We start from the raw sequence: 56,363 nt of genomic DNA on the forward strand, positions 1-56,363 counted from the left end.
ACGCTGACGGCGCACCGCATCGCCATCGCCCGGCGCATGGTCAACCAGTATCCGTGGCTCTATGAGACTGCCGGTCCGTTCGGCTGGCGAGAGCGCAATCCGGCCCGCGGATGAAGCCGTCCGACCCTGGAGTGGACCGGCTCCTGTAAAGAGCCTCTCCACTCCAGGACAAGGAGCGTCAGACAAAAGAACTAAGGTCGGACAACTGACAGTACCGGCATAAAAAGGCGCCGCTTCGTCAAAGCGACGGCGGCGCCTTATTTTTGGCCGAAACGTCTCACGACTTTGGGATTGCCCGTATAGGACGTAATCTTCCGAAAGTCAGAGAACAACATCATGGCGCCCGCCTTGGCGCCCTGTTACAATACCATTTAAATTTTGCAATTCGTTGACGCTTCGACAGTGAACGCCGGCCCTGCCGGCGGCGCGTCGTCTTGCCTTGGCGGCCGGCGGTCGGAGTGGAGCGAAGGCGGCATGGGAAGGGCAAGAGCATGGCAGTGGACAAGGCGGCCGCATCCCGGCCGCGTCGGTTCTGGAGCGTCGGGCGCAAGGTCACGGCGGCCTTCGTCGCGGCCATCGTCGGCGGCTTCGTCGTCATCATGGGGCTGCAGGCCAAGATGCAGTATGACGACGCGGTGCGGCTGGCCACGCACGACGCCCGCGTCAAGACGGACATGCTGGCCAACGCCACCAAGACCAGCTTCGTCGCCGGCGACGGCGCCTCCATCGAGACGGAGTTCATGCCGCTGGCCGACAGCGGCGAGGTGCAACTGGCCTCGCTGCGCGCCGCCTCCGCCGCCGGCACGCTCGCCGACTTCTCCAACCCGCGCTTCGCCAGATACGACCTGAAGGCCGACCAGGATCTGGTCGAGGCGGTGCTGGCCGGCAAGGGGGCGCAGACCCGCTCGGCCAAGGGCCACATCGTGGTGACCGTGCCGGTGGTGACCGGCAAGAGCAACCGGCTGGTCGGCGCCCTGCAGATCGCCTGGAGCCTGGACCAGCAGATCGACGCCATCGCCACCCAGATGCGCAACCAGATCGCCATCTGTCTGATCGCGCTGGTGGTTCAGATCGCGCTGCTGAACGTCCTGCTCGGCCGGATCGTCATCCGCCCGCTGCGCGCCATGTCCGCGGCGATGGCGAGGCTCGCCGGCGGCGACACCGCGGTGGAGGTGCCCGGCACCGGCCGCTCCGACGAGATCGGCGCCATGGCTGGCTCGGTCACCGTCTTCCGCGACAACGCCCGCGCCATAGACCGCATGCACGCAGCCCAGGCCGAAGCCGATGCCAGGGCGGAGGAGGCCAAGCGCGCAGCATTGCTCGACCTTGCCGACCGCTTCCAGGGCACTGTGAAGCGTCTGGTGGAGGGCATCGCCGAATCGGCATCCGGCATGGCCGACAGCGCCGACCGCATGGCCGTGGTGGTGGGCGAGGCGTCGAGCCAGACCCGCAACGTCGCCCGCGAATCCGACGACATCCAGTCCAACGTCCGCTCCGCCGCCGCGGCGGCGACCGAACTCGCCGGTTCCATCGGCGGCATTTCCGATCAGGTCGGCCATTCCGCCCGCATCGCCGGGGAGGCGGTGTCCCACGCCGACCGCACCAACGCAACGGTGCAGGGGCTTATCGCCAATGCTGAGCGCATCGGCCAGGTGGTCGGGCTGATCCACGCCATCGCCAAGCAGACCAACCTGCTGGCGCTGAACGCCACCATCGAGGCCGCGCGTGCCGGGGAGGCCGGCAAGGGCTTCGCCGTGGTCGCGACCGAGGTGAAGGGCTTGGCCGATCAGACCGCCAAGGCGACCGACGAGATCGCTGCCCAGGTCAACGCCATGCAGTCGGTGACCCGCGAGGCGGCCGACGCCATCGGCGCCATCGGCAGCACCATCACCGAGATCGACGGCATTGCCGGCACCATCACCCAGTCGGTGCAGGAACAGAACACCGCCACGCGGGAGATCGCACGGGCGGTGGAGATGGCCGCGCTGGGCACGCAGGACGTGTCGGCGACCATCGCCGCGCTGGCCCACACGGCGGAGAGCGCCGGCAGCACGGCGGTGGGCGTTCAGGACGCCGCCCGCGGTCTGTCCGGCCAGACCCGCGCACTGGCGGCCGAGGTCGACCGCTTCCTGGCCGAAGTGCGCCAGCAGGCGACGGGAACCTGAAAAAAAACGCCCTCTCCCACCCCGGGAGAAGGAGGGAAGACCCGGCGTTGCCGGTCGGGAAAGGACAGGATCGCTCCGAGCAATCCGCAACCACACCGATCCTCGGAGCACCCCTCACCCTCCCGCCGCACCGCGGCGGGTCCCTCCCTCTCCCGGGGCGGGAGAGGGTGTTTTCAAGACGTTACGAGAAGGCCTGCAGGCCCGTCTGCGCCCGGCCCAGGATCAGGGCGTGGACGTCGTGGGTGCCTTCGTAGGTGTTCACCGTCTCCAGGTTCACCATGTGGCGGATGACCTGGAACTCCTCGGAGATGCCGTTGCCGCCGTGCATGTCGCGGGCGACGCGGGCGATGTCGAGCGCCTTGCCGCAGTTGTTGCGCTTGATCAGCGAGATCGCCTCCGGCGACCAGCTGCCGTCGTCCATCATGCGGCCGACCCGCAGGCAGGCCTGCAGGCCCAGCGTTATCTCCGTCATCATGTCGGCCAGCTTCTTCTGCACCAGCTGGGTCTGGGCCAGCGGACGGCCGAACTGCTTGCGGTCCAGCGTGTACTGGCGGGCGGCGTGCCAGCAGAACTCCGCCGCGCCCATCACGCCCCAGGCGATGCCGTAACGCGCCTTGTTCAGGCAGCCGAACGGACCGCCCAGGCCCGACACGTTGGGCAGCAGGTTCTCGTCGGGAACGAAAGCCTCGTCCAGAACGATCTCGCCGGTGACCGACGCGCGCAGCGACAGCTTGCCCTCGATCTTCGGCGTGGAGAAGCCCTTGGTCCCGCGCTCCACCACGAAGCCCTTGATCTTGTTGTCATGGGCGTCCGACTTCGCCCAGACGACGGCGAGGTCGGCGATGGGGGAGTTGGTGATCCACATCTTGGCGCCCGACAGCAGATAGCCGCCGTCGACCTTGGTGGCGCGGGTCTTCATGCCGCCGGGATCGGAGCCGTGGTCCGGCTCGGTCAGGCCGAAGCAGCCGACCAGTTCGCCCGAGGCCAGACGCGGCAGCCACTTCTTCTTCTGTTCCTCGCTGCCATAGGCGTAGATCGGGTGCATGACCAGCGAGGACTGCACCGACATGGCGGAGCGGTAGCCGCTGTCCACCCGCTCCACCTCGCGGGCGACCAGACCATAGGCGACGTGGCTGACGCCCGGCCCGCCATACTCCTCCGGGATGGTCGGACCCAGCAGGCCCAGTTCGCCCATCTCGCTCATGATCTCGCGGTCGAACCGCTCGTCGCGGAAGGCGGAGATGACGCGGGGTTGCAGCCGGTCCTGACAGTAGGCGCGGGCGCTGTCGCGCACCAGCTTCTCATCCTCGGTCAGTTGGGCTTCAAGGAGGAAGGCGTCGTCCCACTGGATGCTCTGCACGGTGCGTCTCCTGGTCATGTCGTATGGCGGTTCGCCGCCGGTTGCCGGCCAGCTGCCGAGTGGCCGGTCATCGATTGAACCGCACTGTGCCGTGCCGGCGCCATACCTGCAAACACATATTTTCTATCCTACCCATAACAATACGATATGGATTAAGAGAAACAGTTGGTACCAGGACCGGTTCCACAAAAGTTTTAACGTGATGCTTACGATTACCTATGCAATTTTGCCGATGGCGCCTTGACCGCCCTTCATCCATTGGACATCCCGCCCGTGCTTGCTGCATTGCAACCAATAACCGCCCTTGCCGGTTTCCCTCTGTTGCTGGGCCTTGCTTTGCTTACGCTTCTGCACGAAGACGTTGCAATTGCGGTGGGTGCCAGCCTGGTCAGCGTCGGTACCGTCAGCATAGGCGTGACCGCAATCACGCTGCTGTGCGGGATTGTTGTCGGCGACCTTTTCATTTATGTCCTCGGACTGTTGTCGCTGCGGGTGAGTTGGATCCGGCGGCGGACCGAGGGTCCAATGCTTGAGCGCTGCCGTACGGCATTGCAGAAGAACCTGCTGCCGACACTGGTGACTTGCCGGATCGTCCCCGGCGTCCTGTTCCCGACCTACTTCGCCTGCGGCGTGATGCGGGTGCCGTTCCTGCGCTTCATCGTCATCACGCTGGTGACGGCCGGGGTGCATGTCGGGCTTCTGCTGACGCTGATGACATCGTCGCTGGAGGCGGCGGCGGTTCAGGTCCAGGTGATCGGCATCGGCTGCGCGGCCCTGCTGGTGCTTCTGCGCACGCGGCGCGCCCAATCCATCGTCCGCGCGCTGTTCGTCCGCGTCCGGGCCAGGGTCGAACCACTGCTGCCCCGCGGCCTGCGCGACGCGCTGCACTGCAATCCGGCCCCGCGCCCCATCGCCCTGCCCGGCCTGCCGGTGGTGCCGGCCGGCGCGCCCACCATCGGCTGGGCGGAGCGCATCCCGCCGCTGCTGTTCTACATCCCGCTGGTGGTGCAGTGGATCGCGCTGGGCATCCGTTACCGCAGCCTGAGCCTGCCGACCGCCGCCAACCCGTCGATCGAGGCCGGCGGGCTGCTGGGCGAATCGAAGATCGCCTGCATGGACCTGATCGGCCCGGCGGTGCGCCGGTGGGCGGCGCGTTCCGTGGCGCTGACCAACCGGTCCTCGCTGACCCCCGCGGCGCTCGACCGGCTGGCGTCGGGCGCCGGCCTGTCCTTCCCGCTGGTCGCCAAGCCGGACATCGGCTGGCGCGGCATCGGCGTGCGGCTGGTGCGCGATTCCGCCGACCTGCGCGCCTATCTCGCCGGCTTCCCGGCCGAGGCGCGGGTGATCCTGCAGGAGCATGTGGATTACGCGGGCGAGGCCGGCATCTTCTATGTCCGCAAGCCGGGGGAGCGGCACGGCCGCATCTTCTCCATGACCTTCCGCTATTACCCGCATGTGGTGGGCGACGGCCGTTCCACCCTGCGCGAGTTGATCGCCGCCGACCCGCGCGCCTCGTGGAAGGCCGACCTGCACCGCGAGGCGCTGGCCGACCGGCTGGACGAGGTGCCGGCGGCGGGGCGGACGGTGCGGCTGTCGCTGGTCGGCAGCAGCCGGGTCGGCGGGCTCTACAAGGATGCCTGCGGCCATGTCACCGCGACGCTGACCGCGCGCTTCGACGAGATCGCCGACCAGATGCCGGGCTTCCATTTCGGCCGCTTCGACGTGCGCTTCACCTCGGTGGAGCGGCTTGCGGTGGGCGAGGATTTCCGCATCATCGAGGTGAACGGGGCGGGCGCCGAGGCCATCCACATGTGGGATCCGGAATTCCGCCTGGGCGACGCCTACGCCACCCTGTTCCACCAGCAGGCCCTGATGTTCGAGGTCGCCGACGCCTGCCGGACGCAGGGTGCAAAGCCGCTGACGGCCTGGGAACTGATCAGCTACCAGCGCCGCCAGCAGAACCTGCTTCCGCTCTACCCGGCCTCCAACTGACCGGGCGGGCCGCAAGCCGCCGGCCCGAAACCCACAGGGCGATCGGGCGGCGGCGCGAGGATCACAGCGCCGCCAGCACCTCGTCCAGAGTGGCGAGGAACAGCGTGGCGTCCTCGGCGGAGAACACCAGCGGCGGGCGGATCTTCAGGATGTGCCCCTCCTGCCCGGTGGCGCTGATCAGCACCCGGCGGCGCCGCATGTCGTTCACCACGCGGGCGGTCTCCTCCGGTGCCGGCGTCTTCAACTTGCGGTCGCGCACCATTTCGACGCCGATGAACAGGCCGCTGCCGCGCACGTCGCCGATCAGGTCATGCTTGGCGGCCAGCGCGCGGATTCCGTCGATCATCCGGGTGCCGACGGCCAGGGCGTTCTCCTGCAGCCGCTCCGTCTTGATGACGCGCAGCACGGCATGCGCCACGGCGCAGGACACCGGGTTGCCGCCGAAGGTGTTGAAATAGCGCTGGCTCTTGCCGAACGCCTCGATCACCTCCGGCCGGAAGATCGCCCCCGCCACCGGGTGGCCGTTGCCCATCGGCTTGCCGACCGTCACGATGTCGGGCACCAGCCCGTGGCGCGCGAAGCCCCACATATGGGTGCCGAGCCGGCCGAAGCCCGGCTGCACCTCGTCGGCGATGAAGATGCCGCCGGCCTTGCGCATCGCCTCCACCGCCGGGGCGAGGAAGCCGGCGGGATCGGTGAAGACGCCGCTGCTGGAGAAGATGGTGTCCACCAGCAGCGCCGCCGGGGCGATCCCCTTCTCGCGCAGATCGGCGATGGCCGCCTCCACCGAACGGGCGAAGGCGGCGCCGACCTCCGCCTCCGGGATGCGGTAGCCGTCGGGCGCCGGCACCACGCGGACATGGTCGCCCAGCTTCACCGCAGCGCCCAGCGAAGGCGACATCTCCGCCAGCGCCGAGGTGACGCCGTGATAGGCGTTGTGGGCGATGACGACGCCGGTTCCGCCGGTGTGGACGCGGGCGACGCGCAGGGCGAGATCGTTGGCCTCGCTGCCGGTGCAGGTCAGCATCAGGTGCGACAGCGGCGCCGGGAACTCCGCCAGGAAGGCTTCGGCGAAGTCGACGATACCGTCGGTCAGGTAGCGCGTGTGGGTGTTCAGCACAGCCGCCTGCTTCGCCATCGCCTCCACCACCTCCGGCCGCGAATGGCCGACCGAGGCGACGTTGTTGTAGGCGTCCAGATAGCGGTTGCCGTCGGCGTCATAGAGGTAGGAGCCCTCCCCCCGCACCACATGGATCGGGTCGGCGTAGAACAGCCGGTAGGCCGGGCCGAGCAGCTTCTCGCGGCGGGCGATCAGGGCGCGCTCGCGTTCCGGCAGGGATCCGGCGGAGTCGGGCGCGTAGGCGTTGATCATGGTCATGACGGGTCACACTCTCTGGCAGGCGAGATTGAGCAGGCGGTGCGCGGTGGCGGCCTCGTCGCCGGTCAGCTTTTCCAGGCCGGCATAGGCGCGTTCGGAATTCCGCAGGATGTAGGGGGCGTTGTCTGGATATTCGGCCGCCCGCCAGCCGGTGATGCCGATGGTCAGCGCCAGCCGGGCCGCCACCAGATCGGGCAGCAACTCCACCTCTTCCGGCGTCAGCGGCAGCACGGCGGTGTAGGCGCGGGTCATCTCGACCAGGGAGCCGAAAGGCGTCTCGCCGCTGGTGACGTGGTATGCCAGCGCCGTCGCCAGATCGTTGACCAGCGGCGCCTTCAGCGCATCGCCGAAATCGATGATGCCGGTGACCGTTTCGTGCCCGACCGGATCGACCACGGCGTTGTGCGGGTTCAGGTCGTTGTGGATCACCTGATGCCGCAGGGCGGGCAGCCGCGGCGCCACCCGCTCGGCAAAGCGGGTGACGAAGCGCTCCACCATCAGGCGGCGCGGGCCGTCGGGCAGATAATGCAGCCGATCGGCGACGCCGGCGGTGCGCGTGATGTCCCACAGCAGATCGCGCTCCGAGCCGGGATGCTCGTAATCGCCCAGCGCCAGATCCAGCCGGGCCAGCGTCGCCCCCAGCGCCCGCATCTGCCCCGGTGAGGCCGGCGCCGCGTGGAGCGGCGTGCCCTCCAGATAGGTCAGCAGCCGCAGGACCATGGTTTGGCCGTCGATCAGCACGGTCGTCTGGGCTTCGCCATCCAGGGTCGGCACCACCCGCGGCACCGGCAGGGACGGGTCGCGCGCGGCGACATGCTGCATCGCCGCGGTCTGGAAACTGGTGACGAGCTGCGGTTCCGCCGGGTTGGTGAACTTCAGCACATAGCCCTGCCCTTCGGCGGCGGCGGCGATGTGGAAGTTGCGGTCGCGCTCGCTGCTCAGGGTCCGGACGGTACCCGTCACCCCGAAGCAGCGCTGCATCATGGCGCCGGCCTCGTCCGGGGAGATCGGCGGCGCGACGGTGGTCAGAACATCACCGGGGATCATGGCCGATGTCTCCTTGTGGTTCGAGGCGTTCAATGTTTGATGCATCATCGTCATGGGTGGACGGGGGCTCGGAAACTGGCGGACTGGCGGCGGGATCAGGAGACGAGCGCGGCAGGGGCCGGGGCTGGAGTCGGGGCAGGGGCCTGGCTCTCGGCGTCGATCCGCTCCAGGATCGGGCCGCTAGCCAGCAGGATGTCCGCCTGGATGGCGATGGCTGCGGCCGGGCCGTCGTGGCGGCGGATGGCGTCCATCAGCGGGTAGTGATGGTCGATCATCGTGCGCCCGGCCCCGCCGTAGACGTCGGCGATCAGCGGTCCCATCTGCAGCCACAAACGCCGCAGGATGTCGCCGAGCACCGGCATGTCCGCGATCTCCGCCAGCTTGAAGTGGAAGATCTGGTTGAGTTCGGTGGCCAGCGCGGTGTTGCCGGCGGCCATCGCGTCCTCGTTGCGCGCCAGCAGGCTTTCCAGCGCGGCGATCTGGGCGGGCGTGGCCTTCCCGGCGGCGCGGGCGGCGGCCATCCCCTCCAGGCTGACACGGATGTCGCGGATCTCCAGATAGGCGGCGCGGGTCAGCATCGGAACGCGGATGTCGCGCGGCGAGCGCAGCACCAGGGCCTGATCCTGCACCAGACGCAGGATGGCGTCGCGCACCGGCGTGACGCTCGTCCCCAGCCGCTCGGCCAGATCGCGGATCTTGAGACGGTCGTTCGGCTTGAACGCCCCCTTCATCAGAGCCTCGCACAGCTTCTGATAAATCGTGCCGCCGAGATTGTCGTGTTCGAGAAGGGTGAGATCGAATCCGCTCATCGTCTGCCCGCTCACCCATTCTTCGACGTTCGCTGTATGATGCATCATAATGACCGAAGCTCGGCCGAAGATCAAGGCGAACCATCCGGGCCGACCTCGGACATTTTTTTCGATCCGCCCCGACGAATCCGCCCCGCCGCCCCGTATCAAGGGCACACGAAAAGACCGGGGCGGCCCTGCGGCCGTCCTGAAAAGCGTCGGGACAGTCATGACGATTCGTTGGAAGCCGGTGGTCACCGGTGTGGTTCTCGCCGGTCTGGTCGGCGGCATCGGTTACGCGGTTCAGCAGAAGCTGACGCCTCCTGCCGCGCCGCCATCCGCCGGTGCCGGCGGTCCTCCCCCCGGTCCTCCCGGCGCCCCTCCCGGCCCCGGCCCCGGCGGCGGCCGCAGCGCCGTGGTGGCGGTGCAGGCCGGCACGGTGGCGCGCGAGGATGTGCCGATCTGGTTCGACGGCATCGGCACGATCCAGGCCTTCAACACCGTCACCGTGCGCGCCCGCGTCGATGGCGAGCTGCAGCGCGTCTCGCTGCAGGAAGGCCAGCTGGTGAAGGCCGGCGACCTGCTGGCGACCATCGATTCCCGCGCGCTCCAGGCCCAGCTGGCCCAGGCCGAGGCGAAGAAGGCGCAGGACGAGGCGCAGCTTGCCAACGCCCGCCGCGATCTGGAGCGCAACATGAACCTGAAGGAGTTCGCGTCGCGACAGACGGTCGACACCCAGCGCGCGCTGGTCGCCCAGTACGAGGCGCAGATCCGCGCCGACGAGGCGGCGATCGAGGCGGTCCGGGTCCAGCTGAACTACACCACCGTCACAGCACCCATCAGCGGCCGCATCGGCCTGCGCAACGTCGACCAGGGCAACGTGGTGCGGGCGAGCGACCAGAACGGCATCGCCACCATCACCCAGATCCAGCCCATCGCCGTGCTCTTCACCCTGCCGGAAAAGCAGCTTCCCGCCATCCTGGCCGCCCAGGCGCATGGCCCCGTCAAGGTGGAGGTGCAGGACCGCGAGGGCCGGCGCGTGCTCGACACCGGCTCGCTGGCCGTGGTGGACAACCTGATCGATAGCGGCACCGGCACCATCCGCCTGAAGGCGCAGATGCCGAACGACCCGCAGAAGCTGTGGCCCGGCCAGTTCGTCAATGTCCGCCTGCTGTCCACCGTCCGCCGCGACGCCACCACCGTGCCTTCGACCGTGGTGCAGCGCGGGCCGCAGGGCACCTACGCCTATGTCATCAAGGACGACCTGACGGTGGAGCAGCGCCCGATCAAGGTCGCCCGCCAGGAGGAGAACAAGGCCATCATCGACGAAGGCCTGACCCCCGGCGAGCGCGTGGTGGTGGACGGCCAGTATCGCCTGCAGCCCGGCTCCAAGATCCGCATCGTCGACCCCATCGCCTCGGCCGCTCCCGTCGGTACCGCTCCCGCCGGCACCGCTCCCGCCGGCACCGCGCCCGATCCGGCCGCGCGCGAGGAACGGTGGCGCGAGCGCCAGCAGCAACGCGAGAACAACGGCGCCACTCCCGGCGCCACTCCCGGCCCGCGTGAGGGGCGGCAGCCCTCATGAACATCTCCGCCCCCTTCATCCTGCGGCCGGTCGCCACCGGGTTGCTGATGCTGGCGGTCGTGCTGCTGGGGCTGCTGGGCTACAGCGCGCTGCCGATCTCCTCCCTGCCGACGGTCGATTTCCCGACGGTGCGCGTCACCACCCAGCTGCCGGGGGCGGCCCCCGACGTCATGGCGTCCTCCGTCACCGCACCGCTGGAACGGCAGCTCGGCCAGATCGCCGGCATCTCGTCGATGATCTCGACCAGTTCCTTCGGGCTGTCGGTCATCACCCTGCAGTTCGACCTGTCCCGCGACATCGACGCGGCGTCGCAGGACGTGCAGTCGGCGATCAGCGCCGCGTCGGGCACGCTGCCCAAGGGCCTGCCGAACCCGCCGGTCTACGACAAGGTCAACCCGGCCGACACGCCGGTCATGGTGCTGGCGCTGAGTTCGGAGTCCCTGCGGCTTGAGACCGTCAGCGATGCCGCCGACACGCTGCTGGCGCAGAAGCTGTCCCAGGTCGAGGGCGTCGGCTATGTCGGGATCGAGGGCGGCCTGCGCCCCGCAGTGCGCGTGCAGGTCAATCCCGCCGCCGTCGCCGGTCTCGGCCTGACGCTGGAGGATGTGCGGACCACCATCACCCAGGCCAACGTCAACGCGCCGAAGGGCAGCTTCGACGGGCCGCGCCAGTCCTGGTCCATCGGCGTCAACGACCAGATCGAGACCGCCGCCGCCTACCGCCCGATCATCGTCACCTACAAGAACGGCGGCCCGGTGCGGCTGTCCGACATCGGCACCGTGGTCGATTCGGTGGAAAATACCCGGCTGGCGGCCTGGCATGACGGCAAGCCGGCGGTTCTGCTGAACGTGCTGCGCCAGCCCGGCGCCAACATCATCGAAACGGTGGACCGCATCCGCGCCCTGCTGCCCTCGCTCCAGGCCACGCTGCCGCCGCAGATCCACATGGCGGTGCTGACCGACCGGACGGAGACCATCCGCGCCTCGGTGGTGGACGTGCAGAAGACGCTGGTGCTGACCGCGGGGCTGGTGGTGATGGTGATCTTCCTGTTCCTGCGCAAGGCATGGGCGACGGTGATCCCGGCGGCGGCGCTGCCGCTGTCGCTGATCGGCACCTTCGGCATCATGGCGCTGTGCGGCTTCAGCCTGGACAACCTGTCGCTGATGGCGCTGACCATCGCGTCGGGCTTCGTCGTCGACGACGCCATCGTGATGATCGAGAACATCGTCCGCTACATCGAGAAGGGCGAGAAGCCGCTGCCGGCTGCCCTCAAGGGCGCGCGCCAGATCGGCTTCACCGTCGTTTCGCTCACCCTGTCCTTGATCGCCGTGTTCATCCCGCTGCTGTTCATGGGTGGCGTGGTCGGCCGGCTTTTCCGCGAGTTCGCCATCACGCTGTCCATCGCGGTGCTGGTGTCGGCGGTGATCTCGCTGACGCTGACGCCGATGATGTGCGCCCGCCTGCTGAAGCCCGAAACGGAGAGCAAGCCCAACGCCTTCTTCCGCTGGACCGAACGCGGCTTCGACGCGCTGCTGAACGGCTACGCCGCCTCGCTGCGCGTCGTGCTGCGCCACCAGCCGGCGACGCTGATCTTCACCATCGCCACGCTGGCCGCCACGCTCTACCTCTACGACGTGGTGCCCAAGGGCTTCCTGCCGCAGCAGGACACCGGCGTCATCACCGGCGTGACCGACGCCGCCCCGTCCATCTCGGTCAAGGCGATGGCGGAGCGCCAGCGCGAGGTCGCCGACATCGTGCGCCGCGATCCCGACGTGTCCGGGGTGGCGAGCTTCGTCGGCACCGGGACGGTCAACGCCACCACCAACACCGGCAGCCTGACCATCGCGCTGAAGCCGCGCGACGAACGCAGCTCCTCGGCCGAGGAGATCATCGCCCGCCTGCGCGCCGCTACCAGCGACCTGAAGGGCGTGTCGCTGTTCATGCAGGCGGTGCAGGACGTGCAGATCGACAGCCGCGTCAGCCGCACCCAGTACCAGTATGTCCTGCAGGATGCCGACCCGCGGGAGCTGGAGAACTGGACCCCGCGCCTGCTGGAAGCCCTGCGCGCAAAGCCGGAGCTGACCGACGTGGCGACCGACCAGCAGCCGGACGGGCTGCAGGTCTATCTGACCATCGACCGCGACGCCGCATCCCGCCTGAATGTGCTGCCGCAGGCCATCGACGACACGCTGTACGACGCCTTCGGCCAGCGTCAGGTCTCGACCATCTACACCCAGACCAACCAGTACCGCGTGATCCTGGAGGTGGAGACGTCCTTCCAGATGGACCCGGCGTCGCTGTCCAAGATCTATGTGAAGTCCGGCAATGGCGGCGTCGTCCCGCTGGGGGCCGTGGTGTCGGCGGAGCGCAAGACCGCGCCGCTGGTCATCACCCACCAGGGACAGTTCCCGTCCGTCACCCTGTCCTTCAACGTGGCGCCCGGCGTCTCGCTGGGTGCGGCGGTGGCGGCGATCCAGCAGGCGCGCGAAAGCATCGGTATGCCCGACACCGCGACCGCGCGCTTCGCCGGCACGGCCGCCGAGTTCCGCACCTCGCTGGAAACCCAGCCCTGGCTGATCCTGGCGGCGGTGGTCGCGGTCTACATCGTGCTGGGCATCCTGTATGAGAGCACGATCCACCCCGTCACCATCCTGTCGACCCTGCCGTCGGCGGGTATCGGCGCGCTCCTGGCGCTGATGGCGACCGGCCACGACCTGTCGCTGATCGCGCTGGTCGGCATCGTTCTGCTGATCGGCATCGTCAAGAAGAACGCCATCATGATGATCGACTTCGCGCTGGAGGCCGAACGCCACCAGGGCATGGCGCCGGAACGCTCGATCTACGAGGCCTCCCTCCTGCGCTTCCGCCCGATCATGATGACCACCATGGCGGCGCTGCTGGGCGCCCTGCCGCTGGCGCTGGAGAACGGCACCGGGTCTGAGCTGCGCAAGCCGATGGGCATTGCCATCGTCGGCGGTCTGGTGCTGAGCCAGGTGCTGACGCTCTACACCACGCCGGTGGTCTATCTCTACATGGACCGGCTGGGCACCCGCCTGCGGCGCTGGCTGCGGCCGGGCTCCAAGGCGGCGGCGCTGCCCGGCAACGACCGGGCGCCCGGCCGTGCGGCGGCGGAGTAGCCGGCCATGGTCCTTCCCAAGCTGTCGACCGCCAAGCTGTCGCTCTCCGCCCCCTTCATCGACCGGCCGGTCGGCACCTCGCTGCTGATGATCGGGCTGATGATCCTCGGCATGGTCGCCTACCGCTTCCTGCCGGTGGCGCCGCTGCCGCAGGTGGAGTTCCCGACCATCGTCGTCACCGCGTCGCTTCCCGGCGCCAGCCCGGAGACGATGGCGGCCTCCGTCGCCACCCCGCTGGAACGGCGGCTGTCGCGCATCGCCGGCATCACCGAGATGACGTCGAACAGCAGGCTCGGCAGCACCTCCGTCGTCGTGCAGTTCGACCTGAACCGCGACGTGGAGGCGGCGTCGCGCGACGTGCAGGCGGCGATCAACGCCGCCGGCGGCGACCTGCCGGCCGACCTGCCGAGCCCGCCGAAGATGCGGCGCATCAACCCGGCCGACGCGCCGGTGATGACGCTCGCCATGACCTCCACCACCCTGGCGCCATCGGAGCTGTACAATCTGGCCGACAGCGTCATCGGCCAGCGGCTGAGCCAGATCGAGGGGGTGGCCCAGGTCTCCATCAACGGGGCGGAGAAGACGGCGGTGCGCGTGCGGGTCAACGCCACCGCCGCCGCCAACATGGGCGTCAGCCTGGAGACGATCCGCAGCGCCATCTCGCGCGCCAACGCCAACGGTCCCAAGGGCAGCTTCGACGGCACGCATGAATCCTGGTCGATCGGCGCCAGCGACCAGCTGTTCGGCGCCGACTCCTATCGCCGGCTGATCGTCACCGAGAAGAACGGCGCCACCATCCGCCTCGGCGACGTCGCCGAGGTGATCGAGGCGCCGGAGAACAGCCGCACCGCCGCTTGGCAGGACGGCCAGCGCGCGGTCCTCATAAACATCCAGAAGCAGCCGGGCTCCAACGTGGTGGAGACGGTGGACCGGGTGAACGCCGAACTGCCGACCCTGCGCGGCTGGATGCCGCCGGGCGTGACCCTATCGGTGCGCACCGACCGCACCCCGACCATCCGCGCCTCCATCGACGACGTGCAGAAGACGCTGGCGATCACCGTGGCGCTGGTGGTGATGGTGATGGCGCTGTTCCTCCGCCGCCTGTGGGCCACGGTCATCCCGGCGGCTTCGGTGCCGCTGTCGCTGGCCGGCACCTTCGGCGTGATGTGGATCGTCGGCTACAGCCTGGACAATTTCTCGCTGATGGCGCTGACCATCTCGGTCGGCTTCGTGGTCGACGACGCCATCGTCGTCATCGAGAACATCGTCCGCCACATCGAAAAGGGCGCCAAACCGTTCGAGGCGGCGGTGAAGGGCGCCCGGCAGGTCGCCTTCACCGTGGTGTCGATCAGCCTGTCGCTGGTCGCCGTCTTCATCCCCATCCTGTTCATGGGCGGCATCCAGGGCCGGCTGTTCCGCGAATTCGCCGTGGTGCTGTCGGTCGCCATCGCGGTGTCGGCGGTGGTGTCGCTGACCCTGACCCCGATGATGTGCGCCCACCTGCTGCAGCCGGAATCGGAGCGCAAGCCCCCCGGACGGCTCGCCCGCGCGCTCGCCTGGATCGGCGACCGGCTGTTCGGGCTCTATGCCGACGGGCTGGACTGGGTGCTGGCCCATCGCCGCACCATGCTGGCGGCGACATTCGCCATCGTCGGCGTCAGCGTCTGGCTCTACGGGCAGGTGCCGAAGGGCTTCGTGCCGCAGCAGGACACCGGGCTGCTGATGGGCTTCAGCGACCCGCCGCCGGACATCTCCTTCACCGCCATGGTCACGCGCCAGCGCGCCCTGCAGGAGGCGGTGGCCGGCGACCCGGCGGTCGCCAGCGTCGGCGGCACCATCGGCGGCGGCGGGCCGGGCGGCAGCTATTCCGGCCAGATCTACATCGCGCTCAAGCCGAAGGCGGAGCGCGAGGATCTGGCGACAGTCACCCAGCGGCTGCGCATGCGCGCCGGCCGGGTGCCGGGGGTGCAGCTGTTCCTGATGCCGGTGCAGGACATCCGCGTCGGCGGCTTCCAGGGCCGCAGCCAGTACCGCTACAGCCTGCAGGATCCCGACATCGGCGCGCTGAACGAATGGGCGCCCAAGCTGGTGGAGAAGATGCGCACCCTGCCGGAGCTGGTGGACGTCGCCAACGACCGCCAGAACGGCGGCATCCAGGCCAACGTGATCGTCGACCGCGACGCCGCCGCGCGGCTGGGCGTGTCCTTGAGCGCGCTGGAGGCGACGCTCTACGACGCCTTCGGCCAGCGGCAGGTCTCCACCATGTATCTGGCGCAGAACCAGCACAAGGTGGTGCTGGAGGTCGATCCCCGCGAGGCGCTCGGCCCCGACGATCTGAAGCGCATCTACGTGCCGGGCCGCGACGGCATGGTGCCGCTGTCGGCGGTGTCGCGCGTCGTGATCGGCAACCAGGCGTCCAGCATCCAGCACCAGAACGGCTTTCCGGTCGCCAACCTGACCTTCGACCTCGCGCCCGGCGTCTCGCTGTCCCAGGCGACCGAGGTGATCCAGCGCGCGGCGGAGGACATCGGCATGCCGGCCAGCATCCGCGCCGGCTTCCAGGGCGATGCGCGCGCCTTCCAGCAATCCTCGTCCAGCCAGCCGCTGCTGATCCTGGCGGCGCTGATCGCCATCTACATCGTGCTGGGCATTCTGTACGAAAGCCTGATCCACCCGCTGACCATCCTGTCGACCCTGCCGTCGGCCGGGCTGGGAGCGCTGATCGCGCTGATCCTGACCGGCTACGACCTGTCGATCGTGGCGCTGATCGGCATCATCCTGCTGATCGGCATCGTCAAGAAGAACGCCATCATGATGATCGACTTCGCCCTGGAGGCGGAGCGGGAGCGCGGCCTGTCGCCCTTGGAGGCGATCCGCGAGGCAGGACTGGTCCGCTTCCGCCCGATCATGATGACGACGATGGCGGCGCTGCTGGGCGCCGTTCCGCTCGCCTTCGACTACGGCACCGGCGGCGAGATCCGCCGCCCGCTGGGCGTCGCCATCATCGGCGGCCTGCTGGTGAGCCAGATGCTGACACTCTACACCACGCCGGTGGTCTATCTGACGCTGGAACGGCTGGCGATGCGCCGCCGCCGCCGCGCCGCCATCACGGCCCCGGCGGAATAGGGGGCGGCGGATGGGTGTCCTTTCCGTAATCTTCAAGATCGCAATCACCCCCGCGAGATCCCCTCTCCCCCCCGGGGAGAGGGTTAGGGTGAGGGGGATCCGCTTCATGGATCTCTTCGGCTGCGCCGAACCCCCTCTTCCCGACCTTCTCCCCAGGGGGGAGAAGGGGATTTCTCCGCGCTGGCACCCCTTCGCGCTGTTGGGCATAGTTCCCGCCCACGGCATGAGCGGACCCCCGGTGATCGAGGCCAGCGGCACGGACGACGAGTTGATGGCCCGCGTGGCCGGCGGCGATGCCGCCGCTTTCGACCGGCTGGCCGCCCGCCACATGCGCCGCGCCGTGGCGCTGGCCCAGCGGATGACCGGGAACCCGTCCGATGCCGACGAGATCGCGCAGGAGGCCTTCCTGCGGGTCTGGCAGCATGCCGGACGCTGGGACGGCGGGCGCGCCTCCTTCACCACCTGGCTCTACCGCATCGTCATGAACCTCGCCATCGACCGCGGCCGCCGTCCCGGCTGGTCGCCGCTGGAGGAGGCCGGCGATCCGCCCGACGAGTCCCCCGACGCGCTCGCCCGCATCGCCGAACGCCAGACGGCGGAGCGCGTCAACCGGGCGCTGGCAGCATTGCCCGACCGCCAGCGCGCCGCGGTGGTGCTGTTCCACCAGGAGGGGCTCAGCCTGCGGCAGGCCGCCGAGGTGCTGAGCATGGGCGAAAGCGCTTTCGCCTCGCTGCTCGCTCGCGCCCGCTCCGCGCTGAAGAGAGCGCTCACCGCCGGAGAGGAACCGTGAAGGAGGCTCCGATGACCGATGACCAGTTCCTCCGCCACCTGGACGAATACGGCGCCTCCACGGAACGCTGGCCGCCCGAGCTGCGTGCCGGGGCCGAGGCCGCGCTTGCCCGTTCGCCTGCATTGCGGGCGGCGGTGGACGAGGCGATGGTTTTCGACCGGCTGCTGGCCGGCAGCCCGCCCATGGTGGAGGATGCCCGCATCGACCGCCTGCTGTCGGCCGCTGGCGCCGCCGCCCGCGCCGTGCCGCAGGACGGGCTGGTGCTGCTGTTGCTGGGGCGGATGCCGCGGCGGACGGTGGCGGGCTTCTGCGTCGCCCTGCTGGCGCTGGGCTGGCTCACCGGCGGCTGGCTCGCCGGAACGCTGCCGGCACCCGCCGCCCCGACGCCGCGCAGCCAGGAACTGGCCCTGCTGCACGATGACGTCGTCACGCTGTTCGACGGAGAGTCCCGATGAGCGGTTTCACCGCGCCCCGCCAATTCCTGCGGCGGCCGGGCCTGCGTACGCTGGCGCTGGTCTCGCTGGCGCTGAACCTGTTCTTCGGCGCGATGCTGGTCGCGACTGTCCGCCATCCTCCCCCGCCGTCCCATCAGCCCCCTCACCAGTCGATGCCCGACCGCTTCGTCGAGCGGATGGCCGCAGACCTCACCGACGCCGACGCGCGGCGCCTGCGTGCCGCCTTCGAGCCGCTGCGCCCGCGCTATGACGCGCTGACCCGGGAGTACCACGAGGCCGGACAGCGGGTGCGTGCCCTGCTGCAGGCCGAACCCGTCGACTACGACTCCCTGCGCGCCGCGACCGAAGCGGCCCGCGCCAAGCGCCGCCAGATGGGCGAACTGACGGAGGAAACCGTCCTGTCCATCCTGCCCGACCTGTCCCCCGCAGGACGCCTGCGGCTGGTCGGCGGACCGGGTTCCCCCGGCATGCCAGCCATGCCTAAAAAATAAGCAAACCCACTCATCCACAGGCCGGACAGGCCGGCCGGAAGGGTGCGGATGATTCTGTTCGGAGATTGCGCACACATCTATCCACAGATTCTGTGGAGAAGAAAACCGGCAGAAATTTTATCCACACAAATTCACAAGTTATCATCCCCAAGTTTTATCGCCCGTCTTCCCGACGATCCTTGTATCCACCGCCGATCCGGCATATCCAAATAACGAGGATCGGCAAGATTGGTGGAGGATCGTCATGATCGGAGATCCGTTTCATCCAAAGAAGGCGACGATCTCTTTGCGCGTTGATCGCCGAATCAAAGATGTCGCCAAGAATTACGCACGCCAGCGGCAGACGCCTTTGGCCGAGGTCATGCGCGACCTCTTGGCCCGCTATGTCGCCGAATGCGCGCGGGAGAATGCCCAGGCCGCGCCGGACCTGTTGAAGGACCGGCCGACGCAGTACGTGGATTTCGCCAAGCTGGAAGGGCTGATGGGCCGGCGGGAGTAGGCTCCGTGCGTCCTGGGCGGCCCACCTTGAGCGCACGGCCCCGGCCCCATACATCGACGGTGGAACCGCTGCCAGGGGAAGGAGCCCCGCCATGCCGACCACCGCCCAAGCTTCAGGCCAGTCATCCACAGCCGGCCATTCTTCCACAGGCGCCGACAGCCTGCACGTCGCCTGCCCGCACTGCGACACCCTGAACCGCGTGCCTCCGTCCCGGCTCGGCGGCGGCAAATGCGGACGTTGCGGCAACGCTCTGTTCGAAGGCAAGCCGGTGGCGCTCGACGCCAGCCGGTTCGCCGCCCATGCCGAACGCGGCGACCTGCCGCTGCTGATCGATTTCTGGGCCGAATGGTGCGGTCCCTGCCGCATGATGGCCCCGGTCTTCGCCCAGGCGGCGGCACAGCTGGAACCCCAGGTCCGACTCGCCAAGATCGACACGGAGGCTTCGCCGGACCTTGCCGCCCGGTTCGGCATCCGCAGCATTCCGTCGCTGGTGCTGGTCCATCACGGCCGCGAGATCGCCCGCACGGCCGGCGCCATGCCGCTGCCGGCGCTGGTGGGATGGGTCAGGCAGACGCTGGGGCAATAGCCCCGCTCCCTTAAGCACGCCCGCTCCGCCTTGCCAATGATCGGGATCAAGCGCAACGCGCAAGGACGGGTATGGCTGGCGCGCAGGCTGGGCGTCTCTGTTCGGCGCGGTCTGTCGTAGACTGTCCCCATGCTGACGCTTCGACATCTGGCGATAGACACCGTCCGGGAGAACGTCGCCTTCCTCAACCGGCACTGCACCCGGTACCATGTCGAGGATTTCCTCGGTCTGGGCCGGGTGGAGGTGCGGAACGACGGCCGTTCCCTGCTGGCGGTGCTGAACATCGTCGACGACCCCGCCATCGTCGGCCCCGACGAGATCGGCCTGTCCGACCCCGCCTTCGCCCAACTGGGATTGGCCGAGGGCTCCGCCGTCCATCTCGTCCCGCCCACCCCGCCCGAGAGCTTCGAACTGGTGCGCGCCAAGGTCGGCGGCGCCGCCCTGACCGACGCGCAGCTGGCCGCGATCATCCGCGACATCACCGACCAGCGCTATTCCAAGATCGAGATTGCCGCCTTCCTGATCGCCTGCGCCAGCTTCATGACGACGGCGGAGGTGTTGGGCCTGACCCGCGCCATGATCGCCGCCGGCACCCGGCTGCATTGGGAGGGTTTGGGTACGATCGCCGACAAGCACTGCATCGGCGGAATCCCCGGCAACCGCACCTCGATGATCGTGGTGCCGATCGTCGCCGCCCATGGCCTGCCGATCCCCAAGACCTCATCGCGCGCCATCACCTCGCCCGCCGGCACCGCCGACACCATGGAGGTGCTGGCGAATGTCGACGTGCCGATGGAGCGCATGCAGACCTTGGTGCGCGAGGCCAAGGGCTGCCTGGTCTGGGGCGGCCATGTCCGGCTGTCGCCGGCCGACGACATCCTGATCTCGGTCGAGCGCCCGCTCGCCATCGACACGCGCGAGCAGTTGGTCGCCTCCATCCTGTCGAAGAAGGTGGCGGCCGGCTCCACCCATCTGCTGATCGACATCCCCGTCGGCCCCAGCGCCAAGATCCGTACGGGTGGCGAGGCGGTACGCCTGCGCAAGCTGTTCGAGCATGTCGGCGACAGCCTCGGCCTGACGCTGGAGGTGGCGATCACCGACGGCTCGCAGCCGGTCGGGCGCGGCATCGGCCCGGTGCTGGAGGCGCGCGACGTGATGGCCGTCCTGCGCAACGACCCCGCCAGCCCCGCCGACCTGAAGGAGCGCGCCCTGCTGCTGGCCGGCCGCATCCTGGAATTCGACCCCGCCGTCCGCGGCGGCAGCGGCAACCGCCGGGCGCGCGACCTGTTGGAATCCGGCGCGGCGCTCGCCGCCATGGAGCGCATCATCGCCCTGCAGGGTCCGCCGCCCGCGGTGGCGACGCTGGGCTTCCTGGTGGCGGAGGTCGCATCGCCGGCCGACGGGGTGGTGTCGTCGCTCGACTGCTACCGCCTCGCCCGCATCGCGCGGCTGGCTGGCGCGCCCACCGACAAGGGCGCCGGCATCGACCTGCTGCGCAAGGTGGGCGAGCCGGTGCGCCGGGGCGAACCGCTCTACCGCATCCACGCCAGCACCAACGCCGACTTCACCTTCGCCCAGGCCTTTGCGGCGGACGACAATGGGGTGCGGGTGGCGTAAGGAAACTCAACAAGGAGCCGACCAATGTCCCTGTCGCTGACCTTCCATGGCGCCGCCGGCACGGTGACCGGCTCCTGCTTCCGCCTGTCCACGCCGAACGGCGACGTGCTGATCGATTGCGGTATGTTCCAGGGCACCAAGACGATCCGGGAACTGAACTACCGCCCCTTCCCCTTCGATCCGTCCTCGATCAAGGCCGTCCTGCTGACCCATGCCCACATCGACCATTCCGGCCTGCTGCCCAAGCTGACCCGTCTCGGCTTCCGCGGCTGCATCCACGCCACCGGCGGCACGGTGGACCTGCTGGAATACATGCTGCCCGACAGCGGCTATATCCAGGAAGGCGAGGTGGAGCGGCTGAACCGCCGCAACCGCCAGCGCGGCCGGCCCCCGGTCCAGGCGATCTACACCCAGGACGACGCCATCCGCAGCCTGCGCCGCCTGCGCCGCGTCGAATACGACCGCTGGACCGAGATCCTGCCCGGCCTGCGTGCCCGCTTCTGGCAGGCCGGCCACATCCTGGGCTCCGCCTCCATCGAGATCGAAGCCGCAAACGGCTTTGGCAACGGCACTGGCGACCCCACCCGCATCCTGTTCTCCGGCGATCTAGGCCCAGGCGGCAAGAGCTTCCACGCCGATGCCGAAGGACCGGAGCGGCCGGACTGGATGGTGCTGGAGACCACCTACGGCGACCGCGACCGCACCGACCTCGACGAAGCCGGCCGGCAGGCGGTGCTGCGGTCGGAAGTCGCCACGGCCTTGGCGGCCGGCGGCGTCCTGCTGATCCCGGTCTTCGCGGTGGAGCGCACGCAGGAACTGCTCTACGACCTCGACTGCCTGTTCGACGGCGGCCAACTGCCGGCGGTGGACGTCTTCCTCGACTCGCCGCTGGCCGACGCGGTGACCGGCGTCTTCCGCCGCCATCTCGACGATCTGGAGACCGATGGCGATCCCTTCACCCGCGCCAATTTCCACCATGTCCGCAGCGTGCCGGAAAGCCAGCGCCTGAACAGCATCTCCGGCGGCGCCATCATCATGGCGGCCAGCGGCATGTGCGACGCCGGCCGCATCCGCCACCATCTGAAGAACCGCCTGTGGCGCCCGCAGGACACGGTGCTGCTTGTCGGCTATCAGGCACCCGGCACGCTCGGCCGCCTGCTGCAGGAGGGCACCCCCCGCGTCCGCATCCATGGCGAGGAGATCGCGGTGAAGGCGAAGATTCGCTCCATCGACGTCTATTCCGGCCATGCCGACCGCTCCACCCTGCTGGATTGGGTGACGGCCCGCCACGGCGTCGGCCACGGCCTGTTCCTGGTCCATGGCGAGGAGGCCGCCCGCGCTTCCATCCGTCAGGCCCTGATCGACACCGGCTGGTCGCCGGACCGCATCGCCCAGCCGGCGCTGGACGACCGCGTCGACCTCGCCGCCCCGCGTCCGCTGGCACCGGCAGACCGTCACCCACGCCTCGCCCCCGCCGAACTCGCCGGCCGCGACTGGCACAACCATTATGCCGAGGCGTTGTTGAGCCTGCGTCGCACGCTGGATGCCGCGCCCGACGACGCGGCGCGGGAACGCATCCTGGCCGGCGTGATGGGCGCGCTCGACACCACCGGCAAAGCAGGCAAGGGAGCGCAGCCATGACCATCAGACGCCTTCTCATCGCCCTGGCCCTGCTGGCGATCCTCGGCGCCGGCGCCGCCTATGGCTGGCGGGCGATGCAGGGAAACCGCCTGCCCGCCGGCTTCGCCTCCGGAAACGGCCGGATCGAGGCGAACGAGATCGACGTCGCCACCAAATACGCCGCCCGCGTCCTGACCATCCCGGTGCAGGAGGGCGATCTGGTGGAGGCCGGCGCCGTCATCGCCACGCTCGACACCCGCGACCTGGAGGCGCAGCTCCGCTCCGCCGAGGCCCAGCTGCGCCAGACCCGCCGCGCCCGCGAGGAAGCCGTCGCCCTGGTCGACCAGCGCTCCAGCGAGGCCGATTTCGCCGCCAAGGAGATGGAGCGGGCGCTGATCCTGTTCGGCAAGGGACATGTCGCCGAACAGCGCGTCGATCAGGCCCGCAACAGCCGCCGCACCGCCGACGCCGCGCTGGAGGCGGCCAAGAGCCACCTCGCCAGCGCCGACGAAGCCATCGCCGCCGCCGCTGGCGACGTGGACCGGCTGACCGATCTGGTCGCCGACGGCGTGCTGAAGGCCCCGCGCAAGTCCCGCGTGCTCTACCGCCTAGCCGAACCCGGCGAGGTGCTGGCGGCCGGCGGCAAGGCGGCGACGCTGCTCGACCTGTCCAACGTCTACATGACCTTCTTCCTGCCGACCGACACGGCGGGAAACCTGGCGCTCGGCGCCGACGCCCGCATCCTGCTGGACGCGGTTCCCGACACCGCGATCCCCGCCTCCGTCACCTTCGTCGCGCCGCGCGCCCAGTTCACGCCCAAGCAGGTGGAGACCAAGTCCGAACGCGACCGCATGATGTTCCGCGTCAAGGCCCGCGTGCCGGAAGCGCTGGTCACCCGCTACATCGAGCGGGTGAAGACCGGCCTGACCGGCATGGCCTATGTGAAGCTGGACGACAACGCGGCTTGGCCCGACTGGCTGGAATCGAAGCTGACGCGGGAGGTGACCTCTTCCCCACCCGTATCCCCCTCTCCCCCCCGGGGAGAGGGTCGGGGTGAGGGGGATGCACTGCGTGACTTCGCCGAGAATACGGCACGCTCCGCCCCCCAATCCACCCCACGCATCCCCCTCACCCTAACCCTCTCCCCGGGGGGGAGAGGGAATATCCCCGCGGGCGAAAGATCATGACTCCAGCCGTCTCGCTGTCCGGCGTGCGGCACCGCTATGGCGGGACGGTGGCGCTGGAGGATGCGTCCCTCGACATCCCCGCCGGCGTCAGCGTCGCGATCATCGGCCCGGACGGGGTCGGAAAATCGACCCTGCTCGGCCTCATCTCCACCGCCAAGAAGATCCAGCAGGGCAGCGTGCGCGTTCTCGGCACCGACGTCGCCGACCGCCATGGCCGCGCCGCCCTCCAGCCGCGCATCGCCTACATGCCGCAGGGTCTCGGCCGCAACCTCTATGCCGAACTGAGCGTCGCCGAAAACCTGCAGTTCTTCGGCCGCCTGTTCGGCCTCGACGCCGTGGAGCGCCAGAGCCGCATCGCCGATCTGCTGGACGCCACCGGCCTCGCCCCTTTCCCCGACCGCCCAGCCGGCAAGCTGTCGGGCGGCATGAAGCAGAAGCTCGGCCTGTGCTGTGCCCTGCTGCACGACCCCGACCTGCTGATCCTCGACGAGCCGACGACCGGCGTCGATCCCCTCTCCCGCCGCCAGTTCTGGGAGCTGATCGACCGCATCCGCGCCGGCCGCCCCGGCATGACCGTGCTGGTCGCCACCTCCTACATGGACGAGGCGGAGCGGTTCGACCGGGTCGTGATGATGAACGCCGGCCGCCTGCTGGCCGACGACACCCCCGCTGCGGTCAAGGCGCAGACCGGCGCCGCCGATCTGGAGGAGGCCTTCGTCGCCCTGCTGCCGGAGGATACCCGGCGCGGCCATCAACGCCTGATCGTCCCTCCCCGCCCGCCGGAGCCCATCGGCGCCGAACCGGCCATCGAGGCGATCGGCCTGACCCGCCGCTTCGGCGATTTCACTGCGGTGGCGGACATCAGCTTCCGCATCGGCCGCGGCGAAATCTTCGGCTTCCTGGGATCCAACGGCTGCGGCAAGACCACCACGATGAAGATGCTGACCGGCCTGCTCCCCGCCACGGCCGGCGAGGCGCGGCTGTTCGGCAAACCGGTGGACGCCGGCGATTTGGAAAGCCGCCGCCGCGTCGGCTACATGGCGCAGGCCTTCTCGCTCTATGGCGAGTTGACGGTGCGCCAGAACCTGGACCTGCACGCCCGCCTGTTCGACCTCGCGGATGCCGAAACCCGGTTGGCGGCGCTGGTGGAGCGCTTCGGCCTGTCCCCCTACATCGACGCGGTGGCCGACCGCCTGCCGCTCGGCGTGCGGCAACGGCTGTCGCTGGCCGTCGCCATCCTGCACGGGCCGGAGCTGCTGATCCTCGACGAGCCGACCTCCGGCGTCGATCCGGTGGCGCGCGACCAGTTCTGGCGCGACCTGATCGCGCTGTCGCGCGACCAGGGAGTGACGATCTTCGTCTCCACCCACTTCATGAACGAGGCGGCGCGCTGCGACCGGGTTGCCTTCATGAACGCCGGCCGCGTCATCGCCGCCGGCCCGCCCGACGAGCTGCGCCGCCAGCAGCAGGCCGACAGCCTGGACGACGCCTTCATCGGATTTATGGGGAAGGCGGAGGGGGAGCAAACCGAAGAGAACAGCCCTCTCCCGCCCCGGGAGAGGGAGGGGCCCCACGAAGTGGGGAGGGTGAGGGGTGAGGCAAGAATCCGGAACCGCATGGTTCCTTGCACTTCCCCTCACCCTTCCCATGCTCCGCATGGGCCCCTTCCCTCTCCCGGGGCGGGAGAGGGAGGCTCCCCCCTCTCCCGCCGCCGCCTGCTCGCCTACGCATGGCGCGAAACCCTTGAACTCCGCCGCGACCCCGTCCGCCTGACCGTCGCCCTGCTCGGCACCGTGCTGCTCATGCTGGTCTTCGGCTTCGGCATCACCATGGACGTCGAGAATCTGACCTTCGCCGTCCTCGACCACGACCGCTCCCCCGAAAGCCGCGCCTACATCGAGCAGTTCGACGGCTCGCGCAGTTTCCGCGCCACCCCGCCGGCCATCGACGCCCGCGACCTTGCGCTCCGCCTGCAACGGGGCGAGGCGTCGCTGACCATCGAGATCCCCGAAGGCTTCGGCCGCGACCTCCGCCGTGGCCGCATCCCGGAGGTCGCGGTGCGCATCGACGGCGCCATGCCCTTCCGGGCGGAAACCATCCAGGGCTATGTCGTCGGCCTGCACCAGCGGTTCATCGAGGATGCCGCCATCGCGGCCGGCGTCACCCTGCCCGCCCCCGCGGCCAATCTTGAGATGCGTTACCGGTACAACCAGGCCTTCCGCAGCCTCGACGCCATGGTGCCCAGCACCATCGGCCTGCTGCTGGTCTTCATCCCCGCCATCCTCGCCGCCCTCGGCGTGGTGCGCGAAAAGGAACTCGGCTCCATCACCAACCTCTACGTCACCCCGGTGACGCGGCTGGAATTCCTGCTGGGCAAGCAGTTGCCCTACATCGGGCTCGCCGCCTTCAACCTGCTGCTGATGGTGGCGATGGCGGTCACCCTGTTCGGCGTGCCGGTGAAGGGCAGCCTGTTCGGGCTTCTGCTCGGCGGGCTGGTCTATGTGGTGGCGACCACGGCGCTGGGGCTGCTGATCTCCGTCTTCACCGCGACCCAGACGGCGGCGGTGTTCGGCACAGCCATCGTCACCATGCTGCCGGCGACGCAATTCTCCGGCATGCTGCAACCGGTCGCGACGCTGGAAGGCGGCGCGTGGCTGTTCGGCACGCTGTTCCCCACCACCCATTTCCTCAAAATCTCCGTCGGCGCCTTCACCAAGGGTCTGGCCTTCCCGGAGCTTCTCCCCTTCATCCTGGCGACCGCCGCCTTCGTGCCCGTGTTCCTGGCGCTGGGCGTCGCCTTCCTGCCGAAACAGGAGCGCTGAACCATGATGCGCTTCCTCCGCAACAGCCTGACATTGGCGCGCAAGGAGTGGATCAGCCTTCTGCGCGACGTCTTCATGCTGGGCTTCGTCGTCTATTCCTTCACCTTCTCCGTCTACAGCGAGGCGACCGGCATTTCGCATGACCTGCGCAACGCCGCCATCGCCATCGTGGACGAGGACCGCTCCACCCTGTCGCAGCGGCTGGTCTCCAGCTTTCGCCAACCGGAGTTCCAGACACCGGTGATGATCGGCCATGCCGAGGTCGATCCGGCGATGGATTCCGCCCGCTACACCTTCGTGCTCGACATCCCGCCGGATTTCCAGGCCGACGTGCTGGCCGGCCGCAGCCCGACGATCCAGCTGCTGATCGACGCCACCGCGATGATGCAGGCCGGCATCGGCGCCGGGACCATCCAGGGCATCGTCGACGACGAGGTCGGCCGCTTCGTCCGCCGTGAAGCCGATGGGGGCGCCGCGCCGGTGTCTCTCCAGCTCCGCGTCGCCTACAACGAGGCGCTGGACACCAAATGGTTCACCGGCACCATGGCGGTGGTCAGCAACGTCACCATGCTGGCGGTGCTGCTGGCCGGCGCCGCCCTGATTCGCGAGCGCGAGCACGGCACGCTGGAACATCTGCTGGTGATGCCGGTCCGGCCCGCAGAAATCATGACCGCCAAGGTGCTGGCGAATGGTGCGGTGATCCTGGGCCTGACGCTGGTGGCGCTCTATGTGGTGCTGCGCGGCCTGCTGTCGGTGCCGCTGGCCGGCTCGGTCCCGCTGTTTCTGGCCGGGACGGCGCTCTACCTGTTCTTCGCGACGGCGCTCGGCATCTTCCTCGGCACCGTGGCGCGCTCGATGCCGCAGCTGGGCTTGCTGTTCATCCTGATCGTGCTGCCGATGGACATGCTGTCCGGCGGCTTCACCCCGCTGGAAAGCGAGCCGGAATGGCTGCAGATGGCGATGCAGCTGTCACCCTCGACCCATTTCGTGGCCTTCGCCCAGGCGATCCTGTTCCGCGGGGCGGGGTTCGACGTGGTGTGGCCGCGCTTCGCGGCGACGGCGGGCATCGGTGCGCTGTTCTTCGCCTGGAGCTTGGCGCGGTTCAGGCGGCATTTGGCGAGTTTCCGGTGAGGGAGCGTAAGACCCCCACCTAACCTCCCCCGCTGGGCGGGGGAGGGACTGCCGCCACATTGCAGAGGGACACGCTCCCGCATCAGCACTTGTCCCCTCCCCCGCCCAGCGGGGGAGGGTCAGGGTGGGGGCATCGTCAGCCGAAGCCCGAACACCCCCACCCCCATAACGAACCTCAGTGCGACCCGCCGCCCTCGAAGGACGGCGCGCTCAGCCCCGAGGCGACCAGCTGCTCGATCAGCGCGCCCTTCAGCCGCTCCAGCCCTTCCTGGCTGTAGGACTCGGCCCGCGCCACCAGCACGTCCTGGGTGTTCGACGCGCGCAGCAGCCACCAGCCGTCGTCGGTCGTCACGCGGACGCCGTCGATGTCGTTGACCTTGGCGCCCGACGCCTTGACGCGGCCCTTCACCTCCTCGACCACGGCGAACTTGCGTTCCTCGTCGATCTGGAAGCGGGTCTCCGGCGTGTTGACCATGTCCGGCAGGCCGTCGCGCAGGTCCGCCAGCGTGGTGTTCAGCTTGCTGACCAGCCCGGCGAGGCGGACGCCGCAATACAGCGCGTCGTCGAAGCCGTACCACTTGTCGGCGAAGAAGATGTGGCCCGACATCTCGCCGGCCAGCGGCGAACCGGTCTCCGCCATCTTGGCCTTCAGCAGCGAGTGGCCGGTCTTCCACATCAGCGGGTTGCCGCCATGCTTGGCGATCTCGTCGAACAGGGCCTGGCTGGCCTTGACGTCGGCGATGATGGTGGCGCCCGGATGGCTCTTCAGCACGTCGGCGGCATAGAGCGCGACCAGCTGGTCGCCCCACACCACGCGACCCTTGTGGTCGATGGCGCCGATGCGGTCGCCGTCGCCGTCGAAGCCGATGCCGATGTCGCAGCCATGCTCCGCCACCGCCTTCTTCAGGTCGACGAGGTTGGCCTCGACCGTCGGGTCCGGATGGTGGTTGGGGAAGTTGCCGTCGATGTCGTCGAACAGCAGGACATGCTTGCCCGGCAGCTTGGCGGTCAGGCGGCGCAGGATCTCGCCCGACGCGCCGTTGCCGGCGTCCCAGGCGATCTTCAGGTCGCGCGTGCCGTCATAATCCTTCAGCAGGCGCGTGACATACTCGTCCTGGACGTCGATCTTCTCCGACGAGCCCTGGCCCTGCTCCCAGTCGGCCTTGGCCGCCATGGTGCCGAGTTCCAGGATCTGCTGGCCATAGACCGGACCCTTGCCCAGCATCATCTTGATGCCGTTGTAGTCCGGCGGGTTGTGCGAGCCGGTGATCATGATGCCGGCCGCCGCCTCGCGGTCGCGGGTGGCGAAATACAGCATCGGCGTGGGGCCGAGCCCGATGCGCAGGACGTGCAGGCCGGTGGAAACCAGCCCTTCGACCAGCGCCTCCTCCAGTTCCGGCGAGGACAGACGGCCGTCATAGCCGACGCAGACCGTCTTGCCGCCCTTGCGCACCACCACGGTGCCGAAGGAGCGGCCGACCGCGCGGGCGTCGGCGGGGGTCAGCGTCTTGCCGACGATGCCGCGGATGTCGTACTCGCGCAGCACCGTGGGGTGGAAGGTATGGGCTTCGCTCATCGTCTCGTTAGTCCTCTGTTGGACGCCGTCTTTGGACCGTCAGCCGCGGTCCATTCCACCCGCCGGCGACGGCCGGCCGATGGAGGTATAGGTGAAGCCGGCCTTCGCCATGTCCTCGGGGTTGTAGATGTTGCGCAGGTCGATCATCACCGGCCGCTTCAGCATCGACTTCACCCGACGCAGGTCGAGCGCGCGGAATTCGTTCCACTCCGTGAGAATAGCGACGCAATCGGCCCCTTCCAAGGTGCCGTAGGCGTTCTTCGCCCATTCCACGCCGGGCAGCAGCTTCTCGGCCTCGTGCATCGCCGCCGGATCGAAGGCGCGCACATGGGCGCCCGCCGCCTGCAGCGCCGGGACGATGTCCAGCGACGGGCTGTCGCGCATGTCGTCGGTGTTCGGCTTGAAGGCGACGCCCAGCACCGCGACGGTCTTGCCGTCCACCGACCCGCCGCAGGCGGCGATGATGCGCTCGGCCATCTGCTTCTTGCGCTTGTCGTTGATGTCGACGACCGTCTCGATGATGCGCAGCGGGCTGCCCACCTGCTGGGCGGTGCGGACCAGCGCCAGCGTGTCCTTCGGGAAGCAGGAGCCGCCGTAACCCGGACCGGGGTGCAGGAACTTCTTGCCGATGCGGCCGTCCAGCCCGATGCCGCGCGCCACGTCATGGACGTTGGCGCCGACCTTCTCGCACAGATCGGCGATCTCGTTGATGAAGGTGATCTTGGCGGCCAGGAAGGTGTTGGCGGCGTATTTGGTCAGCTCCGCCGTCTCCAGCGAGGTCACCACGATCGGCGTCTCGATCAGGTAGAGCGGCCGGTAGAGCCGGCGCATCACATCGCCCGCCCGGTCCGAGGTGGCGCCGATGACGACGCGGTCGGGCCGCATGAAGTCGCCGATGGCGGAGCCTTCGCGCAGGAATTCCGGGTTGGAGGCGATGTCGAACTCGGCGTCGGGGCGGACGCGGCGGATGATCGCCTCCACCTCGCGGCCCGTCCCGACCGGGACCGTCGATTTCGTCACCACCACCGTGTAGTGGTCGAGATGCTGGGCGATCTCTTCGGCGGCGCCGTAGACGTAGGACAGGTCGGCGTGGCCGTCGCCGCGGCGCGACGGGGTGCCCACCGCGATGAACACGGCGTCGACGCCCTGCATCGCCTCCTTCAAATCCATGGTGAAGGACAGGCGGCCGGCGGCGACGTTGCGGGCGACGAGGTCGTCCAGGCCGGGCTCGTAGATCGGAATCTCGCCGCGCTTCAGCCGCTCGATCTTGCCGGCGTCCTTGTCGACGCAAGTGACGTGCACGCCGAACTCCGAAAAGCAGGCGCCGGAGACCAGGCCGACATAGCCCGTGCCGATCATCGCTATGCGCATCGCGTCCCCCTCAAGTCCTTGAAAATCAGGAAACCTGTATGTCTCTGGGATGCCCTTACGGGGCGTTCCTCGTGGCCGGCCGTTCGACGCGGCCGGCCCTTATCGTCGGGCAGCGCAAACGCACGTGCCCGCCGCCGTCCGGATCAGGGGACGGGGCGGGCGCGGCATCATGCATGCTGCCCGTCGGTCAGCAATATTTACGCAGCATCTCGCGCACCTTGTCGGCCATGTCCGGCCGGTTCAGCGCGTGGGCAAGCGTCGCCTCGATGAAGCCGACCTTGTCGCCGCAGTCGTAGCGAGTGCCTTCGAAGCGCAGCCCGTGGAACGGCTGGTTGCCGATCAGCTTGGCCATGGCGTCGGTCAGCTGGATCTCGTTGCCGGCGCCGCGCTGCTGCTTTTCCAGATGGTCGAAGATTTCCGGCTGCAGGATGTAGCGGCCGATGATCGACAGGGTCGACGGCGCCTCGGCCGGCTTGGGCTTTTCCACCAGGCCGCGGACGGTGGCCAGACGGCCGTCGTCCTTCTCGACGTCCAGGATGCCGTAGCTGCTGGTGCGTTCGCGCGGCACGTCGACGACGGCGACGATGTTGCCGCCGACCTCCTCGTACGCCTCGACCATCTGCTTCAGGCAGGGGGTCTTGCCCTGGACGAAGTCGTCGGGCAGCACGATGGCGAACGGGTCGTTGCCGATCAGGGCGCGGGCGCACCAGACGGCGTGGCCGAGGCCCAGCGGAACCTGCTGGCGGGTGTAGAAGCAGCGGCCGGGAGCGATCTCGCTGTGGCGGACCTCTTCCAGCGCGTCCATCTTGCCGCGCTCTTCAAGCGTGCGGTTCAGTTCGGTGTCGGCGTCGAAATGGTCTTCGATGGCGCGCTTGGAACGGCCGGTGACGAAAACGAAATCCTCGATGCCGGCGGCGCGCGCCTCTTCGACGGCGTGCTGCAGCAGGGGGCGGTCGACCAGGGGCAGCATCTCTTTCGGGATGGCCTTGGTGGCCGGCAGGAAGCGCGTGCCGAGACCGGCGACCGGGAACACCACCTTGCGCACGGGTTTCCGCATTGGACGTCTCTTGTGGTTGAGGCGAAGTCAAATCCATGGTCCCACGGCATTGCCCGACCGCAAGCGGAGCCGGCGGAAGCACGACCGTGTTCCCGGGCTTTCTGCCACGCCTTCCGCGACTGCGCAACAAACCTTCCGAGACCGGGCAAAAGGCTAGTCCGGGCGGCCGAAATCAAATGAAAACCGGCCGAATGTCCTCATTCCGGCCGATCTTTATCCGCAAGGTCCGAAGCCGCACCGGACCTTTCTCATAGGCAGTAACGCTTGTAAAAGAACGAAAAATCAAAGGCGCGACACCGTGCCGCTGCCCTCACTGCTCCATCGCGCCGTGATCGCTGAACCGGCCCGCTTTCCGTATGACATGCGGTTCACGGCCCTTGCGCGAGAGGCACGGCGGCGGCCATGTTGCGGGCCATGACCCCCGACTCGCTGCGCGCCCGCGTGCTCCATCAGGACGAGCTTTGCTTCGTCATCGACAAGCCGGCCGGTCTGGCCGTCCACAAGGCCGGACAGATCACCGACCATCTGGAGCTTTACCTGCCCTTCCTCGGCGAACCGGACGGGGAGCCGCCGAAGCTCGCCCACCGGCTGGACCGCGACACCGCCGGCTGCCTGATCCTGGGCCGCACGCCCTGGGCGCTGAAGCGCTTCGGCCAGATGTTCGCCGCCGGCCATGTGGAGAAGACCTATTGGGCGGTCGCCGACGGCATCCCGGCCGCGGAATCCGGCGTGATCGACCTGCCGCTGCTGAAGCGGATCGAACCCAAATCCGCCTCGGGGGCTGGCCGCTCGTCCTGGACCATACTGCCCGATCCGGCCGGGCAGCCGGCGGTCACCGAGTACCGCGTCCTGGGCACCAGCGCCGATGGCCGTTCCTGGCTGGAGCTTCGCCCGCGCACCGGCCGAACCCACCAGATCCGCATCCATTGCGCCGCCATCGGCTGCCCGCTGACGGGGGAGCCCTTCTACGGTCCCGAACGCCTGCCCCCCGGCACCCTGCATCTGCTGGCCCGCTCCGTCGCCTTCCGCATGGCTTTCGAATATGCGGCGGTCGATGCCGTCGCCCCGGCACCGCTGCATATGCAGGTCGCGCTGTCCGCCTGCGGCTGGCAGGGAGAGTAAAGGCGCTCCCGCGCAAAAGGGGGACTGCCGCCTTATCCGCCGCATCCCGCTGTTACAAGGAAAAGGCCCCCACAACCGACGGAGCGATCAGGATGGGACAGGCGGTCACCGACAACCACGCCATGAGCCGGTTCGAACTGGCGGTCGGCAACCAGACGGTCTACGCCGACTACCGCCGCAACGGCCGGACCCTGGTGATTTCCTATGTGGAGGCCCCGCCTTCGCTGCGCGGCACCGGCGCCGCCGGCCGCCTGATGGAAGGCGTGATGGAGGCCGCCCGCGCCGAAGGACTGAAGATCGTCCCCCTGTGCAGCTACGCCGCCATGTGGATGCACCGCAACCGGCGGGACGACCTTCTGGCGTGAGGCTCTCCGCCGCCCATTGAGAAAATCAATGGAAGAGCCAAAAACTATCAATTTCCCATGAGGCGCATCCCTCGTTAGCGTCCGGCCAATGGGGTTGCCGCAGTGCGGCATGACCCGTGCTGACGATTTTGACGAGGGATGATCCATTATGGACGCGCTGCTGTCCGCACCGATCCTGTTCTTCGGCCTTGGTGCCGCCATTGCGCTGACCGGGGCGCGCATTCCATTCCCGGAGGGCTTCGGCAAGGCGCTTGCCGCCTATCTGCTGGTCGCCATCGGCCTGAAGGGCGGCGTCGCGCTGGCCGGTGCCGATGTGGGCTCCGTGATGCCGCTGCTGCTGACGGCCGGCCTGCTCAGCCTGCTGATGCCGATCCTGGGCTTCGGCCTGCTGCGCTCGGTGGTCGGGCTGGATCAGGTCAATTCGGCCGCCATCGCCGCCCATTACGGATCGGTCAGCCTCGTCACCTTCGTCACCGCCACCAAGCTGCTGGAAAGCCAGGGCGTCACCTTCGGCGGCCACATGGTCGCGGCGTTGGCGATCATGGAAGGCCCGGCCATCGTCAGCGGCCTGCTGCTGGCGGGCGCCACCGGCATGGTGTCGGGCGTCGCGGCGGGCGGAAACGGCGGCACCATGACGGTTCCGCTTGGGTCGGTCCCGCTCGTCGGGTCCGGCGGCGGCGAGCCGGCAAGGGGCGGCTCAATCAAGGACGCGATCCGCGAGGCTGCCTTCAACGGCTCCGTCCTGCTGCTGGCGGGGTCGCTGCTGGTCGGCCTCGTCATCGGCAAGCCCGGCCTGCAGAGCCTGCACGGCCTGTTCATCGCCCCCTGGGACGGCGTGCTGTGCCTGTTCCTGCTGGAGATGGGCTATCTCGCCACCTCACGGTTGCGGGAAGCGGCATCGCTCAGCCCGCGGCTGATCGCCTTCGGCATCGTCATGCCGCTGATCGGCGCGGTCATCGGGCTTGCCGCCGCCTCGGCCCTGGGGCTCGGCCTCGGCGACGCCGCCCTGCTGGTGACGCTGTGCGCCAGCGCCTCCTACATCGCGGTGCCGGCCGCGTTGCGCCACGCCCTGCCGACTGCGGAGCCGGGGCTGTCGCTTCCGCTGTCGCTGGGCATCACATTTCCTTTCAACATCCTCGTCGGTATTCCACTCTACCTCGCAGTGAGCCGGGCGGTGCTGAGCTGACCGGCCGCGCCGGAACCAACACCACCATGACGGCGACCGCCATGCCCGCTCCGCTGCCGCCCTTCGACCTCGACCTGTTGCGCACCTTCGTGACCATCGTGGACAGCGGCGGCTTCACCCGGGCGGCGGAGCGGCTGGGCCGCACCCAGTCCACCATCAGCCTGCAGATCAAGCGGCTGGAGGATGGCTTGGGCAAGCGCCTGTTCCTGCGCGAGGGCCGCGGCCTGGACCTGACCCCCGACGGCGAGGTGCTGCTGACCTATGCTCGCCGCCTGCTGGACATGGCGGGCGAGGCCTGCGCCCTGCTGATGGAACCGGAGGTGGGCGGCGTGGTGCGCCTCGGCACGCCGGAGGATTTCGCCACCGCCCATCTGCCCGACGTGCTGTGGCGCTTCTCCCGCGCCCATCCCCAGGTGGCGCTGGAGGTGCAGTGCGACTTCACCGTCAACCTGCTCGACCGCTTTTCCCGCGGCGAATACGACCTCGTGCTGTGCAAGCGCGAACCGCAGGGGCCGGCCGGCGGCGTGAAGGTGTGGCGAGAGCCGCTGTTCTGGGTGGCGTCCGACCGCCTGATCCTCGATGCGGGCGCCCCGGTCCCGCTGGTCCTCGCCCCGCCGCCGGACATCCACCGCAAGCGCGCCATCGACGCGCTCGACGCCCGCGGCCGCCCCTGGCGCATGGCCTACACCAGCCCCAGCCTCGCCGGCATCAAGGCGGCGGTGACGGCCGGGCTTGGCGTCACCATCCTGCCCAAGGACATGCTGGCCCCCGGCTTCCACATCGTGAACGCCGAACACGACCTGCCCGACCTGCCCGACATCGAAACCGCCCTCTACCGCCAGCCCGGCCCCCTGCCCAAGGCGGTGGAGTTGCTGGCCGAACACATCATCCGCTCGCTGGAGAAGACGGCGGCGGGGTGAGGCGGTCTTCTACGGGTCGGCGGCCCCGCCCTGGAAAGTAAAGCCTGATGTGTCAGGCTTTACGCTCGATGGTATGAAATGACCGGATTCGCCCCTCTGCGGGAATGACGGCCGAGAGTTGGCCGAGAGGAAATCACCCCAACTCGAAGCTCGTGATCCCGAATACCCGCGTCAGATCGGTCACCGGCGCCGGCCCCAGATACATCCGCGCCGTCTCGAACTGCGGCGACAGCCCCAAGGCCTCCGCCATCCGCAAGCCCGCCCCGTTCGGTTCCGGCACGTCGAGGAACACCGACCCGGCGCCGCCCGCCCGTCCCAGTGCCAGCACCAAGTCCCGCGCGACCCCGGCATCGGCGGCATAGAGCGGGCCGATCTTGCAGCCGCTGTAGCAGGGCCGGATCACCCCGAAGCCGGTCAGGTCGCCATCCTTCACCGCCGCCAGCGCCGTGGCCCCGGGCAGGGCGATCCAGTTGGCAAGGAAGCCGGGGCGCGGCGCCGGGAAAAGTTCCGCGCCCAGCGCCGTCAGCCGGTCGAAGGGCACCGTCCGGGCGTCCACCAGCGCGGTCTCGCCCGCCCCACCGTCCGGCACCGTGCCGCCGAAGCGGATGTTGCGGTGGGACAGCGCGAAGCCGGATTTGCGGTAGTTCTCCTGCTGGGCGACCACACCGTCCAGGCCGACGGTGCAGCCCTCCAGATGGCGCAGCCCCGCCTGCCACAGCCGCCAACCATAGCCCCGCCCGCGCGCCTCCGGCCGCACGATGTAAAAACCGAGGAAGCCGAAGTTGGCCGGATACCGCACGACGGACAGCGAGGCCACCGGCCGGCCGTCGAGCAGTCCGACCAGGAAGCCGGCCGGATCGACGGCATGGAAGGCACCGGCATCCTGCAGACCGGGGTTCCAGCCCTCCGCCCGCGCCCAGTCGACGGCCAGATCCAGTTCGGCCCGGCTCATCACGCGGATCCGGTAGCCGTCCGTCCCCTGCTCTTCGTTTCCCAGCATCTCGGCCCTCTTCGAACGGGTCCCCACGGGATGGAGCGTAACCGTCAACGCGCAGCACGGAAAGGGTCCCCTCTCCCCAGCAGGGGGAGGGATTGACGCGAATTTTCACCCACCCTTTTCCCACCGGCCAACATCCATGATAGGAACATCATCCTGCCAGCCGTTGGGAAGGGACCGCCATGCACCATCCTCACGCAGCTCCGCCACCCGATGAAACGATGGAACACCGCCCGGATTCCTGTTTCACGGCGTTTCAAACGTTCAGTCCGGCACCACCTTGGCGCCGCTCCGCCGTCGGATGAAACAATGGAACACCAGCCGCAACCCTGTTTCACGCTGTTTCAAACGTCCCACCCGGCGCCCCGCGGGCGGGGACCGCGCGCCGTTGCTTTCGCGGCGGGAGTGCGGTTAAGTCCCCGCCGGTTTCCGCTGATCCCCTCCGAGTCCATGCCCGCCAACTCCCCGGACCTCGCCACGTCCCGTTCCGCCCCGGCCTCGGCGCCCGCCGCCGGGATCGACGCCGTGTTGCAGGTGCTGGCCGGCGCAGCGGCCCTGCTGCTGGGGCCGCTGGCCGCGGTCGCGCCGCGCGGGCTGCCGGTGTGGGCGGTCCTGGTACTGCTGCTGTCGCTGGCCGGGCTGGCGCGGCAGGGCGCGTTCGGGCGCATCCTGCGGCTGACGCCTGCGGTCGCCGCGGTCGCCGCCTTCCTGGCACTGGCGCTGGCCTCCTCGCTGTGGAGCCCGTCCGACCGCGCGGCGGCGACGGTGGGGGAGATCGGCTACATCGCGCTGGGCGCGCTGGCCGGTGGCGCCTGGATCGCCGGACTGCCGGCGGCGGATCTGCGGCGGCTGGCCGGGCTGTTCCTGGCCGGCGGGTTGGCCGGCGGGCTGCTGTTCGCGGTGGAGGCGGCGCTGGACTTCCCGCTGAACCGCTGGTGGAACGGCGTCCCCGACGACCAACTGCCCAACCTGCTGAACGGCAATGTGCCGAAGCGGACGGCGGCGCTGCTCTGCCTGCTGGTCTGGCCGGCCGCCCTGGCGATGGACCGCTTCGGGCGCCGGGCGCTGGCGCTGCTGATGCCGGTGGGCTATGCCCTGGCCTGCCTGCCGCTGACCAGCCGGTCGGCCATGCTGGGCATCGCCGCCGGGCTGGCGACGCTGGCCGCCGCCCGCGCATCCGCCCGTTGGACCCGCCGGCTGTTCGCCGCCGCGGTCAGCGCCGCCTTCCTGCTGGTGCTGCCGGCCGCCCTGCTGTTCTCCGGCCCGCTCGACCTCGACCATTCCGGCCTGCTGTTCCGCTCCGCCCAGCACCGGGTGGAGATTTGGGGCCACGCGGCGGAGCGCACGCTGCGCACCCCGGTCTTCGGCCAGGGCATCGACGCCTCGCGCTCCCTGCCGCCGGAAGGGACGGTGTCGGAGTTCTCGCCGATCGGCGACAGCCTGCTGCCGCTGCACCCCCACAACGCCTTCCTTCAGGTCTGGCTGGAGACCGGGGCGGTGGGGGCGGCGCTGGCACTGACCGTGCTGCTGATGCTGCTGGCCGCCACCGCGCGGCTCGACCGCCGCGCCCAACCCTTCGCATTGGCGCTGTTCGCCGCGGCGCTGGCGATGGGCAGCACCGCCTACGGTATCTGGCAGCCCTGGTGGATGTCGGGATTCCTGGCCGCCGCGCTGATGCTGCGGCTGGCGGCCCGTATCGGGGAACAGACACGATGAGCAAGCGCCCGCTCCGCATCCTGGTCATCAAGCTGGGCGCCTTCGGCGACTTCTTCCTGGCCCAGACCGCCTTCGCCGCCATCCGCCGCCACCATGCCGGCGACCGGATCACCCTGCTGACCCTGCCCTCGCTCGCCCCGCTGGCCCGCATGAGCGGCCTGTTCGACGAGGTGCTGGAGGATCCGCGCGACCGCTCGCTGTCGGCCTATCTGGCGATCCGCAAGACGCTGCGCGCCCACCGCTTCGACCGGGTCTACGACCTCCAGGCGCAGACGCGCACCGACCTGTACCACCGGCTGCTGTTCCCCGGTCCCTGGCCGGAATGGTCGGGCACCGCCAGCGGCGCCTCCCACCCCGACCGCTACGAGGGGCGGCGCAAGGTGCCGGTGCGCGAGCGCTATGTCCGGCAGCTCGCCCCCTTCGGCATCGTGCCGGACGAGACGCCGGACCTGTCCTGGCTCGACGCCGACATCTCGAAGTTCGGTCTGCCGGAGCGCTTCGCCCTGCTGGTCCCCGGCTCCTCCCCCGGACGGCCGGACAAGCGCTGGCCGGTGCGCCGCTATGCCGAGGTGGCGGCGGCGCTGGCAGACCGCGGCATCGTGCCGGCGGTGATCGGCACGGGCATCGAGCGCGACCTCGCCCGCTCCATCGCAGAGTATTGCCCGCAGGCGGTCGACCTGACCGACCGCACCAGCGTGCCGGAACTGGGCGGGCTGGCGCGCCGGGCCTGGGGGGCGGTCGGCAACGACACCGGCCCGACCCATCTGATCGCCGCGGTCGGCTGTCCCACCGTGGTCGTCTTCTCCGACGCCTCCAACCCGATCCACAGCACCGGCCCGCGCGTGCTGATCCACCACCGCCCCGACTTCGCCGACATCGACAGCGCCGGCGTGGTCGAGGCTTTGGATCGGGCGCGGGAAAAAGGAGGCTCCTAGCGGCAGAAGGGAAAGGCTGCCACCTTGGGCATGTAGATCGGGATCCACTCGCAATGGGTCACCGGGTTGGGCAGGCGGCGGGTCTCGATGATCGGCCAGGCATGGGCCGCGACCACCACCAGCGCCACGCCCCCCAGGATCCAGCGCCGCGGCTTAGCCCGCTCCAGCAGCCCCGGCATCCGCGCCAGCACCCAGGCCGCCGACAGGATCGCCAGCGGATCGGTGTAGGCGGCATAGGCGCGCTGGAAGCCGCGCAACGAGAACAGCGCCTCCAGCCCCCAGGCGACCAGCAGCAGGAACAGCGCCTGCACGGCGGCCAGCCTCTGCCCGCGCCGCCACAGCACCACCGCCCCGGCGATGGCGAACCACTCCACGATGATGGTCTGCGGGATGTTGTCGGGGTGCAGGACGATGGTGCGGATCGCCAGCGTGCGGCCGATGCCCGCCAGCAGCAGCGCCAGCGTCCCCTCCCCCACCACGCTCCCCTGGCCGTTCAGCGCGGCGCCATGCCGCCAGGAGGAGAAGACGAACATGTGCTCGACGAAGTTCGCCACGGCGATGGCGTTCTGCTCGTTCCAGCGGATGTCGAGCGCCAGCAATCCCACCGCCAGCCCCAGCAGCACCGCCGCCGCCCCGGCAACCGCGCGGGCTACCGGCACCCGATGGACCACCGCATGGACCAGGATGCCGACCAGCACCCAGCCGGCGACGATGCTCTGATAGCCGCCGCCCGACAGCCCGCCGCCGGGCCAACTTCCGACGGGGGTGTAGGGATAGACCGCCCGCCCCCAGCCGGCCAGCCCGGCCTGGATCAGCCCGAAGGCCGGCACCGCCGCCGCTGCAGCCGCCAGTCCGACCAGCATCGCCACGCCCCAGGCTTTGCCCGAGGCGCCGTCAGGCTCCGCCCGCCGCCCGAAGAGGATCGCCGCCACCGGCAGCCCCATCGCCAGGAACACCGCCTGCACCTTGGTCACCATCGCCAGCCCGACCAGCAGTCCGCCCAGCGCCAACTGAAGGAGCGACGCGGCACCGCACTGGCGGCCATCGGCAGGCCGCACCGCCCGCAGGACCAGCAGCAGCCCCAGCACAACGAAGCCGGCCGACAGCAGGTCGGTGCGCATCTGCCGCCCCTGCGCCGTCATTCCGACGCCGAAGGCCAGCAGGATGCCGGCGAGCAGCGCCACCCGCCGGTCTTCCACCAGCCCGCGCAGCAGGCTGGTGTAGCTGACGGCGAAGGCGGCGGTCAGCAGGATCGACAGCGCCCGCCCGGCCTGGATCAGCGATTGCCAAACGGCTTGCGTCGCCGCGACGTCGCTGCCCGGCGGCAGGGCCGACAGGGTGGCGACCGGGAGCAGCCCGACCGTGTGCAGCAGCCGGTACCAGACGTCGATCACCAGGAAATAGCCATAGCCGGGATGGTCGAAATACTCCTGCGGCAAGCCGTCGCCGAACAGAAGCCCATGATAGGCCAGCACCAGATCCTGGTCCGAATGCACCCAGTAGGGCAGCCGGAACCCGACCAGCAGGATCGACAGCGCCATCGCCGCGGCCAGCCCGGCGCACAGCAGCCACCAGGGCGCCGCCGCGACGCGGTCGAGACGGGACGGACGGGCGGTGGAGGGAACGGGCGTCATCGGCTTCCCATGCTCACGGTTCAGGTCGGCGGGCGCCTTGTGGCATGGAATGCGCCGGTTGGGAACCGTCTCCCGCTCCCTCCGGGAACCACTCCGATTCCACGGTGTTGCCCTCATGGAACGGCGGAGTCGGGAGTCTCCGCCTCTTTCGTGGTGCCTCGCACGAGTGGCTTTGCAACGTTGGCAGGTCGCTGCCACAGAATACGGTATGGCAGACCCGCCGGGCAGACGAATGGGGGACTCGCAAATGGAGGACTCGATGGCCGATACCGATGACATCCAGGAGCGTATCCGACGCCGCGCCCATGAGTTGTGGGAAAGCGAAGGCCACCCGCAAGGCCGGGATGCCGACCATTGGGCGCAGGCGGAAGCGGAAATCCGTGGCGCCGGCGCACTGGAGCCGACCGAAAAGGTCACCGGGTCGCGCAAGAAGACCGGTACCTCCAAAGCCTCGGGTAAGAGCACCCGCGCCGCCGCCGAATCCCTGTCGGAGGTCGCGAAAGCCCCGGCGGAAGCCCAGCCCGACACGCCCGCGCCGCCCAAGGCGGAGGCGTCCGCCAAGCCGCCCGGCAAGTCGAAAGCCGCAGCCCCATCGGAGGATCCCACTCCGGCCAAGGCTACTGGGACGAAGGCTGCAAAGTCTCCCCCCGCCAAGCCTCCGCGCACCGCGAAGAAGGACAGCGGAAAGACCGCTTCGCCCGGCTAAGCTCCCCTCACCTCGGAACCCCACGGCGCCGGGGCGGTTGTCGGATTTATCCCGCAACCTTCCCCGGAGTACCAACCATGTCCGTCCTGCCGTCGATGGACGACTGCATCCGCAACTGCACCGACTGCCACACGATCTGCCTGGAAACCGTCGCGCATTGCCTGAACAAGGGCGGGGCGCATGCGGAGGCCGGCCATATCCGCCTGATGCTGGACTGCGTCGACATCTGCCGCACCAGCGCCGATTTCATGATCCGCGGCTCCCGCTTCCATCATCTCACCTGCGGCGCCTGTGCCGAGATCTGCGCGGCCTGCGCCGACGACTGCGACCGCATGGCCAACGACCCGATGATGAAGCGTTGCGCCGACATGTGCCGCCGCTGCGCCGAAAGCTGCCGGGCCATGTCGCACATGGCGGCATAACGGACGCCGGCCGGTTCCGGCGCCCCGGCACAAGCACTCCTCTACGCCCTCCGTCGCCCCAGTCCTCACGGCGTGCATGGCAGGGCAACGCCGCCGTCGCGCCTCCGGCATCCGCGACAGGATCGCGCCTCTGGCGCGGGCGACAGGAGATTGCTAAGGTGCCCACCCGTTTCGTTCCATTCCTTTCGCCAACTCGCCGAAATCGACCAGCTGAGGACCGATCCATGCCGCACTACCGTTCCCGCACCTCCACCCACGGCCGCAACATGGCGGGCGCGCGCGGCCTGTGGCGGGCGACGGGCATGAAGGACGGCGATTTCGGCAAGCCGATCATCGCCATCGCCAACTCCTTCACCCAGTTCGTCCCCGGCCACGTCCATCTGAAGGATCTGGGCCAGCTGGTGGCACGGGAGATCGAGAAGGCCGGCGGCGTGGCGAAGGAGTTCAACACCATCGCGGTGGACGACGGCATCGCCATGGGCCATGGCGGCATGCTGTACAGCCTTCCCTCGCGCGAGCTGATCGCCGACGCGGTCGAATACATGGCGAACGCCCATTGCGCCGACGCGCTGGTCTGCATCTCCAACTGCGACAAGATCACCCCCGGCATGCTGATGGCCGCGATGCGGCTGAACATCCCGGCGGTCTTCGTCTCCGGCGGCCCGATGGAGGCCGGCAAGGTCAACTGGCGCGGCAAGGTCAAGTCGGTCGACCTGATCGACGCCATGGTCGCCGCCGCCGACCCGACCGTCTCCGACGAGGAGGCGGCGGAGATGGAGCGCGGGTCCTGCCCGACCTGCGGCTCCTGCTCCGGCATGTTCACCGCCAACTCGATGAACTGCCTGACCGAGGCGCTGGGCCTGTCGCTGCCCGGCAACGGCACCATCCTGGCGACGCACGCCGACCGCAAGGAGCTGTTCCTCGCCGCCGGCCGCCTCGCCGTCGACCTCTGCCGCCGCTGGTATCAGGAGGAGGACGCCACCGCCCTGCCGCGCGGCATCGCCACCAAGGCGGCGTTCGAGAATGCGATGACGCTGGACATCGCCATGGGCGGTTCGACCAACACCGTCCTGCACATCCTGGCCGCGGCGCAGGAGGGCGGCATCGACTTCACCATGGCGGACATCGACCGGCTGTCGCGCCACGTCCCCAATGTCTGCAAGGTCGCCCCGGCGGTGGCCGACGTCCACATCGAGGACGTGCACCGCGCCGGCGGCATCTTCGGCATCCTGGGCGAATTGGACCGCGCCGGCCTGCTGAACCGCGAGGCGCCGACCGTCCATGCCCCGACGCTGGGCGAGGCGCTGGACCGCTGGGACGTGATGCGCACCCAGGATTCCGCCGTCCACACCCTGTACCGCGCCGCCCCCGGCGGCATCCCGACGGTCGTGCCCTTCAGCCAGGAGCGCCGCTGGCCCGAGCTCGACCTCGACCGCGAAAAGGGCGTGATCCGCAAGGCCGAGAACGCCTTCAGCCAGGACGGCGGGCTGGCCGTGCTGTACGGCAACATCGCGGAGAACGGCTGCATCGTGAAGACGGCGGGCGTCGATGCCTCCAATCTCGTCTTCGCCGGCCCGGCCCGCGTGTTCGAAAGCCAGGACGACGCCGTCGCCGGCATCCTGGGCGACGTGGTCAAGGCGGGCGAGGTGGTGGTCATCCGCTACGAGGGTCCGCGCGGCGGCCCCGGCATGCAGGAAATGCTGTACCCGACCAGCTACCTGAAGTCGAAGGGGCTGGGCAAGGCTTGCGCGCTGGTCACCGACGGCCGTTTCTCCGGCGGCACCTCGGGCCTGTCGATCGGCCACGTCTCGCCGGAAGCGGCGCAGGGCGGCGCCATCGGCCTGGTGCAGGACGGCGACCGCATCGAGATCGACATCCCCAACCGCATCATCCGCCTGGCCGTCGGCGATGAAGAGATGCAGCGCCGCCGCGACGCGATGAACGCCAAGGGCGTCGATGCCTGGAAGCCGGTCGCCCGCGAGCGTGTGGTCTCCCCGGCGCTCCGCGCCTATGCCGCCCTGACCACCAGCGCCGACCGCGGCGCCGTGCGCGACGTGACCCAGGTGGAGAACATCGCCGTCCGCCGCTGAACGGGGGACCGTCCGCCTGCGCTCGTGTCATATCTCTCCGACTCAGGCACAGCGAACATTCACCACAAGTAACAATCAAGGCGCCGTGCAAGTCGCGGCGCTTTCTTTTTGAGCAGAATTACATACACGGATATGCTAGCTTCCGCCTGCGCGAATTTCTTGGAGTGATGCATCGCTCGGATGTTCGCAAAATTCGAAATGCATGCTCTAATATGCCGACGCGATTTTCGCGAGGGGGGCGGGCATGGCGGACGCCATGTGGAGCACAGCGACCGACGACGGCGGCCCCGGACAGGATGCATCGCGCCTGTCCGCCGACAAGCCGCGTGAACGCAAGGTGGTGACGGCGATGTTCGTCGACATCGTCCGCTCCTCCGCCATGGTTGCCGGCCGCGATCCGGAAGACGCCGACGATCTGCTCCTGTCCATCCTGAACCGCGTGACGGAAGCGGTGCCGCGTTTCGAGGGCACGGTGACCCAGATGCTGGGCGACGGTTTTCTGGCGACCTTCGGCGCCCCCGGCGCCAAGGAGGACCACGCCCTGCGCGCCTGTCTGGCCGCCCAGGACATCCTCGGCGCCACCCGCGACGAACAGGGCCGTCCGATCTTCCACATCCGCATCGGCATCAGCTCCGGCGATGCGGTCGCCCATGTGGTGACCAACGGATTGTGGACGGATTACCGGGCAGTCGGCGAATGCGTGCATATGGCGGCCAAGCTGCAGCAGCGCGCCGCCTCCGACACCGCCCAGCTCACCCGCGACACGCTGGACCTGATCCCGGTCGGCGTCGCGGTGCGCCCGATGGGAAGCCTCCGTTTGTCGGAGGAGGTGGAGCCGATGCCGGCCTTCCTGCTCGACGGGGCCCGCGCCGTGCGCCGCACCGCTACCGACCTCCTGTCCGCCACCACCGCCCCCTGCGTCGGGCGGGAGCGGGAGGTGTCGGCCCTGTTCGCCATGGCCGACACGGTGGAGGGCGGAACGCCGGTCCAGCTCCTGCTACAGGGAGAGGCCGGGATCGGCAAGTCACGCCTCGTGGGCGAATTCCTGCGCGACCCGCGCAGCCGGCGCTGGACCCTGCTGCAATGGCCGCAGATGCCGATCCGGCGGCTGGCCGATCCGGACGATCTGGAGGCGGTGGCGCTGAGCCTGGCGGAGCAGGTGGCCGGCTGCGCCAGCGAGCACGGCATCGACTGGGTCTGCGAAGCGGCCCGGCGCCGTTCCGGCCCGCTGGCCGGCGACGCGGTGCGCATCCTGTTCGGCCGTTCGAGCCTGGACCCACTGTGGACCGGCCTGGACGCTGCGCAGCACCTGTCGCTTGGGATCGAGGGGCTGGTGGGCGCGACGCTGGAACTGGCGGCCCCGCTCCACCCCTGCGACGGCATCGAGCCCGGCGGCAAGGCGATGGACGGCGTCGTCGGCCGGCCGCTGCTGGTTCTGGTCGAGGATGCGCACTGGGCGAGGCCGGTGATGGTGCGGCTGCTCGAACGGCTGGCCGAAGCGCTGCCGGGATCAGGTTCCCGCCTGCTGCTGCTCGCCACCCGGCGGCCGCCGCCACTGGGGCCGGAGTCGCAGGAGCAGGGCTGGAACGGCCGGCCGGGCGGACGGCGGATGGAACTGGGCATGCTGTCGGCGGAACAGGTGCAGAGCTTCCTGGCCCACTGGCTGGGGCCGGACTGGTCGCTGGTGGAACTGAAGGCCCAGGTCGCCGCCCGCTGCCAGGGCGTTCCGCTCTATCTGGAGGAGGTGCTGCGCACGCTGGAAGCCACCAACGCCATCGAAGGCGCGCCGGGCGCCTACCGGCTGATCGATCCGCTGGTGGTCCACAAGCTGCCGCGCACGCTGCACGCCCTGCTGGCCGAGCGCATGGACCTGATGACGCTGGAACGGCGCCGGCTGCTGATGAACGCGGCGGTGATCGGCACGACATTCGATGTCGGACTGCTCCAGGCCCTGACCGGCCTGCCGATGACGAAGCTGTCGGACTGTCTGGCCTATCTTGAGCGCACCGGCTTCGTGCTGCGCACCCGCCTGCTGCCCAACCTGGAATATTCCTTCAAGCATGCGCTGATCCAGGAGGTCGCCTACGCCACCCTGACCAAGTCCGACCGCCGGGCGCTGCATGCCCGCGTTCTGGAGGCGTTGCGCCACCGCCGCGACCACGACCTGCCGAACCGCCTGGACCTGCTGGCCCACCACGCCTTCATGGCGGAGAACTGGCCGGTCGCCCACCTGTTCGGCCGCCGCGCCGGCGTGCGGGCGGAACTGCGCTCCCGGCTGGAGGATGCGAGCCGACATTACCGGAACGCACTGGATGCACTGAATCGTTGCCCGGACACGCCACGCAACCGCCTGCGGCGGATCGACGGCTCCATCGCCCTGGCCCGCGCCAATCTTCCGCGCGGCCTCACCAACTCCAGCGATCTCCTTGAGCAGGCTCGGCGACTGGCTCTGTCCATTCCTGACGCAAGACGTTACGCAAGAACGTCGTCGATGCTAGCTGCGATCGAATGGCCACATGGCCACATCGATAAAGCTATAGAATTTAGTCAGCAAGGTTTGGAGGCTGACGATGGAAGCTTCGACCTGAATACTCGCATTCAGCTGCTCAGTAGACTGGGTGGAATTTTGACGGAGAAAGGGCATTTCATCAAAGGACGAGACATTTTGGAAACGGCGCGGCATCTGCTCGCAAAGGATCGCACACTGGAGCGGTTTGGTCTCGCCGTCATAGGAAAGGTTGGAGTCTGTGCAAATTTAGCCCGCAGCCATGCTGAAATCGGAGAATACAACGATTCTATTTCGACCGCCATAGAGGCTGTTGAGTCCGCGGAAAGAAGCCTGCATAATTTTTCGAGACTTTTTGCTTATGAGCACATTGGATGGTCGTACCTTTTACTTGGCAACCCCAACAACGCCCTTCCATATCTTAAGTCTGCGCTTGATCTATGTGAAATCACCAAATCGAAACTGCACAAGGCGTTTCTGCTCGGTGCGATTGGCTACGCCTATGGTTTGAGCGGCGATACCCAGAACGGTATGCAGCTTTTCTCCCAAGCATTCTTATTCGCTCAACAAGAGCGCGCATGTGCTTACTTGAATCAAGTCCATATCTGGTATGGAGAGATCTGCCTGCTCACCGGAAATCCCGATAAAGCACATGAACATGCACGAGCGGTTCAAGCATCCGCGCATGAAACGGGCCGCATCGGCTATTTGATCAAGGCAGCCGCACTTGACGCTCAAGCCGCTTTCGTTATCGGTCGTGGCAGCCGGCAATCGGTTGAAGCTCTTGAGCGTGCTGAGAAAAGTGCATTGAACTTGTCGATGGTTCGAATTGCCGCCCGTTGCGCTCGTTTGCGTCATTCCTCAGCAGGCGCCGAGTATTCTCACGCCTTCAGCGAAGGATTGCTTGCAGAATAGATCATTTAACGGATTACTGATTGTCTATAATAGTCGAGAACGTAGTTGCGAATTGCGCTGGTCAGTGGCGTATTTGACGGTCGCGATGCGTCCACGTCCCGGCACAACTCTTGGATTGGCCGACGCTCCTTGCGCGCGATGTCGTCCAGCCCATGCCAGACCGCTGTCTCCAACCGAACGCGGGCGCTCCGCCCGGGCAGCGGGATAGTGCGCGATGTCACCGTCGGCCAAGTCATCAGGGCATCGAGATCAATGATGCCGGACATGCGGCCAGTGGCCTTCTTCTGAATGAACATGACACCGCTCCCCTATGCGCTGTACGGCGGCAACCCGCGCAGACACGACGCTGCCTGCACATCTGTCTACCCGCCGACGCAAAATCAGCACTGTGAAATTCTTCACAGCGAAACATCCCTTCGAATGTGAAGAGTTCAGCGTCATCACACACTTGAAGGAATGGCTTCATGAACGTTTCGATCTCCCAGGCTTCGATGATCCGTGGCGCCGATGGCCGTCTTTATGCCGTGACCGCCAATGGCGTGTCCGAGGTCGCCGACAGCGCCATCGCCACCGCCCGCACCCATGTCCGTTCGGGCGACCGCGCCGGCTTCCAGTCCGCCGATCACGAAGCTGCCCGTGTCATGATCACTCCGGGCGCCTGATCGGGTTCCCGGTTCCGGTTCTTCGGACCGTGGCCACCAGCACCGCTTCAGGTGCTGACCGGCCACGGACCCGGGAACGGGACGCGCTCTCTCGATTTTCCTCCGCCCCGGACAAGCCGCGATGCCCTTCGATCTGCTCGATGTCAAAGCCTCCGTTTCGGATGCGGTGAAGGCCCACACGGTCGGCACCCACCGGGTCATGGCGCCCGAACAGACCCTGGCTCGGGTCGCCCCGTTCCTGCCGATCATGGGGATCACCCGGGTCGCCAACGTTACCGGTCTGGATGCCGTCGGCATTCCGGTGGTGATGGTGACGCGACCCAACTCGCGCTCCATCTCGGTGTCGCAGGGCAAGGGGGTGACGCTCGCCGCCGCGAAGGCGTCGGGGGTCATGGAATCGATCGAGAGCTATCACGCCGAACGCATCACCCTGCCGCTGAAGTTCGCCAGCTTCGAGGAGCTGCGCTGGACCCACCCGGTGGTGGACGTCGACCGCCTGCCCCGGCTGTCGACCGGCAGCTTCAACCCCAACAGCCCCATCCTGTGGATCGAGGGGCAGGACCTGCTGAACGGCGGCCCGAAATGGGTTCCGTTCGAGATGGTCCACCTGAATTTCACCGTGCCGATGGCCCCCGGCCACGGCGCCTTCCTGGCCGGCTCCAACGGGCTGGCGTCGGGCAACCACAAGGTGGAGGCGATCAGCCACGCCGTCACCGAACTGGTGGAGCGCGACGCGACCACCCTGTGGCGCCTGCAGGACCCGGTCGCCCAGGCGGCGACCCGCATCGACCTGGACAGCATCGACGATCCGGTCTGCCGCTCGCTGATCGACCGGTTCGAGTCGGCGGGCGTCGCCGTCGGCGTGTGGGAGACAACCAGCGACGTCGGCCTGCCCGCCTTCCTCTGCCGCATCGTCGAGCGCGAGGAGTTGCCCCAGCACTCCATCCGCCCGGCCACCGGCATGGGCTGCCATGTGGCGCGCGAGATCGCCCTGTCCCGCGCCCTGACCGAGGCGGCGCAGAGCCGCCTGACCTTCATCGCCGGCGCCCGCGACGACATGCCCCGCGCCGAATACGAGCGCCACCTCGACCCCGCCCACCATGCCCGCTGGAAGGCGATGATCGTCGATGGCGCCGGCCGGCGCCCCTTCCGCGACTGCCCGACCAGCACCGCCCCCACCATCGAGGCCGACCTCGCCCACCAGCTCGACCGGCTGCGCGCCGTCGGCATCGAAGAGGCGGTGGCGGTCGACCTGACCAAGCCCGAATTCGGCATCCCCGTCGTGCGCGTTGTCGTGCCGGGGCTGGAGGGTGCCGACGAATCCCCCGATTACCTGCTGGGCGAACGCGGCCTGCGCGTGCTCGGCACCCAAGCCATGGAGAAGGCGGCATGAGCGGCGTCTATGTCTTCCTCGGCCCCACCCTGCCGCGCGAGGATGCGGCGCGGGAGCTGGACGCCACCTTCCTGCCGCCGGTCGCCCAGGGCGACGTGCTGCGCCTGTGCGCGGAGAAGCCGGCGGCGATCGGCATCATCGACGGCTTCTTCGAAAGCGTGCCGTCGGTCTGGCACAAGGAAATCCTCTATGCCATCCATGCCGGCATCCCGGTGTTCGGCGCCTCCAGCATGGGGGCACTGCGCGCGGCGGAGCTGTATCCCTTCGGCATGGTCGGCGTCGGCGCCATCTTCGAGGCGTTCCGCGACGGCCGGCTGGAGGATGACGACGAGGTCGCGGTGATCCATGGCCCGGCCGAGCTCGGCTACACCGCCTTGTCGGAGGCGATGGTCAACATCCGCCGCACCCTGTCCGACGCGGTGGCCGACCGGGTCCTGACCGCCGGCACGGCCTTGCGCCTGGAATCCATCGCCAAGGAACTGCCCTACCGCGAGCGCGGCTATGGCCGGATGATGCGGCTGGGCGGCGACATCGGGCTGCCGGCGGACGAACTGGCGGCTCTCCGCGGCTGGCTGCCGCAGGGCCGCTTCGACCAGAAGCGCGACGATGCCAAGGCGATGCTGCGCAGCATGGCACGAAGCCTGGGTCGTCCCGCCGGCGACGATGCGGTGCCGGAATCCCGTTTCCATTTCGAACGAACCGTCCTGTGGGAACGTGCCCTGCGCGACGCCGCCCCCCTCGCGATGTAGGTGCGTTTTCGGTAGACTGATCGCGCCGGGGTGGCGGTTGTCGCCACCGCGGCGTGAAACGGTGCCGGGACGGATGGATGAACGCGCCCATGGATGTGGCGGCGGTGCTGAGGCGCAACCGCCTGCTCGGAGAACTCGACGCCGGGCAAATGGCGGAAATGCTGGTGCTGGGCCGTATCGTCCGCTTCGATGCCGACCAGATCATCTTCGACAAGGGCGATCCCGGCGACAGCCTGTTCGCCGTGCTGAAGGGCCAGATCGCCATCCGGACCTCCTCGGCGGATGGCAAGACCATGCTGCTGAACATCCTGGAGGCCGGCGACGTCCTGGGAGAGATCGGCCTGATCGACGGCCGGGAACGCACGGCCGCCGCCGTCGCCCTGCGCCCGGTCGAGCTTTATCGCATCGACCGGGTCGATTTCATTCCCTTCCTGGAACGCCATCCGCGCCTGTGCACCAGCATGATGGTGGTCCTGTGCGACCGGCTGCGCTGGGTGTCCGAGAACATCGAGGATGCCGTCTTCCACGACGTCCCGCGCCGGCTCGCCCGCAGGTTGCTGCTGCTGTCGGACAGCTACGGACAGCCGACCCCGGCCGGCTTGCGCCTGACCTTGCCGCTGTCGCAGGAAGCACTCGCCAACATGCTGGGCGTCACCCGCGAAATGGTGAACAAATGTCTCGGCGCCCTGCGCAAAACCGGCGCAGTGACATATGCCAAAGGTTTTATCGTCATCAACGATCTGGCCTTGCTCAAGGACATGGCCGGGGATCCCGAACGGGTTCCCTAGGGAGAATCCTTACCTGCCGAAAGTTTTGTTCCCAAAGCCGGTTGTAGTCGCGTTATAGTGGGCGCGCGTTGGGGGCAATCGCACGGGCAGGACGAGGAATTAAGAGCATGTCGAGCGATGGGAACAATAGGTCTCGCACTGGTCAATTTGCGGGTGTCGCCTCCTTGGTCCCCCGCACGCTGAAATTGTCCGGGCGCGATGTCTCCATCCGGTTGGAGCCGTCCTACTGGGAAGGGCTCGAAGAGATCTCCCAGCGGGAAGATCTGACGGTGGAAGAGCTGTGCGGGGATGTCCGCGACCGTATGGAACAGCAGGGCCGCCGCTCCTCCCAGGCCGGCGTATCGCTCGCGAACGCACTGCGCGTGTTCGTGGTCGGCTATTTCCGGCAGGCTGCGACCGAACGTGGCCATGCCCGCGCCGGTCACGGCCAGGGCCGCCCGTTCATCGCCACCCCCTTCGATACGGTTCCCGCCACCAGCGAAAGCTGAGAAGGGCCGGGCTTCCAGGAAGGGGCAGGCACTTCGGCCCACCCCCCTTAGGCATTGGAAGGGCCGCCTTACTGGGCGGTCCAGCCGCCGTCCATGGTCAGCGCGGCTCCCCGCATGTTGCCGGCCGCTTCCGAGCACAGGAACACCGCCAGTTCACCCAGCTGCTCCGGAGTGACGAAGGATTTCGACGGCTGCTTCTCGCTCAGCAGCTCGCGTCCGGCCTCCTCCACCGACAGGCTGCGCGAGGCGGCCAGCGCGTCGATCTGCTTCTGCACCAGCGGCGTCAGCACCCAGCCCGGGCAGATGGCGTTGCAGGTGATGTTGGTCTCCGCCAGTTCCAGTGCCGTCACCTTGGTCAGGCCGATCACGCCGTGCTTGGCGGCGACATAGGCCGACTTGTTGACCGACGCCACCAGGCCGTGCACCGACGCGATGTTGATGATCCGGCCCCAGCCGCGCGCCTTCATGCCCGGCAATGCCGCGCGGGTGCCGTGGAAGACGGCCGACAGGTTGATGGCGATCACCGCGTCCCAGCGCTCCACCGGGAAGGCGTCGACCGGCGCCACATGCTGGATGCCGGCATTGTTGACCAGCACGTCCAGCCGGCCATAGGCCGCCTCGGTGGCGGCCACCATCGCCTCGATCTCCTCGGGCTTCGACATGTCGGCGCCGTTGTGGGCGACGCGCACGCCGAACTCCGCCGACAGCGACTGGCACAGCTCGGCGATGTAGGAGGCGTCGCCGAAGCCGTTCAGCATCAGGTCGGCGCCCTGGCCTGCGAGCTGCCGTGCGATTCCAAGGCCGATCCCGCTGGTGGACCCAGTGACGAGCGCGGCCTTCCCCTTCAGATTGGTCATTGTTCTTTACCTTTAGAGCGGCATGGGACGGAGATCCGGGGCGACGATCAGTTCGCACCCGGTGTTGGCGATCACCTGCTCCACCGTGACACCGGGGGCGGTTTCCTTCAAGACGAGGCCGGCGTCTGTCGGCTCGATGACTGCGAGGTCGGTCACCACCAGATCGACCCGGCGGACCGAGGTCAGCGGCAGGGCGCAGCGCTCGACGATCTTCGCCTCGCCCTTGGCGCTGTGCTGCATCGCGACGATCACCCGGCGGGCGCCGGTGACCAGATCCATCGCCCCGCCCATGCCCGGCACCATCTTGCCCGGCACCATCCAGTTGGCGAGACGTCCTTCACGGTCCACCTGCAGGCCGCCCAGCACGGTGACGTCCAGATGGCCGCCGCGGATCAGCCCGAAGGAGAAGGCGCTGTCGAAGGACGCCGCCCCCGGCAGGGCCGAGATGGGCGAACCGCCGGCATCGGTCAGGTCGTGGTTCTCCGCCCCGGTGATCGGGCCGGACATGCCGAGGATGCCGTTCTCCGACTGGAAGAACACGTGGCGTCCGGCGGGGACATAGCGGGCGACCAGGGTCGGCAGGCCGATGCCCAGGTTGACGAGGTCGCCGTCCATCAGCTCCAGCGCGACGCGCTTGGCGATCAGGGTCTTTTCATCCATGGCTCAATACTCCCCGATCAGCGCGGCGTCGCGGTGACGATGTGGTCGACCAGAACCGACGGCGTCATCACCGCGTCGGGCGGGATGCAGCCGACCGGCAGGATGTCCTCGGCCTCGGCGATCACGGTGGCGCCGGCCATCGCCATCAGCGGGTTGAAGTTGCGCGCGGTCAGCGCGTAGGTCAGGTTGCCGTACAGGTCGGCCTGCTTGGCAGAGACCAGCGCGAAGTCGGCCTTGATCGGCATTTCCAGCAGGTAGGTGACGCCGTCGATCTCGACCGTGCGCTTGCCCTCCTCAACCGTGGTGCCGACGCCGGTGGGGGTCAGGACGCCGCCCAGACCGACGCCGCCGGCGCGGATGCGCTCGGCCAGCGTGCCCTGCGGCACCAGTTCCACCTCGAGATCGCCGGCGATCATCTGCTTCTGCGTCTCGGGGTTCAGGCCGATGTGGCTGGTGACGACGCGACGCACCAGCTTCTCCACCACCAGCTTGCCCAGGCCGTTGTTGGGCCGGGCGGTGTCGTTGGCGATGATGGTCAGGTCGCGCTTGCCCTGGCGGATCAGTTCGTCCACCAGCCGGTTGGGGCCGCCGACGGCCATGAAGCCGCCGATCAGCAGGGAAGCGCCGTCGGGAATGCGCGCGACAGCATCTTCCAGGGAAACGAGTTTGTTCTTCATGATCAGACGATCCCGGTCAAGTAATAGACGGCGATCACGAAGAAGACCGCCAGCGTCTTGATGCAGGTGACGGCGAAGATGTCGCCGTAGGACTGCCGGTGCGTCAGCCCGGTGACGCCCAGCAAGGTGATGACGGCACCGTTGTGCGGCAAGGTGTCCATGCCGCCGCTGGCCATGGAGGCGACCCGGTGCAGAACCTCCATCGGGATGCCGGCGGCGTTGGCGGCGGCGATGAACTGGTCGGCCATGGCCGCCAGCGCGATGCTCATGCCGCCCGATGCCGAACCGGTGATGCCGGCCAGCGCGGTGACGGTCACCGCCTCGTTCACCAGCGGGTTGGGGATGGCGGCCAGCGCGTCGCGGATGATCAGGAAGCCCGGCAGCGCCGCGATGACCGCGCCGAAGCCGTATTCGGAGGCCGTGTTCATGGCGGCCAGCAGGGACCCGCCGATGGCGGCCTTGGTTCCGTCGGCGAAGCGTTGCGACACCGGCTTCCAGGCGAAGGCCAGCACCATCAGGATGCCACAGAGCAGAGCCCCTTCCACCGCCCAGATGCCGGCGACGGAGGACACCTGCGTCACCAGCGGCTTGGCGCCTGGGGTCAGCGCCACCTCGCTGGTGGTGCCGTAGATGCCGGGGATACCCATGGTGAACAGCTTGTTCAACACGCCGACGGCGACCAGCGGCGACAGGGCCAGGATCGGGTTCGGCAGCGCTTCCGAGGCGACCGGCTCCGGTTCGTTGCTGTGGCCGCTGCCATAGCCCTCGCCCCGCGCGATGGCCGAGCGCACGCGCCACTCCAGATAGAGCAGCCCCAGCGCCAGGATGAAGATCGAGCCGATCACACCCAGCCAGGGCGCGGCGTAGGCATCGGTCTTGAAGAAGGTGGTGGGGATGATGTTCTGGATTTGCGGCGTGCCCGGCAGCGCGTCCATTGTGACGGTGAAGGCGCCGAGCGCGATCACGCCGGGGATCAGGCGCTTGGGGATGTCGCTCTGTCGGAACATCTCCGCCGCAAAGGGATAAACGGCGAAGACCACGACGAACAGCGACACGCCACCATAGGTCAGCAGCAGGCAGACCAGCACGATGGAGGTCACCGCACGCTCGCGCCCGACCAGCTTGATGACGGCCGAGACGATCGACTTGGAGAAGCCGGACAGTTCGATCACCTTGCCGAACACCGCGCCCAGCAGGAAGACCGGGAAGTACAGCTTCACGAAGCCGACCATCTTGTCCATGAACAGGCCGGTGAAGATCGGCGGCACGGCGGACGGGTCGGTCAACAGCACGGCCCCCATCGCCGCGATGGGCGCGAAGAGGATGACGCTGAAGCCCCGGTAGGCGACCAGCATCAGGAACGCGAGCGCTCCCACGCAGATCAGGAAACTCATTTGGACGATGCTCCCTCGGTTATTCTTTTCGGACGGTGACCGTCACGGGTGTGTTTTCGGGATTTACGGCTGAAGCAGACTGCGAAGCCGGGCCATGCCGGCGTCGTAAAGGTCGCGGACGAAACGCTCCGCTTCCGCCTCCGCGCTCTGGTTCGGGTGGGAGGAAAGCGGGCGGAAAGTGGCGGTCCAATCCAGGGCGGTCTGCCGTTCCCCATCGGCGCGCAGGCGGATTTGCGCCAGCAGGTCGGCGACCGGATACGGCCCTTCGACCACCGCATAGGTGTAGGCATCGTCGACGCGGCTGACATGCTCCAGCCGGTGGACGACCGGCGCCCCATCATAGAGTCGCAGACGCCGGAGCGCGCCCTTCCCCACCCCCTCCACGATCATGGAGACCGCACCGGGGTACCAGTCGCCCAACGCCCCGTTCCACCGGACCAGCGGCCACACGCAGCGCGCCGGGACGGGCAGAAGGGAGGTTGCGGTGACCAGCGGCATCGGGGCGCTTTCTCATGGCGGCAGGCCCGTGAGGGCGGGATGCAACCATGACAGCAAGGGGCATGCCAGAATTGTATTGACCGATAGTGACAGCGGAAACCTTTGATAAGGCTGATTTTGTGCATTGCACACAAAACTGCCCGATCGGCCATCGGTCTCGTAAACGAGATTACGCGAGAGAAAATCGTCTATCTTTAGAGATATAGTCTCGAATTATGGACTGTCGCAACGGAGCGAAACGATCGGCTCCGAAGCTGGTTGAGCGGACCTGTGGAATACTGCTTTACCTTCCAACCGCTGGAAGGCTCAGCCTGTGGAAATTGGGTGCGCCGCCGCACCGCCAAGGGAGAAAACCCATGCTGACGTTGAAAGTATCCGGAATGTCCTGCGGCCACTGCGCCCAAACCGTGACCAAGGCGGTGGAAGCGCTTCCGTCGGTCGAGCGGGCTCTTGTCGACCTGAAAGCAGGCCAGGTGACCGTCGAGGGCGACGCCGAAGAATCGACCATCCGCCAAGCCATCGAGGATGCCGGCTATGAGGTGCTGGGCCGGGCCTGAGGCGTCATCCACAAAAAGAATGGGCGCCGGGCCATATGGCCGGCGCCCATTCCCGATGGCGTTTTCCCGGAAGGTTCTTTGAAGGTCTTTTACTTGGTGAGAATCAGCTTGTTGGCGCGGGTCACGCGCAGGCGATAGCTCTGCCCGGCGTGCTGGATCACGATCTCGCGACTGCCCGACATCAAACGGGCGGATTCGACCACCGGCAGGGACGCGGCGACGAAGGAGGCGGGAGCGGAGACGGCGCTGTCGTGCATGGCGTGTCTTTCTTGCTGGACGGACGTTGCGGTCGGCGATGTCCGGGCGTGAACCCTGAACCGGACACTACGCCCCTCCGAAACCAATT

48 protein-coding genes are annotated in these 56,363 nt (G+C 68.5%); 32 read left to right on the forward strand and 16 right to left on the reverse strand.

All coding sequences use genetic code 11. The features are described from left to right. Positions 1–3: 3 nt before the first annotated feature. Positions 4–114 carry a DUF6867 family protein gene (locus tag J2Y49_RS32420; protein WP_409017839.1) on the forward strand — a complete coding sequence of 37 codons (111 nt, stop codon included), beginning with the start codon at positions 4–6 and terminating at the stop codon, positions 112–114. A gap of 377 nt (positions 115–491) precedes the next feature. Then, positions 492–2,165, forward strand: coding sequence for a HAMP domain-containing methyl-accepting chemotaxis protein (locus J2Y49_RS11565; protein ID WP_310114992.1), 1,674 nt, complete (start codon positions 492–494; stop codon positions 2,163–2,165). A 181-nt stretch (positions 2,166–2,346) separates the two neighbouring features. On the opposite strand, the gene J2Y49_RS11570 is transcribed toward J2Y49_RS11565, so the two are convergent. After that, positions 2,347–3,525, reverse strand: a complete 1,179-nt coding sequence (locus J2Y49_RS11570) for an acyl-CoA dehydrogenase (RefSeq protein ID WP_310114993.1) — start codon at positions 3,523–3,525, stop codon at positions 2,347–2,349. Between the two features lie 273 nt (positions 3,526–3,798). On the opposite strand from J2Y49_RS11570, the gene J2Y49_RS11575 reads away from it, so the two are divergent. Continuing rightward, positions 3,799–5,517 (forward strand): VTT domain-containing protein, encoded by a 1,719-nt coding sequence (locus J2Y49_RS11575; protein ID WP_310114994.1) that lies wholly within the window; start codon positions 3,799–3,801, stop codon positions 5,515–5,517. Positions 5,518–5,578: 61 nt separating this feature from the next. Here the strand turns inward: J2Y49_RS11575 and J2Y49_RS11580 are convergent, their stop codons facing one another. From J2Y49_RS11580 to J2Y49_RS11590, 3 genes are all read right to left on the reverse strand, one after another. Beyond that, complete coding sequence (locus J2Y49_RS11580) at positions 5,579–6,895, reverse strand: aminotransferase class III-fold pyridoxal phosphate-dependent enzyme (protein ID WP_310114995.1); 1,317 nt, start codon at positions 6,893–6,895, stop codon at positions 5,579–5,581. Positions 6,896–6,901: 6 nt separating this feature from the next. Beyond that, positions 6,902–7,942, reverse strand: coding sequence for a phosphotransferase (locus J2Y49_RS11585; protein WP_310114996.1), 1,041 nt, complete (start codon positions 7,940–7,942; stop codon positions 6,902–6,904). A 95-nt stretch (positions 7,943–8,037) separates the two neighbouring features. Next, positions 8,038–8,751, reverse strand: coding sequence for a GntR family transcriptional regulator (locus J2Y49_RS11590; RefSeq protein ID WP_310114997.1), 714 nt, complete (start codon positions 8,749–8,751; stop codon positions 8,038–8,040). Between the two features lie 208 nt (positions 8,752–8,959). Here J2Y49_RS11590 and J2Y49_RS11595 point away from each other — a divergent pair, with 208 nt between their 5' ends. The 13 genes from J2Y49_RS11595 to J2Y49_RS11655 all read left to right on the forward strand — a co-directional run bounded on the left by J2Y49_RS11595 (position 8,960) and on the right by J2Y49_RS11655 (position 27,776). Further along, complete coding sequence (locus J2Y49_RS11595) at positions 8,960–10,315, forward strand: efflux RND transporter periplasmic adaptor subunit (RefSeq protein WP_310114998.1); 1,356 nt, start codon at positions 8,960–8,962, stop codon at positions 10,313–10,315. After that, positions 10,312–13,452 (forward strand): multidrug efflux RND transporter permease subunit, encoded by a 3,141-nt coding sequence (locus J2Y49_RS11600; RefSeq protein WP_310114999.1) that lies wholly within the window; start codon positions 10,312–10,314, stop codon positions 13,450–13,452. The genes J2Y49_RS11595 and J2Y49_RS11600 overlap by 4 nt, the downstream gene beginning before the upstream one ends. 6 nt (positions 13,453–13,458) lie before the next feature. Then, complete coding sequence (locus J2Y49_RS11605) at positions 13,459–16,578, forward strand: efflux RND transporter permease subunit (RefSeq protein WP_310115000.1); 3,120 nt, start codon at positions 13,459–13,461, stop codon at positions 16,576–16,578. A gap of 223 nt (positions 16,579–16,801) precedes the next feature. Further along, positions 16,802–17,368: an RNA polymerase sigma factor gene (locus J2Y49_RS11610; protein WP_310115001.1), complete on the forward strand. Its 567-nt coding sequence runs from the start codon at positions 16,802–16,804 to the stop codon at positions 17,366–17,368. 11 nt (positions 17,369–17,379) lie between these two features. Continuing rightward, the gene (locus tag J2Y49_RS11615; RefSeq protein WP_310115002.1) at positions 17,380–17,823 is read left to right on the forward strand and encodes a hypothetical protein; all 444 of its coding nucleotides are present in this window, start codon (positions 17,380–17,382) and stop codon (positions 17,821–17,823) included. Then, on the forward strand, positions 17,820–18,314 hold the full coding sequence (locus J2Y49_RS11620) for a periplasmic heavy metal sensor (protein ID WP_310115003.1): 495 nt from the start codon (positions 17,820–17,822) through the stop codon (positions 18,312–18,314). Before J2Y49_RS11615 ends, J2Y49_RS11620 begins: the two co-directional genes overlap by 4 nt. A gap of 244 nt (positions 18,315–18,558) precedes the next feature. After that, on the forward strand, positions 18,559–18,813 hold the full coding sequence (locus tag J2Y49_RS11625; protein WP_310115004.1) for a hypothetical protein: 255 nt from the start codon (positions 18,559–18,561) through the stop codon (positions 18,811–18,813). A gap of 91 nt (positions 18,814–18,904) precedes the next feature. Beyond that, on the forward strand, positions 18,905–19,399 hold the full coding sequence (gene trxC, locus J2Y49_RS11630) for a thioredoxin TrxC (protein WP_310115005.1): 495 nt from the start codon (positions 18,905–18,907) through the stop codon (positions 19,397–19,399). Positions 19,400–19,528: 129 nt separating this feature from the next. After that, entirely contained in the window at positions 19,529–21,016 is a 1,488-nt protein-coding gene (locus tag J2Y49_RS11635) for a thymidine phosphorylase family protein (RefSeq protein WP_310115006.1), read from the forward strand. A gap of 24 nt (positions 21,017–21,040) precedes the next feature. Further along, entirely contained in the window at positions 21,041–22,657 is a 1,617-nt protein-coding gene (locus J2Y49_RS11640; RefSeq protein WP_310115007.1) for an MBL fold metallo-hydrolase, read from the forward strand. Beyond that, positions 22,654–23,823 (forward strand): HlyD family efflux transporter periplasmic adaptor subunit, encoded by a 1,170-nt coding sequence (locus J2Y49_RS11645; protein WP_310115008.1) that lies wholly within the window; start codon positions 22,654–22,656, stop codon positions 23,821–23,823. The genes J2Y49_RS11640 and J2Y49_RS11645 overlap by 4 nt, the downstream gene beginning before the upstream one ends. Beyond that, complete coding sequence (rbbA, locus tag J2Y49_RS11650) at positions 23,820–26,645, forward strand: ribosome-associated ATPase/putative transporter RbbA (RefSeq protein ID WP_310115009.1); 2,826 nt, start codon at positions 23,820–23,822, stop codon at positions 26,643–26,645. Before J2Y49_RS11645 ends, rbbA begins: the two co-directional genes overlap by 4 nt. Before the next feature lie 3 nt (positions 26,646–26,648). Further along, a complete protein-coding gene (locus J2Y49_RS11655) occupies positions 26,649–27,776 on the forward strand; it encodes an ABC transporter permease (protein WP_310115010.1) in 1,128 nt (375 codons plus the stop codon). Positions 27,777–27,951: 175 nt separating this feature from the next. Here the strand turns inward: J2Y49_RS11655 and pgmG are convergent, their stop codons facing one another. The 3 genes from pgmG to galU form a co-directional block, all read right to left on the reverse strand. Beyond that, the gene (pgmG, locus tag J2Y49_RS11660) at positions 27,952–29,352 is read right to left on the reverse strand and encodes a phosphoglucomutase/phosphomannomutase PgmG (RefSeq protein WP_310115011.1); all 1,401 of its coding nucleotides are present in this window, start codon (positions 29,350–29,352) and stop codon (positions 27,952–27,954) included. 39 nt (positions 29,353–29,391) lie between these two features. After that, positions 29,392–30,723 (reverse strand): UDP-glucose/GDP-mannose dehydrogenase family protein, encoded by a 1,332-nt coding sequence (locus J2Y49_RS11665; protein ID WP_310115012.1) that lies wholly within the window; start codon positions 30,721–30,723, stop codon positions 29,392–29,394. Positions 30,724–30,910: 187 nt separating this feature from the next. Beyond that, entirely contained in the window at positions 30,911–31,780 is an 870-nt protein-coding gene (gene galU / locus J2Y49_RS11670) for a UTP--glucose-1-phosphate uridylyltransferase GalU (RefSeq protein ID WP_111070069.1), read from the reverse strand. Between the two features lie 414 nt (positions 31,781–32,194). Here galU and J2Y49_RS11675 point away from each other — a divergent pair, with 414 nt between their 5' ends. The 4 genes from J2Y49_RS11675 to J2Y49_RS11690 all read left to right on the forward strand — a co-directional run bounded on the left by J2Y49_RS11675 (position 32,195) and on the right by J2Y49_RS11690 (position 35,373). Continuing rightward, the gene (locus tag J2Y49_RS11675; protein ID WP_310115013.1) at positions 32,195–32,902 is read left to right on the forward strand and encodes an RluA family pseudouridine synthase; all 708 of its coding nucleotides are present in this window, start codon (positions 32,195–32,197) and stop codon (positions 32,900–32,902) included. A 92-nt stretch (positions 32,903–32,994) separates the two neighbouring features. Then, complete coding sequence (locus J2Y49_RS11680; RefSeq protein WP_310115014.1) at positions 32,995–33,267, forward strand: GNAT family N-acetyltransferase; 273 nt, start codon at positions 32,995–32,997, stop codon at positions 33,265–33,267. A 148-nt stretch (positions 33,268–33,415) separates the two neighbouring features. Further along, positions 33,416–34,453 carry a sodium-dependent bicarbonate transport family permease gene (locus tag J2Y49_RS11685; protein WP_310115015.1) on the forward strand — a complete coding sequence of 346 codons (1,038 nt, stop codon included), beginning with the start codon at positions 33,416–33,418 and terminating at the stop codon, positions 34,451–34,453. A 26-nt stretch (positions 34,454–34,479) separates the two neighbouring features. Next, positions 34,480–35,373 (forward strand): LysR substrate-binding domain-containing protein, encoded by an 894-nt coding sequence (locus J2Y49_RS11690; protein WP_310115016.1) that lies wholly within the window; start codon positions 34,480–34,482, stop codon positions 35,371–35,373. A gap of 133 nt (positions 35,374–35,506) precedes the next feature. Here the strand turns inward: J2Y49_RS11690 and J2Y49_RS11695 are convergent, their stop codons facing one another. Further along, positions 35,507–36,373, reverse strand: coding sequence for a GNAT family N-acetyltransferase (locus tag J2Y49_RS11695; RefSeq protein WP_310115017.1), 867 nt, complete (start codon positions 36,371–36,373; stop codon positions 35,507–35,509). A gap of 447 nt (positions 36,374–36,820) precedes the next feature. Between J2Y49_RS11695 and J2Y49_RS11700 the strand changes: the two genes are divergently transcribed. Together J2Y49_RS11700 and J2Y49_RS11705 are read left to right on the forward strand one after the other, a co-directional pair. Continuing rightward, the gene (locus J2Y49_RS11700) at positions 36,821–38,086 is read left to right on the forward strand and encodes an O-antigen ligase family protein (protein ID WP_310115018.1); all 1,266 of its coding nucleotides are present in this window, start codon (positions 36,821–36,823) and stop codon (positions 38,084–38,086) included. Further along, on the forward strand, positions 38,083–39,021 hold the full coding sequence (locus J2Y49_RS11705) for a glycosyltransferase family 9 protein (protein WP_310115019.1): 939 nt from the start codon (positions 38,083–38,085) through the stop codon (positions 39,019–39,021). The genes J2Y49_RS11700 and J2Y49_RS11705 overlap by 4 nt, the downstream gene beginning before the upstream one ends. Here the strand turns inward: J2Y49_RS11705 and J2Y49_RS11710 are convergent. Then, a complete protein-coding gene (locus J2Y49_RS11710) occupies positions 39,018–40,655 on the reverse strand; it encodes a glycosyltransferase family 39 protein (RefSeq protein WP_310115020.1) in 1,638 nt (545 codons plus the stop codon). The genes J2Y49_RS11705 and J2Y49_RS11710 overlap by 4 nt on opposite strands. A 259-nt stretch (positions 40,656–40,914) precedes the next feature. Between J2Y49_RS11710 and J2Y49_RS11715 the strand changes: the two genes are divergently transcribed. From J2Y49_RS11715 to J2Y49_RS11730, 4 genes are all read left to right on the forward strand, one after another. Then, positions 40,915–41,361, forward strand: coding sequence for a DUF2934 domain-containing protein (locus J2Y49_RS11715; RefSeq protein ID WP_310115021.1), 447 nt, complete (start codon positions 40,915–40,917; stop codon positions 41,359–41,361). A gap of 77 nt (positions 41,362–41,438) precedes the next feature. Beyond that, complete coding sequence (locus tag J2Y49_RS11720; RefSeq protein WP_310115022.1) at positions 41,439–41,783, forward strand: four-helix bundle copper-binding protein; 345 nt, start codon at positions 41,439–41,441, stop codon at positions 41,781–41,783. 224 nt (positions 41,784–42,007) lie between these two features. After that, positions 42,008–43,873, forward strand: coding sequence for a dihydroxy-acid dehydratase (ilvD, locus tag J2Y49_RS11725; RefSeq protein WP_310115023.1), 1,866 nt, complete (start codon positions 42,008–42,010; stop codon positions 43,871–43,873). A gap of 244 nt (positions 43,874–44,117) precedes the next feature. Beyond that, positions 44,118–47,294, forward strand: coding sequence for an AAA family ATPase (locus J2Y49_RS11730; protein ID WP_310115024.1), 3,177 nt, complete (start codon positions 44,118–44,120; stop codon positions 47,292–47,294). A gap of 5 nt (positions 47,295–47,299) precedes the next feature. On the opposite strand, the gene J2Y49_RS11735 is transcribed toward J2Y49_RS11730, so the two are convergent. Continuing rightward, positions 47,300–47,590 (reverse strand): ribbon-helix-helix domain-containing protein, encoded by a 291-nt coding sequence (locus J2Y49_RS11735; RefSeq protein WP_310115025.1) that lies wholly within the window; start codon positions 47,588–47,590, stop codon positions 47,300–47,302. Positions 47,591–47,758: 168 nt separating this feature from the next. Between J2Y49_RS11735 and J2Y49_RS11740 the strand changes: the two genes are divergently transcribed. From J2Y49_RS11740 to J2Y49_RS11760, 5 genes are all read left to right on the forward strand, one after another. Continuing rightward, a complete protein-coding gene (locus J2Y49_RS11740; protein ID WP_310115026.1) occupies positions 47,759–47,956 on the forward strand; it encodes a hypothetical protein in 198 nt (65 codons plus the stop codon). Between the two features lie 121 nt (positions 47,957–48,077). Then, positions 48,078–49,349, forward strand: a complete 1,272-nt coding sequence (locus J2Y49_RS11745; RefSeq protein WP_310115027.1) for a YcaO-like family protein — start codon at positions 48,078–48,080, stop codon at positions 49,347–49,349. Further along, the gene (locus tag J2Y49_RS11750; protein ID WP_310115028.1) at positions 49,346–50,098 is read left to right on the forward strand and encodes a TfuA-like protein; all 753 of its coding nucleotides are present in this window, start codon (positions 49,346–49,348) and stop codon (positions 50,096–50,098) included. The genes J2Y49_RS11745 and J2Y49_RS11750 overlap by 4 nt, the downstream gene beginning before the upstream one ends. A gap of 77 nt (positions 50,099–50,175) precedes the next feature. Further along, complete coding sequence (locus J2Y49_RS11755; RefSeq protein ID WP_310115029.1) at positions 50,176–50,886, forward strand: Crp/Fnr family transcriptional regulator; 711 nt, start codon at positions 50,176–50,178, stop codon at positions 50,884–50,886. 164 nt (positions 50,887–51,050) lie between these two features. Beyond that, a complete protein-coding gene (locus J2Y49_RS11760) occupies positions 51,051–51,374 on the forward strand; it encodes a ribbon-helix-helix domain-containing protein (RefSeq protein ID WP_310115030.1) in 324 nt (107 codons plus the stop codon). 68 nt (positions 51,375–51,442) lie between these two features. On the opposite strand, the gene J2Y49_RS11765 is transcribed toward J2Y49_RS11760, so the two are convergent. From J2Y49_RS11765 to J2Y49_RS11785, 5 genes are all read right to left on the reverse strand, one after another. Then, on the reverse strand, positions 51,443–52,231 hold the full coding sequence (locus J2Y49_RS11765; RefSeq protein ID WP_310115031.1) for a 3-hydroxybutyrate dehydrogenase: 789 nt from the start codon (positions 52,229–52,231) through the stop codon (positions 51,443–51,445). A 12-nt stretch (positions 52,232–52,243) separates the two neighbouring features. Further along, positions 52,244–52,891 carry a 3-oxoacid CoA-transferase subunit B gene (locus J2Y49_RS11770; RefSeq protein ID WP_310115032.1) on the reverse strand — a complete coding sequence of 216 codons (648 nt, stop codon included), beginning with the start codon at positions 52,889–52,891 and terminating at the stop codon, positions 52,244–52,246. A 17-nt stretch (positions 52,892–52,908) separates the two neighbouring features. After that, positions 52,909–53,568 (reverse strand): 3-oxoacid CoA-transferase subunit A, encoded by a 660-nt coding sequence (locus J2Y49_RS11775; protein ID WP_310115033.1) that lies wholly within the window; start codon positions 53,566–53,568, stop codon positions 52,909–52,911. Positions 53,569–53,570: 2 nt separating this feature from the next. Next, positions 53,571–54,962, reverse strand: a complete 1,392-nt coding sequence (locus tag J2Y49_RS11780; protein WP_014189388.1) for a GntP family permease — start codon at positions 54,960–54,962, stop codon at positions 53,571–53,573. 63 nt (positions 54,963–55,025) lie between these two features. Beyond that, positions 55,026–55,460 carry an SRPBCC family protein gene (locus J2Y49_RS11785; RefSeq protein ID WP_310115034.1) on the reverse strand — a complete coding sequence of 145 codons (435 nt, stop codon included), beginning with the start codon at positions 55,458–55,460 and terminating at the stop codon, positions 55,026–55,028. Positions 55,461–55,816: 356 nt separating this feature from the next. Here J2Y49_RS11785 and J2Y49_RS11790 point away from each other — a divergent pair, with 356 nt between their 5' ends. Next, positions 55,817–56,017, forward strand: coding sequence for a cation transporter (locus J2Y49_RS11790; protein WP_310115035.1), 201 nt, complete (start codon positions 55,817–55,819; stop codon positions 56,015–56,017). 89 nt (positions 56,018–56,106) lie between these two features. Here the strand turns inward: J2Y49_RS11790 and hemP are convergent, their stop codons facing one another. After that, the gene (gene hemP, locus J2Y49_RS11795) at positions 56,107–56,274 is read right to left on the reverse strand and encodes a hemin uptake protein HemP (protein ID WP_310115036.1); all 168 of its coding nucleotides are present in this window, start codon (positions 56,272–56,274) and stop codon (positions 56,107–56,109) included. Positions 56,275–56,363: the final 89 nt, after the last annotated feature.

The organism is Azospirillum sp. BE72 (genome assembly GCF_031455875.1).
In the GTDB taxonomy this organism is placed as follows: domain Bacteria; phylum Pseudomonadota; class Alphaproteobacteria; order Azospirillales; family Azospirillaceae; genus Azospirillum.

What these genes read in the sequence shown, in the direction of transcription:
- J2Y49_RS11685 (WP_310115015.1), top strand. Translation starts at nt 33,416, where the DNA reads ATGGACGCGCTGCTGTCCGCACCGATCCTGTTCTTCGGCCTTGGTGCC.
- J2Y49_RS11710 (WP_310115020.1), bottom strand. Translation starts at nt 40,655, where the DNA reads ATGACGCCCGTTCCCTCCACCGCCCGTCCGTCCCGTCTCGACCGCGTC.
- J2Y49_RS11730 (WP_310115024.1), top strand. Translation starts at nt 44,118, where the DNA reads ATGGCGGACGCCATGTGGAGCACAGCGACCGACGACGGCGGCCCCGGA.
- J2Y49_RS11755 (WP_310115029.1), top strand. Translation starts at nt 50,176, where the DNA reads ATGAACGCGCCCATGGATGTGGCGGCGGTGCTGAGGCGCAACCGCCTG.
- galU (WP_111070069.1), bottom strand. Translation starts at nt 31,780, where the DNA reads ATGCGGAAACCCGTGCGCAAGGTGGTGTTCCCGGTCGCCGGTCTCGGC.
- J2Y49_RS11715 (WP_310115021.1), top strand. Translation starts at nt 40,915, where the DNA reads ATGGCCGATACCGATGACATCCAGGAGCGTATCCGACGCCGCGCCCAT.
- J2Y49_RS11665 (WP_310115012.1), bottom strand. Translation starts at nt 30,723, where the DNA reads ATGCGCATAGCGATGATCGGCACGGGCTATGTCGGCCTGGTCTCCGGC.
- J2Y49_RS11605 (WP_310115000.1), top strand. Translation starts at nt 13,459, where the DNA reads ATGGTCCTTCCCAAGCTGTCGACCGCCAAGCTGTCGCTCTCCGCCCCC.
- J2Y49_RS11680 (WP_310115014.1), top strand. Translation starts at nt 32,995, where the DNA reads ATGGGACAGGCGGTCACCGACAACCACGCCATGAGCCGGTTCGAACTG.
- J2Y49_RS11735 (WP_310115025.1), bottom strand. Translation starts at nt 47,590, where the DNA reads ATGTTCATTCAGAAGAAGGCCACTGGCCGCATGTCCGGCATCATTGAT.
- J2Y49_RS11765 (WP_310115031.1), bottom strand. Translation starts at nt 52,231, where the DNA reads ATGACCAATCTGAAGGGGAAGGCCGCGCTCGTCACTGGGTCCACCAGC.
- J2Y49_RS11635 (WP_310115006.1), top strand. Translation starts at nt 19,529, where the DNA reads ATGCTGACGCTTCGACATCTGGCGATAGACACCGTCCGGGAGAACGTC.
- ilvD (WP_310115023.1), top strand. Translation starts at nt 42,008, where the DNA reads ATGCCGCACTACCGTTCCCGCACCTCCACCCACGGCCGCAACATGGCG.
- J2Y49_RS11580 (WP_310114995.1), bottom strand. Translation starts at nt 6,895, where the DNA reads ATGACCATGATCAACGCCTACGCGCCCGACTCCGCCGGATCCCTGCCG.
- J2Y49_RS11690 (WP_310115016.1), top strand. Translation starts at nt 34,480, where the DNA reads ATGACGGCGACCGCCATGCCCGCTCCGCTGCCGCCCTTCGACCTCGAC.
- J2Y49_RS11790 (WP_310115035.1), top strand. Translation starts at nt 55,817, where the DNA reads ATGCTGACGTTGAAAGTATCCGGAATGTCCTGCGGCCACTGCGCCCAA.
- J2Y49_RS11695 (WP_310115017.1), bottom strand. Translation starts at nt 36,373, where the DNA reads ATGCTGGGAAACGAAGAGCAGGGGACGGACGGCTACCGGATCCGCGTG.
- J2Y49_RS11745 (WP_310115027.1), top strand. Translation starts at nt 48,078, where the DNA reads ATGCCCTTCGATCTGCTCGATGTCAAAGCCTCCGTTTCGGATGCGGTG.
- J2Y49_RS11785 (WP_310115034.1), bottom strand. Translation starts at nt 55,460, where the DNA reads ATGCCGCTGGTCACCGCAACCTCCCTTCTGCCCGTCCCGGCGCGCTGC.
- J2Y49_RS11625 (WP_310115004.1), top strand. Translation starts at nt 18,559, where the DNA reads ATGATCGGAGATCCGTTTCATCCAAAGAAGGCGACGATCTCTTTGCGC.
- rbbA (WP_310115009.1), top strand. Translation starts at nt 23,820, where the DNA reads ATGACTCCAGCCGTCTCGCTGTCCGGCGTGCGGCACCGCTATGGCGGG.
- J2Y49_RS11740 (WP_310115026.1), top strand. Translation starts at nt 47,759, where the DNA reads ATGAACGTTTCGATCTCCCAGGCTTCGATGATCCGTGGCGCCGATGGC.
- J2Y49_RS11590 (WP_310114997.1), bottom strand. Translation starts at nt 8,751, where the DNA reads ATGAGCGGATTCGATCTCACCCTTCTCGAACACGACAATCTCGGCGGC.
- hemP (WP_310115036.1), bottom strand. Translation starts at nt 56,274, where the DNA reads ATGCACGACAGCGCCGTCTCCGCTCCCGCCTCCTTCGTCGCCGCGTCC.
- J2Y49_RS11675 (WP_310115013.1), top strand. Translation starts at nt 32,195, where the DNA reads ATGACCCCCGACTCGCTGCGCGCCCGCGTGCTCCATCAGGACGAGCTT.
- J2Y49_RS11655 (WP_310115010.1), top strand. Translation starts at nt 26,649, where the DNA reads ATGATGCGCTTCCTCCGCAACAGCCTGACATTGGCGCGCAAGGAGTGG.
- J2Y49_RS11775 (WP_310115033.1), bottom strand. Translation starts at nt 53,568, where the DNA reads ATGAAGAACAAACTCGTTTCCCTGGAAGATGCTGTCGCGCGCATTCCC.
- J2Y49_RS11750 (WP_310115028.1), top strand. Translation starts at nt 49,346, where the DNA reads ATGAGCGGCGTCTATGTCTTCCTCGGCCCCACCCTGCCGCGCGAGGAT.
- J2Y49_RS11705 (WP_310115019.1), top strand. Translation starts at nt 38,083, where the DNA reads ATGAGCAAGCGCCCGCTCCGCATCCTGGTCATCAAGCTGGGCGCCTTC.
- J2Y49_RS11645 (WP_310115008.1), top strand. Translation starts at nt 22,654, where the DNA reads ATGACCATCAGACGCCTTCTCATCGCCCTGGCCCTGCTGGCGATCCTC.
- J2Y49_RS11640 (WP_310115007.1), top strand. Translation starts at nt 21,041, where the DNA reads ATGTCCCTGTCGCTGACCTTCCATGGCGCCGCCGGCACGGTGACCGGC.
- J2Y49_RS11770 (WP_310115032.1), bottom strand. Translation starts at nt 52,891, where the DNA reads ATGGATGAAAAGACCCTGATCGCCAAGCGCGTCGCGCTGGAGCTGATG.
- J2Y49_RS11610 (WP_310115001.1), top strand. Translation starts at nt 16,802, where the DNA reads ATGAGCGGACCCCCGGTGATCGAGGCCAGCGGCACGGACGACGAGTTG.
- J2Y49_RS11720 (WP_310115022.1), top strand. Translation starts at nt 41,439, where the DNA reads ATGTCCGTCCTGCCGTCGATGGACGACTGCATCCGCAACTGCACCGAC.
- J2Y49_RS11780 (WP_014189388.1), bottom strand. Translation starts at nt 54,962, where the DNA reads ATGAGTTTCCTGATCTGCGTGGGAGCGCTCGCGTTCCTGATGCTGGTC.
- J2Y49_RS11600 (WP_310114999.1), top strand. Translation starts at nt 10,312, where the DNA reads ATGAACATCTCCGCCCCCTTCATCCTGCGGCCGGTCGCCACCGGGTTG.
- trxC (WP_310115005.1), top strand. Translation starts at nt 18,905, where the DNA reads ATGCCGACCACCGCCCAAGCTTCAGGCCAGTCATCCACAGCCGGCCAT.
- J2Y49_RS11565 (WP_310114992.1), top strand. Translation starts at nt 492, where the DNA reads ATGGCAGTGGACAAGGCGGCCGCATCCCGGCCGCGTCGGTTCTGGAGC.
- J2Y49_RS11700 (WP_310115018.1), top strand. Translation starts at nt 36,821, where the DNA reads ATGCCCGCCAACTCCCCGGACCTCGCCACGTCCCGTTCCGCCCCGGCC.
- J2Y49_RS11595 (WP_310114998.1), top strand. Translation starts at nt 8,960, where the DNA reads ATGACGATTCGTTGGAAGCCGGTGGTCACCGGTGTGGTTCTCGCCGGT.
- J2Y49_RS11620 (WP_310115003.1), top strand. Translation starts at nt 17,820, where the DNA reads ATGAGCGGTTTCACCGCGCCCCGCCAATTCCTGCGGCGGCCGGGCCTG.
- pgmG (WP_310115011.1), bottom strand. Translation starts at nt 29,352, where the DNA reads ATGAGCGAAGCCCATACCTTCCACCCCACGGTGCTGCGCGAGTACGAC.
- J2Y49_RS11585 (WP_310114996.1), bottom strand. Translation starts at nt 7,942, where the DNA reads ATGATCCCCGGTGATGTTCTGACCACCGTCGCGCCGCCGATCTCCCCG.
- J2Y49_RS11615 (WP_310115002.1), top strand. Translation starts at nt 17,380, where the DNA reads ATGACCGATGACCAGTTCCTCCGCCACCTGGACGAATACGGCGCCTCC.